This is a genomic window from Streptomyces sp. CNB091, assembly GCF_000377965.1.
This window is the reverse complement of sequence record NZ_KB899011.1, coordinates 56,039-113,709: the sequence shown is the minus strand read 5'-3', so window position 1 is coordinate 113,709 and position 57,671 is coordinate 56,039. Positions and strand designations below refer to the sequence as shown.

40 protein-coding genes and 1 tRNA gene (1 of these 41 cut by a window edge) are annotated in these 57,671 nt (G+C 69.4%); 30 read left to right on the top strand and 11 right to left on the bottom strand.

What is annotated here, in order from left to right; genetic code table 11:
- Positions 1-1,268 carry the 3' portion of an MFS transporter gene (locus D581_RS0131605; RefSeq protein WP_486585899.1) on the top strand. Its footprint begins 373 nt before the window's first position, so 1,268 of the gene's 1,641 nt are visible here — the last part of the coding sequence; its start codon lies beyond the left edge, outside the window; the stop codon is at positions 1,266-1,268.
- Positions 1,269-1,360: 92 nt separating this feature from the next.
- Here D581_RS0131605 and D581_RS0131600 read toward each other — a convergent pair whose 3' ends face one another.
- Positions 1,361-2,116 (bottom strand): DUF6227 family protein, encoded by a 756-nt coding sequence (locus D581_RS0131600; RefSeq protein WP_018961125.1) that lies wholly within the window; start codon positions 2,114-2,116, stop codon positions 1,361-1,363.
- 325 nt (positions 2,117-2,441) lie between these two features.
- Positions 2,442-3,548 (bottom strand): P1 family peptidase, encoded by a 1,107-nt coding sequence (locus D581_RS0131595; protein ID WP_018961124.1) that lies wholly within the window; start codon positions 3,546-3,548, stop codon positions 2,442-2,444.
- Positions 3,549-3,745: 197 nt separating this feature from the next.
- Here D581_RS0131595 and D581_RS0131590 point away from each other — a divergent pair, with 197 nt between their 5' ends.
- The 6 genes from D581_RS0131590 to D581_RS0131565 all read left to right on the top strand — a co-directional run bounded on the left by D581_RS0131590 (position 3,746) and on the right by D581_RS0131565 (position 9,170).
- Positions 3,746-4,855, top strand: a complete 1,110-nt coding sequence (locus D581_RS0131590) for a hypothetical protein (protein ID WP_020679260.1) — start codon at positions 3,746-3,748, stop codon at positions 4,853-4,855.
- Complete coding sequence (locus D581_RS0131585) at positions 4,852-7,179, top strand: molybdopterin oxidoreductase family protein (RefSeq protein WP_018961122.1); 2,328 nt, start codon at positions 4,852-4,854, stop codon at positions 7,177-7,179. The genes D581_RS0131590 and D581_RS0131585 overlap by 4 nt, the downstream gene beginning before the upstream one ends.
- A gap of 6 nt (positions 7,180-7,185) precedes the next feature.
- Positions 7,186-7,788 (top strand): 4Fe-4S dicluster domain-containing protein, encoded by a 603-nt coding sequence (locus D581_RS0131580; RefSeq protein ID WP_026291086.1) that lies wholly within the window; start codon positions 7,186-7,188, stop codon positions 7,786-7,788.
- A complete protein-coding gene (locus D581_RS0131575; protein ID WP_018961120.1) occupies positions 7,785-8,492 on the top strand; it encodes a Rieske (2Fe-2S) protein in 708 nt (235 codons plus the stop codon). Before D581_RS0131580 ends, D581_RS0131575 begins: the two co-directional genes overlap by 4 nt.
- Positions 8,489-8,884 (top strand): hypothetical protein, encoded by a 396-nt coding sequence (locus D581_RS0131570; RefSeq protein ID WP_018961119.1) that lies wholly within the window; start codon positions 8,489-8,491, stop codon positions 8,882-8,884. The genes D581_RS0131575 and D581_RS0131570 overlap by 4 nt, the downstream gene beginning before the upstream one ends.
- Positions 8,885-8,945: 61 nt before the next feature.
- Positions 8,946-9,170, top strand: a complete 225-nt coding sequence (locus tag D581_RS0131565; RefSeq protein WP_018961118.1) for a hypothetical protein — start codon at positions 8,946-8,948, stop codon at positions 9,168-9,170.
- A 16-nt stretch (positions 9,171-9,186) separates the two neighbouring features.
- Here the strand turns inward: D581_RS0131565 and D581_RS0131560 are convergent, their stop codons facing one another.
- The 6 genes from D581_RS0131560 to D581_RS0131535 all read right to left on the bottom strand — a co-directional run bounded on the left by D581_RS0131560 (position 9,187) and on the right by D581_RS0131535 (position 15,484).
- Positions 9,187-9,777 carry a large conductance mechanosensitive channel protein MscL gene (locus D581_RS0131560; RefSeq protein ID WP_018961117.1) on the bottom strand — a complete coding sequence of 197 codons (591 nt, stop codon included), beginning with the start codon at positions 9,775-9,777 and terminating at the stop codon, positions 9,187-9,189.
- Between the two features lie 113 nt (positions 9,778-9,890).
- On the bottom strand, positions 9,891-10,376 hold the full coding sequence (locus D581_RS0131555) for an RcpC/CpaB family pilus assembly protein (protein WP_026291085.1): 486 nt from the start codon (positions 10,374-10,376) through the stop codon (positions 9,891-9,893).
- A gap of 433 nt (positions 10,377-10,809) precedes the next feature.
- Positions 10,810-11,694 carry an S-methyl-5'-thioadenosine phosphorylase gene (locus D581_RS0131550; RefSeq protein ID WP_018961115.1) on the bottom strand — a complete coding sequence of 295 codons (885 nt, stop codon included), beginning with the start codon at positions 11,692-11,694 and terminating at the stop codon, positions 10,810-10,812.
- A 102-nt stretch (positions 11,695-11,796) separates the two neighbouring features.
- The gene (locus D581_RS1000000140270; RefSeq protein WP_026291084.1) at positions 11,797-12,150 is read right to left on the bottom strand and encodes an FmdB family zinc ribbon protein; all 354 of its coding nucleotides are present in this window, start codon (positions 12,148-12,150) and stop codon (positions 11,797-11,799) included.
- 66 nt (positions 12,151-12,216) lie between these two features.
- Complete coding sequence (locus D581_RS0131540; RefSeq protein WP_018961113.1) at positions 12,217-13,497, bottom strand: MFS transporter; 1,281 nt, start codon at positions 13,495-13,497, stop codon at positions 12,217-12,219.
- Positions 13,498-13,864: 367 nt separating this feature from the next.
- Positions 13,865-15,484, bottom strand: coding sequence for a potassium/proton antiporter (locus D581_RS0131535; protein ID WP_026291083.1), 1,620 nt, complete (start codon positions 15,482-15,484; stop codon positions 13,865-13,867).
- A 277-nt stretch (positions 15,485-15,761) separates the two neighbouring features.
- Between D581_RS0131535 and D581_RS0131530 the strand changes: the two genes are divergently transcribed.
- Positions 15,762-18,506, top strand: a complete 2,745-nt coding sequence (locus D581_RS0131530; RefSeq protein ID WP_018961111.1) for a penicillin acylase family protein — start codon at positions 15,762-15,764, stop codon at positions 18,504-18,506.
- Between the two features lie 2 nt (positions 18,507-18,508).
- On the opposite strand, the gene D581_RS0131525 is transcribed toward D581_RS0131530, so the two are convergent.
- Positions 18,509-19,120, bottom strand: coding sequence for a 5-formyltetrahydrofolate cyclo-ligase (locus D581_RS0131525; protein WP_018961110.1), 612 nt, complete (start codon positions 19,118-19,120; stop codon positions 18,509-18,511).
- Positions 19,121-19,213: 93 nt separating this feature from the next.
- Between D581_RS0131525 and galU the strand changes: the two genes are divergently transcribed.
- From galU to pglX, 16 genes are all read left to right on the top strand, one after another.
- Entirely contained in the window at positions 19,214-20,116 is a 903-nt protein-coding gene (gene galU / locus D581_RS0131520; protein WP_018961109.1) for a UTP--glucose-1-phosphate uridylyltransferase GalU, read from the top strand.
- A gap of 4 nt (positions 20,117-20,120) precedes the next feature.
- Complete coding sequence (gene glp / locus D581_RS0131515; RefSeq protein WP_018961108.1) at positions 20,121-21,431, top strand: molybdotransferase-like divisome protein Glp; 1,311 nt, start codon at positions 20,121-20,123, stop codon at positions 21,429-21,431.
- A 103-nt stretch (positions 21,432-21,534) separates the two neighbouring features.
- Positions 21,535-22,035 (top strand): cyclic pyranopterin monophosphate synthase MoaC, encoded by a 501-nt coding sequence (gene moaC, locus D581_RS0131510; protein WP_018961107.1) that lies wholly within the window; start codon positions 21,535-21,537, stop codon positions 22,033-22,035.
- A 170-nt stretch (positions 22,036-22,205) separates the two neighbouring features.
- Positions 22,206-22,706, top strand: a complete 501-nt coding sequence (locus D581_RS0131505; RefSeq protein WP_026291082.1) for a MogA/MoaB family molybdenum cofactor biosynthesis protein — start codon at positions 22,206-22,208, stop codon at positions 22,704-22,706.
- Between the two features lie 17 nt (positions 22,707-22,723).
- Positions 22,724-23,368 (top strand): GNAT family N-acetyltransferase, encoded by a 645-nt coding sequence (locus D581_RS0131500; protein ID WP_018961105.1) that lies wholly within the window; start codon positions 22,724-22,726, stop codon positions 23,366-23,368.
- Positions 23,369-23,530: 162 nt separating this feature from the next.
- On the top strand, positions 23,531-24,748 hold the full coding sequence (locus D581_RS0131495) for a gephyrin-like molybdotransferase receptor GlpR (protein WP_018961104.1): 1,218 nt from the start codon (positions 23,531-23,533) through the stop codon (positions 24,746-24,748).
- A gap of 98 nt (positions 24,749-24,846) precedes the next feature.
- Positions 24,847-24,920, top strand: a tRNA-Ala gene (locus D581_RS0131490).
- A 391-nt stretch (positions 24,921-25,311) separates the two neighbouring features.
- Positions 25,312-29,730: a BREX system serine/threonine kinase PglW gene (pglW, locus tag D581_RS0131485; protein ID WP_032753374.1), complete on the top strand. Its 4,419-nt coding sequence runs from the start codon at positions 25,312-25,314 to the stop codon at positions 29,728-29,730.
- Positions 29,731-29,805: 75 nt separating this feature from the next.
- A complete protein-coding gene (locus tag D581_RS0131480) occupies positions 29,806-30,291 on the top strand; it encodes a hypothetical protein (protein ID WP_018961102.1) in 486 nt (161 codons plus the stop codon).
- Positions 30,292-30,308: 17 nt separating this feature from the next.
- Positions 30,309-31,667: a KGGVGR-motif variant AAA ATPase gene (locus tag D581_RS0131475; RefSeq protein WP_486585898.1), complete on the top strand. Its 1,359-nt coding sequence runs from the start codon at positions 30,309-30,311 to the stop codon at positions 31,665-31,667.
- Positions 31,667-33,139 carry a hypothetical protein gene (locus D581_RS0131470; protein WP_018961100.1) on the top strand — a complete coding sequence of 491 codons (1,473 nt, stop codon included), beginning with the start codon at positions 31,667-31,669 and terminating at the stop codon, positions 33,137-33,139. The genes D581_RS0131475 and D581_RS0131470 overlap by 1 nt, the downstream gene beginning before the upstream one ends.
- 153 nt (positions 33,140-33,292) lie before the next feature.
- Positions 33,293-33,718, top strand: coding sequence for a hypothetical protein (locus tag D581_RS0131465; protein ID WP_018961099.1), 426 nt, complete (start codon positions 33,293-33,295; stop codon positions 33,716-33,718).
- 68 nt (positions 33,719-33,786) lie between these two features.
- Complete coding sequence (locus tag D581_RS0131460; protein ID WP_018961098.1) at positions 33,787-35,955, top strand: DUF6571 family protein; 2,169 nt, start codon at positions 33,787-33,789, stop codon at positions 35,953-35,955.
- The gene (locus D581_RS1000000141440; RefSeq protein WP_158688649.1) at positions 35,952-36,533 is read left to right on the top strand and encodes a hypothetical protein; all 582 of its coding nucleotides are present in this window, start codon (positions 35,952-35,954) and stop codon (positions 36,531-36,533) included. Before D581_RS0131460 ends, D581_RS1000000141440 begins: the two co-directional genes overlap by 4 nt.
- Before the next feature lie 507 nt (positions 36,534-37,040).
- Positions 37,041-37,451, top strand: a complete 411-nt coding sequence (locus D581_RS1000000141435) for a hypothetical protein (RefSeq protein ID WP_158688648.1) — start codon at positions 37,041-37,043, stop codon at positions 37,449-37,451.
- A 335-nt stretch (positions 37,452-37,786) separates the two neighbouring features.
- On the top strand, positions 37,787-41,638 hold the full coding sequence (pglX, locus tag D581_RS0131445) for a BREX-2 system adenine-specific DNA-methyltransferase PglX (protein WP_486585897.1): 3,852 nt from the start codon (positions 37,787-37,789) through the stop codon (positions 41,636-41,638).
- 42 nt (positions 41,639-41,680) lie between these two features.
- On the opposite strand, the gene D581_RS0131440 is transcribed toward pglX, so the two are convergent.
- Positions 41,681-41,974, bottom strand: coding sequence for a winged helix-turn-helix domain-containing protein (locus D581_RS0131440; RefSeq protein WP_018961094.1), 294 nt, complete (start codon positions 41,972-41,974; stop codon positions 41,681-41,683).
- A gap of 175 nt (positions 41,975-42,149) precedes the next feature.
- Here D581_RS0131440 and D581_RS0131435 point away from each other — a divergent pair, with 175 nt between their 5' ends.
- From D581_RS0131435 to D581_RS0131410, 6 genes are all read left to right on the top strand, one after another.
- A complete protein-coding gene (locus D581_RS0131435; RefSeq protein WP_018961093.1) occupies positions 42,150-42,533 on the top strand; it encodes a hypothetical protein in 384 nt (127 codons plus the stop codon).
- Complete coding sequence (locus tag D581_RS01000000138000; protein WP_018961092.1) at positions 42,533-42,994, top strand: hypothetical protein; 462 nt, start codon at positions 42,533-42,535, stop codon at positions 42,992-42,994. The genes D581_RS0131435 and D581_RS01000000138000 overlap by 1 nt, the downstream gene beginning before the upstream one ends.
- Before the next feature lie 271 nt (positions 42,995-43,265).
- A complete protein-coding gene (locus D581_RS0131425; RefSeq protein ID WP_199787859.1) occupies positions 43,266-47,312 on the top strand; it encodes a BREX-2 system ATPase PglY family protein in 4,047 nt (1,348 codons plus the stop codon).
- Positions 47,312-50,173, top strand: coding sequence for a BREX-2 system phosphatase PglZ (gene pglZ, locus D581_RS0131420; protein WP_018961090.1), 2,862 nt, complete (start codon positions 47,312-47,314; stop codon positions 50,171-50,173). The genes D581_RS0131425 and pglZ overlap by 1 nt, the downstream gene beginning before the upstream one ends.
- On the top strand, positions 50,170-51,519 hold the full coding sequence (brxD, locus tag D581_RS0131415) for a BREX system ATP-binding protein BrxD (protein WP_018961089.1): 1,350 nt from the start codon (positions 50,170-50,172) through the stop codon (positions 51,517-51,519). The genes pglZ and brxD overlap by 4 nt, the downstream gene beginning before the upstream one ends.
- Positions 51,516-53,678, top strand: coding sequence for a DEAD/DEAH box helicase (locus D581_RS0131410; protein WP_018961088.1), 2,163 nt, complete (start codon positions 51,516-51,518; stop codon positions 53,676-53,678). The genes brxD and D581_RS0131410 overlap by 4 nt, the downstream gene beginning before the upstream one ends.
- A 79-nt stretch (positions 53,679-53,757) precedes the next feature.
- Here D581_RS0131410 and D581_RS0131405 read toward each other — a convergent pair whose 3' ends face one another.
- Entirely contained in the window at positions 53,758-57,558 is a 3,801-nt protein-coding gene (locus D581_RS0131405) for an ATP-dependent DNA helicase (protein WP_026291080.1), read from the bottom strand.
- Positions 57,559-57,671: the final 113 nt, after the last annotated feature.

Here is a 57,671-nt window from a genome sequence, read left to right as displayed (position 1 = left end):
CCGCCCTGTGCGGCTTCGCGGGCAGCCCCGAGATACTGGTCGCGGCCCGGATCCTCCAGGGCGCGACGGCGGCCCTGATGGTGCCCCAGGTCCTCTCGATCGTGCACGCCACCTTCCCGGCCCACGAGCGCGGCAAGGTCTTCGGCCTCTTCGGCGCGGTCGTCGGACTCGGCGCGGTCTCCGGTCCGCTGCTGGGCGCCCTGCTCACCGAGTGGGACCTCTTCGGGCTCGGCTGGCGGCCGATCTTCCTGATCAACCTGCCCGTCGGGATCGCCGGACTGATCCTCGGCGCGAAGTTCATCACCGAGTCGAAGGCCCCCCGGGCGGTCCGTCTCGATCTTCCCGGCGTCGCTCTGATCACCCTGGCGATGCTGATGCTCATCTACCCGCTCACCCGGGGACACGAGCTGGGCTGGCCGCTCTGGGGTCATCTCTCGATGGTGGGCAGCCTGTTCGTCTTCGGGGCGCTGGTCGCCTACCAGCGGCAGAAGGCGCTGAGCGACGGCTCGCCGCTGATCGAACTGTCCCTGTTCCGGGTCAAGAGCTTCGCCGCCGGCATCGCCGTGCAGCTGACCTTCGGCGTCGGCCTCGGCATCTTCTTCCTGGTCTGGACGATGTACATGCAGATGGGTCTCGGCTGGAGCGTGCTGCGCGCCGGCACGACGGGCATCCCGTTCTCCGCCGCCGTCTCGGTGGCCGCCGGGGTCTCGGTGCAGAAGCTGGTGCCCCGCTTCGGCCGCAAGGTCCTCCAGGCCGGGGCGCTCCTCATGATCGCCGGACTGCTGATCTACCTCTGGGAGAGCGAGCAGTACGGGATGGGCATCACGTCCTTGCAGATGGCCGTCCCGCTGGTGGTCATGGGCGTGGGGATGGGGCTGATCGTGGCTCCGCTGACCGACGCCGTGCTCTCCGAAGTGCCCAAGGAGCACGCCGGTTCGGCGTCAGGGCTGATCAACACCGTGCAGCAGATGGGGACGGCGCTCGGTCTCGGCCTGGTGTCCGTCGTCTTCTTCGGGGCGATCGGCGACCGACTGGCCCCCGACGAGGTCGGCCCGGCGTTCGTCGACGCGTTCCAGCAGTCGCTGTGGTGGGTGACCGGGGTGCTCTCGGTGATCTTCCTGGTGATGTTCGCGCTGCCCGCCCGGCCGCGCGCCCACGTCGAGGACGAGGCCCACGTCGAGGACGAGGCCCACGTCGAGGACGAGGCCCACGTGGAGGGTGTCGCGAACGTGGAGGGTGTCGCGAACCTGGGGGGCGGCGCGCGCTGATCCGTGGGGGCGGCGTGACCCGGCCCCACTCTGCCCCCCAGTGACCGGCCTCGGCGGATCATCCGCCCGGGCCGGTCACGATGGTGTCCGGGTCAGCAGATCCGGGTGCGGCTCTCCATCGCCGCACGGGCGGTGTGCTCGTCCTCGTACACCTCGCACATGTGGCGGCCGTCGGGCGTCGCCGTGTGCTCGACCTCCCACAGGCTCGTCTCGCTGCCGTCGAGCAGCAGGAACGCGTGCTCGTAGAGCGTGAAACCCGCCGAGCGGCCGTCGACGCGGCACTGACGCCCGAAGATCTGGGTGATGTGGTGGGCGAACGCCGACCGGAGCAGCCGTGCCTTCTGCTCGCCCGGCCGGTCGGCGTTCTCCGCGCGGCGCAGCACCCGGCGGGCGTGGTCCGCGGAGTTGTCGGGGGCGTACGTCCGGGGGAGCGGGGCCGGCGGGGCGGACATCAGGACCGTCAGCATCTCCAGTTCGCCCTGGCCCTCCTGTACCCCCTCGTCGCCGAAGGCCGGGGAGTCGGAGAGGCTTCCCGCGAGCCGGGACGCGGCGATGCGGGCGTCGCCCTCGTCGTCGTACAGCTCGTGCCGACGCGGTATCCGCACGTCCCGGCCTCCGCTGTGCACCAGCTCCCACAGAGTGAGGGCGGAGCCGTCGGTGAGGAGATACGTGTGACGGTAGGTCTCGCGGTGCAGCACGGAACTGTGGTGCGACGAGTGCAGCGAACTGCTGTGGGCGAGCGCGCTGCCGAGGCGGTCGACCGTGCTGTCGGGCAGGTCGAAGGAGTTGAGGGCGCGTCGCAGGAGTCGGTCGAGGTGGTGCTCGGTTGTCTCGTACGGATCGCTCAAGGTGGTGTCTCCAGGCCGTCGCCGCGTGTTACTTGGTGCGTGCTTAACGTAGTCCCTGGGTCCGGCATCGTGACCGGGGTTCGTGAAAACGTAGGGCGCACGCAGAAAGTTCCCCGCGTGCTCCCGGTGCATTTCGGGCGCTTGGGGTGAACTCCCTTACGCAGATGGTGAGTCGGGCGCCCACACGCCCCTCGCTCACGCCCCTCGCTCACGCCGCGCGCCCCAAGGTTCCGCCGACCGCCGACCGCCGACCGCCGACCGCCGACCGCCGACCGCCGACCGCCGACCGCGGACCGCCGACCGCCGTGCGAGTGCGTGCCGCAGGCTAGCCGCCGTACAGCTCTGTGTACGAGAGGAGCCTGCCGCCCGGCCCCTCGGTGCTCCGGGCCGCGCGCACGGCCTTGACGATGGCCCGCGCCAGGACGTCGGCGCCCGCCGCCAGGATCTCGTTGACGGCCACCGGGTCCCCGGGTGGCACCCGCACCTGCCCGGTGGCCAGCGTGAACACGGTGTCCCCGTCGGTCAGCAGATGGACCGGGCGCACCGCGCGGGCCAGCCCGTCGTGTGCGGTGCCCGCCAGCTTCTGGGCCTGCGCCCGGGTCAGGTCCGCGTCCGTGGCGACGACCGCGATCGTCGTGTTGAACGGCGGGGCCCCGCCTCCGGCCGCCTCCGTCGCCTCCCGCTCCCGTGCGAGACGCCGCCCCGCCGCCGTGTGGACCTCGGCCGAAGGGTGGGCCGGCGGGTCCCCGGCCCCGTACTCCCCGAACAGCACCCCGGTCCGGGGGTCGACCACCGAGCCCGCCGCGTTCACCGCGACGAGGGCGGCCACCGTGACCCCGGAGGCGAGGCGGGTGCTCGCCGTGCCGACGCCGCCCTTGAGCTGCCCGGCCACCGCGCCGGTGCCCGCGCCCACGCCGCCCTCGGCCACGGGCTCCCCGGCCCCGGTGGCTGCCGCGGCCTCCACCGCGGCGCGGCCGGTCGACGCGTCGGGGCGGGCCCGCCAGTCGCCACCCCGGCCGAGGTCGAAGAGGGCGGCGGCCGGAACGACCGGCACCACCTGGGTGGGTCCGGGGCCGACCCGGACGCCCCGGCCCCGCTCCTCCAGCCAGGCCATCACGCCGGACGCGGCGTCGAGCCCGTACGCGCTGCCGCCCGTGAGGACGACGGCGTCGACCCGCTGCACCAGACTGCGCGGGTCCAACGCGTCCGTCTCCCGGGTGCCCGGCCCGCCGCCCCGTACGTCCACGGCGGCCACGGCCCCGCCCTCGGGTGCCAGGACGACGGTCGTTCCGCTCAACGCGCCTGCACCGGCGACCTCGGCGTGGCCGACGCGGATCCCGGCCACATCGGTCAGCGCGTCCAGCGGGATCGGGTACTCGGCGGCCCCGGCCCCGAGGCCCTCGGCGTCGTCCTCGGGGTTCACGGGGATCATCGTGCGGCTCCTCCGGTCGGGGTCGTGGCCCGCGGGAGTGCGAGCCGATGTGCTGCGAACGTACCGGCGAGCGGGGCGCGGTGAGTCCGAAGCGCCCCGCCCGGGCAAGGCGACCCTTGCGACTGTCCGGGCGACCCTCTCACCCTCTCACTCACCAAAACGGGTTCAATCAACCCAAATAGACCTACGGTGGCCGGGTGACCGAGCCCTCAGAAGCCACCGCAGCAGCCGAGCCCGATGTCCCTGACGGCCCCTCGGCCACGTCTCCCTCCGCTACCGGCCCCCGGTCCGTCACCACCCGGGCGACGCTCGTCGGCGTGGTTGTCTCCGCCCTGCTGATCCTCGCGATCGTGCTCGGCAGCCGTATGCTCCGCAACTTCGACTCGGCCCTCCTCCCCTACGCCGTGGCCACGGTCTTCCTCGCTTTCGGCGTCGCCTACCGGTACACCGTCTGGATCTCCGCCCCCGGTGCCCGACGCCTCTTCAAACAGGGCTGGCGCAGCCTCTTCTCCCTGGACAACTTCCGCAGGGCCCCCACCGCCCTGCCGAAGATGATCGCCACCTATCTGGGCTTCCAGAAGTTCCTCGGCGCCCGCTCCCACGCCCGCTGGGCCGCCCACCAGCTGATCTTCTGGGGCTGCGTCCTCGCCGCCCTGATCACCTTCCCCCTCACCTGGGGCTGGTTCACCTTCACTTCCGGCAGCGGATCGGGACCCGGCTACGAGATGCGGATCTGGGGCTTCAAGATCCTCGGATTCGACTCGCTCAACGTCCTCGGCTGGCTGATGTTCCACGGCCTGGACATCGCCGCCGTCCTCGTCATCCCCGGCGCCTCGTACTTCCTGTGGCGCCGCATGAAGGACCGCGGCGCCGCCACCGGCCAGCGCTTCGCCTACGACCTGGTGCCGCTGATCGCGCTCATCGTCATCTCCGTCACGGGGCTGCTGCTCACCTTCTCCTCGATCTTCCTGCACGGCGGTGGCTACCAGTTCCTCGCGATCCTCCATATGGTGTCGGTCGTCTTCACGCTCATCTACATCCCGTTCGGCAAGTTCTTCCACATCGTCCAGCGACCGGCCGCCGTCGGCATGCAGCTGTTCAAGTACACCGGCCGCAAGGACGACGAGGTGTTCGCCTGCCGCCGCTGCGAGGAGCCCATCGACACCGGCCCCTACGTCGAGAACCTGCGCGGCACCATGCGCGACCTCCGGCTCGACTTCGACTCCTGGGCCGAGTACTGCCCGCGCTGCAAGCGGGTGCTGCGCGGCAGCGCCTACCTCTCCCATGTGAAGAAGGGCTTCAAATGACCGCGGATCCGCGACCCGCCGCCGACCGCCGCACCTTCATCCCCCTGGACCCCTCCCTCGCCCCTCCCGGCACCCGCGCCTTCCGGGACGCGGGCGGCATCCCGGCCGACCAGTGGCACGCCGACCAGAACGGCGAGACGCTCGTGCCGACCCACTGCTGCTTCTGCGGTGTCCAGTGCGGGATGTATCTGCGCGTGGACCGCGGCGGCAAGGTCTTCGGTGTCGAACCCCGCAACCACGACATCAACCGGATGCGGCTCTGCCCCAAGGGCATCAACGCCTACCAGCAGGTCAACCACCCCGACCGGCTGACCGCCCCGCTGATGCGCCGCTCCCGCGACGAGGAGTTCCGCGAGGTCTCCTGGGAGGAGGCGCTCGACTTCACCGTCTCCGAGATCAAGCGCATCCAGCAGACCCACGGCAACGACGCCTTCGGGCTCCTCGGCGGGGCCAGCCTGTTCTCCGAGAAGACCTATCTGGTGGGCAAGTTCGGCCGGGTCGCGCTCAAGACCCGGCACGTCGACTACAACGGCCGCCTCTGCATGGTCAGCGCGGCGGGCGCCAACAAGCTGGCCTTCGGCATCGACCGGGCCGGCAACCCCTTCTCCGACATCCTGCTCACCGACTGCCTGCTCATCGCGGGCTCCAACGTCGGCGAGTGCTTCCCCGTGATGACCCAGTACGTCTGGGGGGCCCGGGACCGAGGGGCCAGCCTCATCGTCATCGACCCGCGCGAGACCGCCATCGCCCGGACCGCCGACATCCACGTCGCCCTCAAGCCCGGCACCGACTCCGCCTTCTTCACCTCCGTCCTGCACGTCGTCATCGAGGAAGGGCTCACCGACGAGAACTACCTCGCCGCCCACGCCACCGGCTGGGAGGAGGTCAAGGCCAAGGCCGCCGAATACCCGCCCTCCCGCGCCGCCGCGATCTGCGGGATCCCCGCCGAGCAGATCGTCCAGGTCGCCCGGACCTTCGCCCGCGCACCCAAGGCCATGGCCTGGCACGCCCGGGGCATCGAGCACCACTCGCAGGGCGTCGAGAACTGCCTCACCGTGATCAACCTCTGCACCGCCACCGGCCACATCGGCAAACCCGGCGCCGGCTACGGCACCATCACCGGCCAGGGCAACGGGCAGGGCGGCCGCGAGCACGGCCAGAAGGCGGACCTCCTCCCCGGCGGACGCTCCATCATGAACGAGGAGCACCGCCGCCAGATCTGCGAGATCTGGGGCATCGAGGAGTCCGACCTCCCGCCCGCCGGGACCTCCATGATGGAAATGGTCTGGCAGATGCAGCGCCGCGAGATCCGCGGCCTCATCGGCATCTGCAACAACCCCTTCGTCTCCCTGCCCAACTACCGGGTGGTCAAGGAGGGGTACGACGCCACCGAGTTCCACGCGCAATTCGACTTCTTCCTCTCCGAGACCGCGGCCAACGCCCATGTCGTCTTCCCCGTCACCACCTGGGCCGAGGACGAAGGAGTGATGGCCAACGCGGAAGCCCGCGTGGTCAAGCACAACAAGGCCCAGGACCCGCCGCCCGGCGTCCGCACCGACACCTGGGCGATGTGCGAACTCGCCCGACGGCTCGGCGCCGGCGACAAATTCGACTTCCCCGACTCCCGGTCGGTCTTCGACGAGCTGCGCGTCGCCTCCGCCGGCACCGTCAACGACTACTACGGCATCACCTACGAACGCCTGGAGGAGACCGGCGGCATCGCCTGGCCCTGCCCCACCACCGACCACCCCGGCACCCCGCGCCTCTTCGAGGACGGGAAGACCTACCACCCCGACGGCAAGATCCACCTCCAGGTCGTCGAATGGCACCCGCCGATGGACCCGTACGACGACGAGCACCCCATGTCGCTCACCACCGGCCGCACCGTCGCCCACTTCCTCTCCGGCAACCAGACCCGCAGGCTCGGCGCCCTCGTCGAACAGACCCCGCGCCCCTGGGCCGAGATCCACCCCTCGCACGGCTTCCGCAACGGCGAGCCCGTCCGCGTCGTCACCCGGCGCGGCAGCGAGGTCTTCCCCGCCCTGGTCACCGAGGCGATCCGCCCCGACACGGTGTTCATCCCGTACCACTGGCCCGTCCCCACCGCGGCCAACGCCCTCACCATCGACGCCCTCGACCCCCGGTCCAAGATCCCCGAGTACAAGGTGTGCGCCTGCCGCATCGAGCACGCCGAGCGGATCGACGAGGTCCCCGCCCCGCCGGTCGCTCCCGGCCATGTCGCCTACCCGGAGACCCAGGTCTCCCGTACCGACCCGCTGCCTCCCACGGCCCCCCAGGGCCGTGGCACCTCGGAGAGGAGCTGAAGCCCCGTGATGGGCAGAACGATCTTCATCGACCCGGGGCGTTGCATCGGCTGCCAGGCCTGTCTCTCCGCCTGCCGCGAGTGCGACTCGCACCGCGGCACATCGATGATCCACCTCGACTACACCGACGAGGGTCACTCCGTCGCCTCCCTCCCCACCGTCTGCATGCACTGCGAGGACCCGGTCGCCCCGTGCGCCGAGGTCTGTCCCGCCGACGCGATCCTGGTGACCGCGGACGGCGTGGTGCAGCAGGCCGACACCACCCGCTGCATCGGCTGCTCCAACTGCGTCAACGCCTGCCCCTTCGGCGTACCGAAGATCGACCTCCAGGCGAAGCTGCAGATGAAGTGCAACCTCTGCTACGACCGCACCGCCTACGGTCTCGCACCGATGTGCGCCACCGTCTGCCCGACCGGAGCTCTCTTCTACGGAACCGTCGAGGAGCTCCAGGCGGAGCGCCCCGGCGTCCAGGTCGCCGACACCTTCGTCTTCGGCGAGACCGAGGTCCGCACCGGTGTGGCCATGGTCGTCCCCGCCGAACGGGTCCAGTGGCCGGTACCCGGCGGGCTTCCCGTCGTGGAGATCAACGGGAAGGACGTCCGCCGATGAGCGTCACCGATCAGCAGCCGGGTGGAGAACACCCTGCCGGGGGAGACCCGCGCGAGGCCCTCCAGGACCGGATCGCCGCCGACTCCCTCACCACCCGACGCGACTACCTCCGGATCGTCACCACCGTCTCCGGCGGTCTCGCCGTCGGCGGCATCGGGGTGGCCGCGGGCATGCTCCACCGCCACGGGGACGGCGAGGAGGGCAAGGCCCCCGAGGCGAAGCGCATCGCCGGGCGACTCCTGCCCGGCGAGTCGACCACCTTCCGCTACCCGGGCGAGGAGGACCGGGCCGTCGCCGTCCGCCTCGACGACGGCACCCTCGTCGGCTACTCCGCCGTCTGCACCCACCTCGCCTGCGCCGTGCTCTGGCGCAAGGACCGGGGGAGCGAGGGCGAGCTGTACTGCCCGTGCCACGAAGGAGTCTTCGACGCCCGGTCCGGAGAGGTCACGGCGGGGCCGCCACCACGCGGGCTGCCGAAGGTCGTGGTCATCGAGCAGGACGACGGCAGCATCTGGGCCGTGGGGACCACCCGCTCCGGCGAGAGCATCGAGGGAGGCCTCTGCCGCCAGCTCGGCGGCGACCGCCCCGACCTCGCCTCCCGCATCGGCTGCCCCGACATCGGCGGCGGAGCCGAATCCCCGCCCCGGGCCGCCGGCGCGCGCGAGCCCTCCGCCACCGCCGAGAACCCGGGCAGGCGGGCATGAGCGACGCCCCGCACCCCGAACAGCCGCTGCCGCCCCCCGGCAGCCACTACCCCACGTACCACCCCGGCAGCGCCGATCCCGAACTGAACCGGCCCGTCCACGAGCGGTATCCGCAGATCCGCCCCACCAGCGGATACGGGGACCCCCGCGTCCGGCACACCGGCCCCGGGCCCGGAGCGGGCACCGACCAGGACCCCGAGCGCTCCTCGAAGCTGACCGCCCGGCTCACCCTGGCCATGACCGTCGTCATCGGCCAGCTCTGGGGACTCACGGTCCTGATCGACGAGTGGATGGAGGGCAACACCGGCACGGCCTGGTGGGGGGCCGGCTTCCTCTGCCTGTCGTTCCTCGTCGTTCTCGGGCTGTGGCTGATCGACCCGAAGGACCGCTGACACCCACCGCCCGGCTCCACGGCGGCTCACACCTCGGGGTGAGCCGCCGTACCCTGGAGACATGAGCGCCGCCCCCGCCCCCAGCCCGCGCGATGCGAAGCAGCAGCAGCCACAGGAGCAGCCGCACAGGGAACCGAAGCCCAAGCCGGTTCTGGACTTCGACGATCCGCTGGACCGGCAGTCCGCGGACGATACGGACCAGGGGTGGGGCGAGCGGCCTCTCTCCGGCGGCAGCGCCGCCGACCTCGCGCGCTTCCTGGACGAGAAGCCGCCCCACCACATCTGAGCGAGGGCCCGGAGGACTACCGGTCCTCGCGCGGACCCGCGCCTGCCCCGCCCGCCCCGCCCAGCTCTTCGCCCGAGCCCGGCCTGGCGGAGTCGCCCGAGTGCGGCCCGGGGGAGTCGCCCGAGTGCGGCGCGGGGGAGCCTGGCGCGCCACCGGTGCGCTGGGCCACGAGGGCGTCGCGGATCTCCTTCAGCACCTCCAGCTCGCTCACCTCCATCGTCTCCTGCACGCCTTCCTTGGCGGCCTGCATGGCCGCCCGCCTGGCCAGGTACTTGGCCATCGGCAGCACCATCAGGAAGTACACGACGGCGGCGGTGATCAGGAAGCTGAGGGCAGCGCTGAGCACCGAGCCCCACAGGATCTCGATCCCGTCCATCTCTCCGGTCTTCGGGTCCGTGGTGCAGGGGCCCTGGAGGCAGGAGCTGTAGCTGTCCAGGTCCTGAGTCCCGAACGCACCGACCAGGGGGTTGATCACGCCCTTGACGACAGCGTTCACGATGTTGGTGAACGCGGCGCCGATGACGACAGCCACCGCGAGGTCGATCACATTGCCGCGCGTCAGGAAGACCTTGAAGCCCTCCAGCAGACTGACCTTCTTCTCGCTCACGGGTGAGCCTTCCTTCGCATGGGCGGTGAGGGGAGCAAACTGCTCCGCCACCCAAGGCGGGAGAAGGCAGCACTGTCCAACCCGTTGGGCCTCCCGGGTGACGTGAGAGGACGTCAGTTCGCATCGGCCACCGCCACCGCCAGGGCCAGCCGACCCGAAACGCCCGCGCCCAGCAGCGCCGTGGCCGTCGACCGCTCCACGGCCAACACCACCAGCGCCCCGGCCTCCGACCCGGCGCCGGAAACGTCCGCCGTGAGACCGCCGGATGCTGCGGCCGCGTGCGGCACCTTCGCCACGCGCACCCCTCGCGCCACCACGCGCGCTTCGTCGCCGGTATCTTCGACCGCGATCACATCGACCCGGTCCCCGGGGCGCAGCAGCCGTACGGTCTCCGGGTCCGCGATCCTGACCGGCGCGGAGACCAGCCGCACGGACGACCTGCCGGCCCCCGGCGGAGCCTCCGGCGGGCGGGCCTCTCCGTCGGCACCGCTCAGACCGGTGGTGGCCAGCGCGGCACCCGCCAGCGCGAGCCCCGCAGCCGCCGCCCGCCGCTGTCGGCGCAGCATCCGGCGCAGCCGGTCCGCGCCACCGCCCCGCACGCGCACGGGCCCGAACGGCCCCACCCCGCACGGCGCGGGCACCGGCGCCGGAGGCGGACTCGGGCACCGGGACGGCGCCGGAGACGGCGAAGGGGACCGAGACGGGAAAGGAGGCATGGACGTGGGAGCCGGAGCCGGAGCGGATACGGATACGGATGTGAGCGTGGACGGGGGCGTGAACAGGGACGGGGACAGGGACGGGTATGGGGACGGGGACATGGCACCACCTCGATTCGGGCGGACGATGGCAAGGGAAAGGGAACGCGAAAGGGAACGCGAAAGGGGAGTTCGGACCGGTTGATCCGGCCGAACTCCCCTCACTTTCCCCCGCCCACGCAGATCCCGCTGAGGCCTGTGGACAGTCCTCGCCCTGGGGATAACTCCGTCACCCGTTTCGGCGCGGTCCGCCCTGCCCGAGCGGCGGCGATGCCCGCTACGGCAGAGCGATCCCCGTGTCGATCCCGTCCAGGGCGTGGGCGCATGTGCAGTTGCGGTTCTCGCTCCTCGGCAGTCCGGCCACCGCGTCGAACAGCACCGAGCGCAGCCGGTCCACATTGGCCGCGAACACCTGGAGCACCTCCTCGTGCGAGACGCCCTCGCCCGCCTCGGCCCCCGCGTCCAGGTCGGTCACCAGGGTCATCGTCGTGTAGCAGAGGCCCAGCTCACGGGCGAGGACCGCTTCGGGGTGTCCGGTCATGCCCACGACCGACCAGCCCATCGCCGCGTGCCAGCGCGATTCCGCACGGGTCGAGAAGCGGGGCCCCTCGACGACCACCAGGGTGCCGCCGTCCACCGGCTCCCAGTCGCGTCCGCGGGCCGCGGTGAGTGCGGCCCTGCGCCCCTCGGGGCAGTACGGGTCGGCGAAGCCCAGGTGGACGACGTTCGGCACGGTTCCGTCGGACCGGGTCTCACCGTCGTAAAAGGTCTGCACGCGGGCCTTGGTGCGGTCCACCAGCTGGTCGGGGACGAGCAGGGTGCCCGGCCCGTACTCCGGCCGCAGCCCGCCCACCGCGCACGGGCCGAGCACCTGCCGGACCCCGACGGAGCGCAGCGCCCAGAGGTTGGCCCGGTAGTTGATGCGGTGCGGCGGCAGGTGGTGGCCGCGTCCGTGGCGGGGCAGGAAGGCCACCCGCCGGCCGCCGAGCTCGCCGAGGAAGACCGAGTCGCTCGGCTTCCCGTAAGGGGTGTCCACGGAGACCTCGGTGACGTCCTCCAGGAAGGAGTAGAAGCCCGAGCCGCCGATGACACCGATCTCCGCGGAGCTCCCGGTGCCCGCCGTACCCGTACCGGAGCTCGTTTCGTCAAGTGGGTTCGCCATGCGGTCACCGTATCCGGAGGAGCGATTCCCGGGACCAACGCCCGGACCCCGCCGAGTGGCCTCGGCGGGGTCCGGTGCACAGCAGATGGGGCGTACGCGGGCTCAGGCGGCCGACGTACCGCTCGACGAGGCCGGCGCGGAGGCCGACGACGAGGAGGAGCCGGACGAAGAGGACGACGACGCTGTCGCGCTCGCCTTCGTGTCCGAACCCGACGACGAGGACGACGCGGAGTCGGACGACTTCGAGGCCGCCGTCGCCGGCGTGCTGCTCGACGAGGAGCCGCGGCTGTCGTTCCGGTAGAAACCGGAACCCTTGAAGACGATGCCGACCGCGGAGAACACCTTCTTGAGGCGTCCGTCGCAGCTCGGGCACACGGTCAGGGCATCATCGGTGAACTTCTGCACCGCCTCAAGGCCCTCGCCGCACTCGGTGCACTGGTACTGATAGGTCGGCACTTGCTCCTCCTGGCACTCTCACTCAATGAGTGCTAACGACGGTCCATACTGACGTATTCCGTTGAATCAGTCCACCGTGACCGGCTCGCGGTGACCGATCGCACGTGCGACGGGGCGCCCCGAGGACCTCGGAGTCAGCCGCGAACGCAGGGCCAGCAGGGTCATCAGCGCCAGCACGGTTGCGGCCAGAGGCACCAGGAAACCGGTGCTCGCGCCATGGGCGTCGGCGAGTTGCCCCGCCACGGTCACGGCCGCGGCCTGTCCGAGCGCCACGGCGCCCGTCAGCCAGGTGAAGGCCTCGGTGCGGGCGGTGGCGGGCACCAGCGCATCGACCAGGGTGTAGCCGCTGATCAGCGCCGGAGCGATGCAGAGGCCGACCAGCAGGCCGAGCCCGGCCAGCAGCGGCACCGAGTGCACGGCCCACAGGCCGGACGCGGTGAGGGTCAGCGCCACGTACCCGACGATCAGCCGTCGGCGCGGGCTGCTCTTCCAGGCGATGGCGCCGCAGGCGATGCCGGCCAGCATGTTGCCCGCCGCGAAGACCCCGTAGAGGACACCGTTCACCCCGGGGTGGCCGATCTCCTCGGAGAACGCGGTCAGTGAGACCTGCATCCCGCCGAAGACCGCGCCGATGCCCAGGAAGGCGACGGCCAGGACGCGCACACCCGGCACGGAGAGCGCCGAGGCGTGCGGCTCGGCCGCGGTGGCCGCGTTGCGAGGGGCGGGCTGGGTGGCACGCTGCGCGGCGAAGAACAGGCCGCCGACCAGGGTCAGAGCGGCTTCCGTGAGCAGACCGGCCGCAGGGTGCACGCCGGTGCAGAGCGCGGTGGCGATCACCGGGCCGAGTACGAACGTGAACTCGTCCGTCACCGACTCGAACGCGGCCGCGGTGGACATCAGCGGAGAGGCGGGCCGGTCGGGGGTCGCCCCCAGCATCGCCGCCCAGCGGGCCCGCACCATGGGGCCGACCTGTGGGATGGAGGCGCCGGTCGGCACGGCGGCGACGAACAGCGCCCACAGGGGTGCGTCCGCCAGCGCCAGTACGGTCAGGGCGCTCACGGAGACGGCGTGGAGGAGCACTCCGGGCAGCAGGACGGCGCGCTGCCCGAAGCGGTCGGCGAGCTTGCCGCTCTGCGGGGCGAACAGCGCCATGGAGACGCCGGAGACCGCCGCGACGGCGCCGGCGCTGCCGTACGAGCCGGTGGTGTGCTGCACGAGGAGGACGATGCCGATGGTGAGCATCGCGAAGGGCTGCCGTGCGGCGAAGCCCGGGAGGAGGAAGGTCCACGCACCGGGGGTGCGCAGGAGTTGCCCGTATCCGGGGCGGTCGGAGACCGTGGTCGCCACGGTCCTTGCCTTTCTGCCGCCTGGTGGCCCTGCTTCCCGGCGCCCTTGTGGGGCGGGCCGGACGGAAGCGGCCGAGAGCTGTCCTCTTCGCGCGGAACTGCGGTAGATGCCGGGCGACTCGCTGCAATCGGCGAAGAAACGCCGGGCGAAGAGACACCACGACCGCCATACGGTCGCGCCAGCTCTGCTTCAGACAGAGTTGGTCGATCAGGTTTGCCCTTAATCGTACAGGCAGGAAGTCTTGTGCGCCTGTGATTGCGTACAGGGCTTCCGTATCAGCCTGTGATCTGCGACGCGTGCGCCGCCGATTCCCTGAGTCGTCGCCTCAGGGGCCTCAGGGGCCTCAGAAGAACTCCAGGGAGCAGCGTCAGGGACTGGTCCTCGTGCCGTTGCCGCTGCTCCCGTTCACGCTGCCGCTGCTGCCGTTCACGCTTCCACTTCCACTGCCACTGCCGTTGGCGCCGGCGCCGCCGAGCTTCTTGGCCAGCTTCATCGCCTGGGGTATGGCTGAACCGCCATGGGGCCCCGCCATGCCGGGCGCGCCGGCAGCGGGGGTTCTGCCGGTGCCCAGCCAGCCGGCCAGTTTGCCGCCCTCGCCGACCGCCCGCAGCCGTTCCTCCGCCCTGTCCCGCACCGGATCGGTGGCCACCACCAGCAGCTCGTCGCCGCGCCGCAGCACCGTCGCCGGGGACGGCACGAAGCTCTTGCCCTCACGGACCACCAGCGTGACCGCGGCGCCCGCCGGGAGCCGGAGCTCGCCGACCTCGACGCCGTGCATCTTGGACTTCGTGGGGATGGCGACCGACAGCAGGTGTCCGCGCAGCCGCTCCAGCGGGGCCGACTCGATGCCCAGGTCGGCGGCCTCGGCCGGATCGTCGGCGATGTTCAACTTGTTCGCGACCCAGGGCAGCGTCGGGCCCTGGATGAGGGTGTAGACGATGACCAGGACGAAAACGATGTTGAAGATTCTCGTACTGCCCTCCACCCCGGACACCATCGGAATGGTCGCCAGGACGATGGGCACCGCCCCGCGCAGCCCGGCCCAGGACATCAGGACCTTCTCGCGGGCCGGCAGCCGGAACGGCGCGAGGCTCAGGAAGACCGACAACGGCCGCGCCACCATGGTCAGCACCAGGCCCACGACGATGGCGGGCCAGAAGTCGTCGACCAGGTCGTGCGGGGTGACGAGCAGGCCGAGCAGCACGAACATGCCGATCTGGGCCAGCCAGCCGAGCCCGTCCGCGAAGCCCCGGGTGGCGGGCCAGTGCGGCAGCTTGGAGTTGCCGAGGATCATCGCGGCCAGGTAGACGGCGAGGAACCCGCTGCCGTGGGCCATGGCGCCCGCCGCGTACGCGGAGACGGCGATGGCCATCACGGCGATCGGGTAGAGGCCGGAGGCGGGCAGCGCCACGTGCCGCAGCCCCAGGGACCCCAGCCAGCCCACCGCGATGCCGATCGCGGCGCCGATGGCCAGCTCCATGGCGATCTCCGCGACCAGGATGTACCAGTGCTCGACCGGGCCGACCGCGGAGAACGCGACGACCAGGATGACGACGGGAGCGTCGTTGAAGCCCGACTCGGCCTCCAGGACCCCGTTGATCCGGGGCGGCAGGGGCACCTTGCGCAGTACGGAGAAGACGGCGGCCGCGTCGGTCGAGGAGACGACCGCGCCGATGATGAGGGCCTGGCGCCAGTCCAGGCCGACCAGGTAGTGCGCGGCGGCGGCGGTGATGCCCACGCTGATGCCGACGCCGACGGTCGAGATCACCGCGGCCGCGGGCAGCACGGGTCTGACTTCTTTCCACTTCGCCCCGAGTCCGCCCTCGGCCAGGATGACGACCAGTGCGGCGTAGCCGAAGACCTGCGTCAGCTCGGCGTTGTCGAACTTGACGTCGAAGATGCCGTCCTGCCCCAGGGCGATCCCGATGCCGAGATACAGGAGCAGGCTGGGGAGCCCGCTGCGCGAGGAGACCCGTACCGCCACCACGGCGACGAGCAGGACGAGCGAGCAGACGAGCAGGAGTTCGTTGAGCGCGTGGACAGTCAGGGTCCGTTCCTTCCCTGCGTGCGCCTGCCGGATCGTCCTCCGGCAGCCAGTTACTTCGTTACCTTACCTAATCTTTAACGATTCCTTGACGGGTTCGAGTGTTCGTACGAGGAAGACGCAAATGGATGCATCCCTATACCGCGTCCGAGTGGCTTCTCCGCTGCGCCTATGGTTGCTCCTGCACTCCCAGGACCACCCTGCCCCTCGAAGGACAGCGATGCCCGCCAACACAACCGCCTCTTCCGGCCCTTCCGACGCGAAGAAGCCCGGCAGGAAGAAGGGGCGACGCGCCCGCCTGCTCGTGCTCGTCCTGGTGCTGGCGCTCGTCGCGGGTGTCGGATACGGGGCGTACTGGTCCGTGTCCACCGTGCGGGCCTCGTACCCGCAGACCACCGGGTCCACGACTCTCGACGGCCTTTCCGGGGACGTCGAGGTCAAACGTGACTCCTACGGAATCCCGCAGATCTACGCGGACTCCGACGCCGACCTCTTCCGAGCCCAGGGCTTCGTCCAGGCCCAGGACCGCTTCTGGGAGATGGACGTCCGGCGGCACATGACGTCCGGCCGGCTCTCCGAGATGTTCGGTTCCGGACAGGTGGAGACCGATTCCTTCCTGCGCACGCTCGGCTGGCGGAAGGTGGCGCAGAAGGAGTACGACGAGGTCCTGGACGAGAGCACCAAGAAGAACCTCCAGGCGTACGCGGAGGGCGTCAACGCGTATCTGAAGGGCAAGGAAGGCCGGGACATCTCGGTCGAGTACGCGGCTCTGGGGCTGACCAACGACTACAAGCCCGGCGAGTGGACCCCGGTCGACTCGGTGGCCTGGCTGAAGGCGATGGCGTGGGACCTGCGCGGCAACATGCAGGACGAGATCGACCGTTCGCTGCTGACCAGCCGCCTCGACAAGGACCAGATCGAGGACCTGTACCCCGGCTACCCGTACAAGCGGAACAAGCCGATCGTCGAGAACGGCACGGTCTCCTCCGCCACCGGGAAGTTCGACCCCGAGGCGAACCCGTCGGACAGCATCGGTTCGTCGACCGCCGAGGGCGCCACCGAGGGCCTCACCACCCAGATGGCCGCCCTCTCGGACACCCTCGACGAGATCCCGGTGCTGCTCGGCCCGAACGGCAACGGCATCGGCTCGAACTCCTGGGTCGTCTCCGGCGAGCACACGACGTCTTCCAAGGCGCTGCTCGCGAACGACCCGCACCTCGCGCCGATGCTGCCCTCCCTCTGGTACCAGATGGGCCTGCACTGCCGGGAACTCTCCAAGACCTGCCAGTACGACACGGCCGGCTACACCTTCTCCGGCATGCCCGGTGTGATCATCGGTCACAACCAGGACATCGCCTGGGGCCTCACCAATCTGGGCGCCGACGTCACCGACCTCTTCCTGGAGAAGGTCTCCGACGACGGCTACCTGTACGACGGCGAGACCAAGTCCTTCAAGACCCGCGAGGAGACCATCAAGGTCGCCGGCGGCAGGGACCGGAAGATCACCGTCCGGGAGACGAACAACGGGCCCCTGGTCTCCGACCGCAGCAAGGAGCTGGACAAGGTCGGCCAGAAAGCCCCCGTCAGTAACGCGGCCCCGGACCGGGCCGACGGCTACGCGGTGGCGCTGAAGTGGACCGCGCTGGAGCCCGGGAAGTCCATGGACGCCGTCTTCGCGCTCAACCGGGCCAAGGACTTCACCACCTTCCGGAAGGCCGCCGAGAACTTCGAGGTCCCCTCGCAGAACCTCATCTACGCCGACACCGAGGGCAACATCGGCTACCAGGCCCCGGGCAGGATCCCGGTCCGCTCCGAGGGCTACGACGGCACGGCGCCCGCGCCGGGCTGGGACCCGAAGTACGGGTGGGAGGGGTACATCCCCTTCGAGGAGCTGCCGTACGAGTACAACCCGGACCGCGGCTTCATCGTCACCGCCAACCAGGCCGTCATCGACGAGAAGAAGTACCCCCACCTCCTGACCAAGGACTGGGGCTACGGCGCCCGCAGTCAGCGGATCAACGACCTCCTGACCCAGAAGATCAAGGGCGGCGAGAAGGTCTCGACCGATGACATGCAGAAGATGCAGATGGACAACTTCAGCGAGATCGCCGCGCTGCTGGTGCCCGAGCTGAAGAAGATCAACATCTCCGACCCGAGCGTCCGCGAGGCCCAGAAGCTGCTGGAGGGCTGGGACTACACCCAGGAGCCCGACTCGGCCGCCGCCGCGTACTTCAACGGCGTCTGGCGCAACATCCTGAAACTCGCCTTCGGCAACAAGCTGCCCAAGGAGATGCGGGTCGAGGGCGACTGCCTCAACGTGCCGCCGGCCAAGAACAGCGGCCCGGCCGACCAGCAGAAGAAGCTCGTCCGCGAGTGCGGCCAGCGCGACGGCGACACCGCGCAGCCGGACGGCGGCGACCGCTGGTTCCAGGTGGTCCGCGACATCGTGGACGACCAGGACAACGAGTGGTGGAAGGCCCCCGCCCGGGGCCGCGAGGACGCTTTGGAGAGCCGGGACGACCTGTTCGCCCGGGCGATGGAGGACGCCCGCTGGGAGCTGACCTCCAAGCTCGGCAAGAACATCTCCACCTGGAGCTGGGGCCGCCTGCACCGGCTGACGCTGAAGAACCAGACCCTCGGCACCGAAGGACCCGGCCTGCTCCAGCGGGCGCTCAACCGAGGCCCCTGGAACCTCGGCGGCGGCGAGGCGGCGGTCAACGCCACCGGCTGGAACGCGGCGAGCGGCTACGAGGTCGTCTGGGTGCCGTCGATGCGGATGGTCGTCAACGTGGGGGACTGGGACAAGTCCCGCTGGATCAACCTCAGCGGGGCCTCCGGCCACGCGTTCAGCGCGCACTACACCGATCAGACCGACAAGTGGGTCGACGGCGAACTGCTCGACTGGTCCTTCGGGGCGGACGCGGTCGACGCGTCCACCGTCGACACGCTGACGCTGAAACCGTAGGTCTATCGAGGGTTCATGAAGCGCCGCGCTCCGGCCGGCGTGACCACCGCGTCCACGGGGTGGTCGTGCGGTTCCGAGGGGACCCGCGCGACCACCTCGTCGTCGTACAGGAGCACGACGAGCGAAGGGTGCGCCCCGGCTGCCGTCAGCCGGGCCAGCACCCGGTCGTAGCTGCCGCCGCCCCGTCCCAGCCGCATCCCGGCCCCGTCCACCGCCAGGCCGGGCAGCAGCACCGTCTCGGCTTCCAGGACGGCGGCCGGGCCCAGGCGCGGGCCGTCCGGCTCCAGGAGCCCCCGCCCGGCCGGGAGCAGGTGCTCCGGGCCCTCGTAGGCCGCCCAGTCCAGGTCGTTGTCGGCCAGGAGGACCGGCAGCAGCACTCGGACGCCACGCCCGCGCAGCGCTTCCAGGAGGGCGCGGGTGCCCGGTTCACGCCCCACGGAGACGTACGCGGCGACCGTACGGGCGTCGGCCAGTTCGGGCACGCCCAGGGCCGCCTCGGCAAGAACCGCGGCCGTCCGGGCGGCGTCCTCCTTCGTCAGGAGGGCCCGCGCGGCAAGCAGTTCGCGCCGCAGGGAGCTCTTCGCGGACGGCTTTCCGGACTTGTCGGTGTTCAATGGTGACTCGCACGATTCTCGTATGGGCATATTTAGGGACGAAGTTAACCGGAATATCAGCTTCCGGCCGTGTGCAGCCGTTAAGGTCTGCACATGACTCAGTCGCACCCCAGGATCAGCAAGGCCGTCATCCCGGCAGCAGGTCTCGGCACCCGGTTCCTGCCCGCCACGAAGGCCACTCCCAAAGAGATGCTGCCTGTCGTCGACAAGCCGGCCATTCAGTATGTCGTCGAAGAGGCCGTGGCAGCGGGCCTCTCCGACGTGCTGATGATCACCGGCCGCAACAAGCGTCCCCTCGAGGACCACTTCGACCGCAACTACGAGCTGGAATCCGCGCTCACCCGCAAGGGCGACGCCGAACGCCTCGCGAAGGTCCAGGAGTCCAGCGACCTCGCCACCATGCACTACGTGCGACAGGGCGACCCCCGCGGCCTCGGGCACGCCGTGCTCTGCGCCGCCCCGCACGTGGGCGACCAGCCCTTCGCGGTGCTCCTCGGCGACGACCTGATCGACCCGCGCGACGCGCTGCTGGCCCGGATGGTCGAGGTCCAGGAGCGTGAGGGCGGCAGCGTCATCGCGCTGATGGAGGTCGAGCCCTCACAGGTCCACCTCTACGGCTGTGCCGCCGCGGACGCCACCGTCGACGGCGACGTGGTCCGCGTCACCGACCTGGTCGAGAAGCCGGACCCGGCCGACGCCCCCAGCAACCTCGCCATCATCGGCCGGTACGTCCTGGACCCCGCGGTCTTCGACATACTGCGACACACCGAGCCGGGCCGCGGCGGCGAGATCCAGCTCACCGACGCGCTCCAGCTGCTCGCCGCGGACGAGAAGATCGGCGGCCCCGTGCACGGCGTCGTCTTCAAGGGCCGCCGCTATGACACCGGCGACCGCAGCGACTATCTGCGCGCCATTGTCAGACTGGCGTGCGAACGTGAAGACCTGGGGCCGGACTTCCGGACCTGGCTGCGCAAGTACGTCGCTGAGGAGATGTAACCCCGTGAGCAGCACGATCTGGTCGGTGGACGAGCACCTGGACGACATCCTCGCGACGGTGAGGCCGCTGGAGCCCATCGAGTTGCAGCTGCCGGACGCGCAGGGCTGCGTCCTCGTCAAGGACGTCGTCGTGGAGGTGGCCCTGCCGCCGTTCGACAACAGCTCCATGGACGGTTACGCGGTCCGGATCGCCGATGTCGAGGGTGCCAGCGAGGAGTTCCCCGCGGTCCTCACCGTCATCGGCGACGTCGCCGCGGGCAGTGCGGGGCTCGCCGACGACCAGGTCGTGGGACCGGGACAGGCCGCCCGCATCATGACGGGCGCGCCGCTGCCCGCCGGCGCGGAGGCCGTGGTCCCGGTGGAGTGGACCGACGGCGGTACGGGTGAGGGCCCGGCCGCCGCCATGCGCGCCCACAGCGACGCGCCCGAGGGTGCCACCGGCGAGGTCAGGGTGCACCGGCCCGTCGTGGCCGGCGCCCATGTGCGCGAGCGCGGCTGCGACGTCGAGCCGGGCGATCTGGCCCTGGCAGCCGGGTCGGTCGTCGGCCCCCCGCAGATCGGGCTGCTCGCGGCGATCGGCTGCGCCACCGTGGTCGTACGGCCCCGCCCCCGCGTGGTCGTCCTGTCCACCGGCAGCGAACTGGTCCAGCCCGGCGAGCAGCTGACCGGCGGCCAGATCTACGACTCCAACAGCTTCGCGCTGACGGCCGCCGCCCGGGACGCCGGAGCCATCGCCTACCGGGTCGGCGCGGTGACCGACGACGCCGAGACACTGCGCGCCACGATCGAGGACCAGCTGATCCGCGCGGACATCGTCGTCACCACGGGCGGCGTCAGCGTCGGCGCGTACGACGTGGTCAAGGAGGCGCTGTCCTCCGTCGGGGACGAGGACGAGCCGGGCGGCGGGGTCGAGTTCCGCAAGCTCGCCATGCAGCCTGGCAAGCCGCAGGGTTTCGGCTCGATCGGCCCGGACCACACCCCGCTGCTGGCCCTGCCGGGCAACCCGGTCTCCGCCTATGTCTCCTTCGAGTTGTTCGTCCGCCCCGCCATCCGCGCCCTGATGGGCCTCCCCGACGTGCACCGCCCGACGGCCCGCGCCCGGCTGAGCGCGGACAAGGCGCTCACGTCGCCGGCCGGCCGCCGCCAGTTCCTGCGCGGCCGTCACGACGCCGAGGCGGGGACGGTCACTCCGGTCGGCGGTTCCGGTTCGCATCTGATCGCCGCGCTCGCGCAGGCGGACGCGCTGATCGTGGTACCGGAGGACGTCACCTCGGTCGAGCCCGGCACGGAGACGGACGTGATCCTGCTCGGCTGACCGCCGCCCGGTGGCGGTACGGTATCTGCCGCCGTGCCTTCCGGGGGAACCCCCTCCGGTTCCCTGAGGCGTAACCGGCGCCCCTACCGCTAGGCGGAGTGAGTTGAGTACGCAGAACAGGCTGACGCACATCGACGAGGCGGGCGCGGCCCGCATGGTCGACGTGTCGGAGAAGGACGTGACCACCCGCGTCGCCCGCGCCGCCGGCCGGGTGCTCGTCTCGCCGCGCGTGATCGAGCTGCTGCGCGGCGAGGGAGTCCCCAAGGGTGACGCCCTCGCCACCGCCCGGATCGCCGGGATCATGGGGGCCAAGCGCACCCCGGACCTGATTCCGCTCTGCCATCCGCTGGCCGTTTCCGGCGTGAAGGTCGATCTGAGCGTGGCCGACGACGCGGTGGAGATCACGGCCACCGTGAAGACGACGGACCGCACGGGCGTCGAGATGGAGGCCCTCACCGCGGTCTCCGTGGCGGCCCTCACGGTGATCGACATGATCAAGGCAGTCGACAAGAGCGCGGTCATCACCGACGTACGGGTCGAGGCGAAGTCGGGCGGCAAGTCCGGCGACTACCGGCGCACCGCGGCGCAGGGACCGGACGCGTGATGCCGTCCGGGACGGGAGCCTCCGGCCACGAACAGCGGGCGGCCGGGACGGGGGCCTCCGGTCACGAACAGCGGACGCTCGAACAGGGTGCCTCCGGCCACGAGCAGCGGACGATCGCGCAGGGTGTCCCCGGCCACGAGCGGCGGACGGCCGAGCCCGTCGGCGTCGAGCTGCCCTCCCCGCTCACCGCTCTCGTCGTCACCGCCTCCAACCGGGCATCCGCCGGGGTGTACGCGGACCGGGGCGGCCCGCTGATCGCCGAAGCGCTGACGAGCCTCGGCTTCACGGTCGACGGCCCGCAGGTCGTCCCCGACGGCGATCCGGTCGAGGCGGCCCTGCGCGCGGGCGTCGCCGCCGGGTACGACGTGATCATCACCACCGGCGGTACGGGCATCTCGCCCACCGACGCCACGCCCGAGGCCACCCGTCGCGTCCTCGACCACGAGATCCCCGGCATCCCGGAGGCGATCCGGGCCGAGGGCCTGGCCAAGGTCCCGACCGCCGCCCTCTCCCGGGGCCTCGCGGGCGTCGCCTACCGCACCCTGATCGTCAACCTCCCCGGGTCCACCGGCGGGGTGAAGGACGGGCTCGCGGTCCTCGGCCGGCTCCTGGTGCACGCAGTCGACCAGCTCCGCGGCGGCGACCATCCCCGACCGGGGAGCCCGAGCTGAACATCGCGACCTGGCCGGTGACGCTGACCGACGGCGAGATCGTCCTGCGCCCGATAAGGATGCGCGACCAGCGGATGTGGCGCGAGGTCAACCGGCGCAACCGTGACTGGCTGCGCCCCTGGGAGGCGACGGTCCCGCCGCCCGCCCCCGGCGGTCCGATGGCGCAGCGCCCTACGTACCGGCAGATGGTCCGCCACCTGCGCGCCGAGGCCAACGCCGGGCGGATGCTGCCGTTCGCCATCGAGTACGAGGGCCGGCTGGTCGGCCAGCTCACGGTCGCGGGGATCACCTGGGGCTCGATGTGCTCCGGTCACATCGGTTACTGGGTCGACCGGAGCGTCGCCGGGCGCGGGGTCATGCCGACGGCCGTGGCCCTCGCCGTGGACCACTGCTTCCGCGCCGTGGGCCTGCACCGCATCGAGGTCTGCATTCGCCCGGAGAACGGTCCCAGCCGCCGGGTGGTGGAGAAACTCGGATTCCGTTCGGAGGGCGTGCGCCCGCGCTATCTCCACATCGACGGCGCCTGGCGTGACCATCTGATCTTCGCCCTCACCGCCGAGGAAGTGCCCGAGGGGATGCTCCGGCGCTGGCGCCGGTCGCGCCCGGTGACGCCGAGCGGCCCGGACCGACCGCCGGGCGGCCCGGACCGACCCGCAGAATGAAATAGGTGTTCGAATATGATCGCCCGATGACCGCATTGGCTCGGGCTATCGGCGGCTGTTGATCCGAACAATCACAAAAAAAGTCCGGGATATCGGCCGGATCGTGCGACACACCGGGCCAATTGGCGGATCCTTCCGCGCAAACCCCTCTACGGTGTGAGCGTGAGCAGCAGCGGCCTCATCTACGCAGTCATCGTCGGGGCCTGGGCCGCCTACTTGGTACCGATGTGGCTCCGCAGGCAGGACGAGCTCAACGAAGCCCGTCCGACGGAACGCTTCAGCACCGCCATCCGGCTGCTGTCCGGGCGGGCGGCGATGGAGCGCCGGTATGCCAAGGAGCTGCGGGAGCGCACCGCCGAGGAGGCGACGCCCGACGTCGACCCGGACCGGGAAACGGATCGTATGGAATCCGTGGACGTCCGGGCCTTTGCCGCGCCTCCGGCGCACACGGAAGCCAGGCTGACCGACCCGGCGCACGCTCCCGAGCGCGCCCCGGACCACCAGGCCTCCGACCGCCCGGCGCACGACCGGCGGGCGGCGCATCAGCCATCGGGCCGTCAGGCGCACGAGCGCCGGTCCGATGAGCGCCCCACGGACCGCGTGCCCCTCGCCCGGCGACGCCCCCGCTCCGGCGCGGCCGACGCCGAGCGGGCCCGGCGCGCCCAGCGCTCCCAGGTCCTGGCCCGGCGCAGGCGGACCACCGTCGTCCTCTTCCTGGCCTTCACCCTCGGGGCCGTCGTCGCGGCGGTCGGCGGCCTCGGCTTCCTGTGGGCGCCCGCCGTGCCCGCCGTGCTGCTGAGCACGTACATCGTGCATCTGCGTGCCCAGGAGCGCCGACGGTTCGCCTTCACCATGGACCGCCGCCGGGCCGAGGTCGCGGCACAGCGGCTGCGCGAGAACCGCCCCCGCAGGCACCAGCCCACGGCGCCCGCCCCCGCCGAGCCCGACGACGACTCCGAGGCCCACCACCGGGAGCCCGAGCCGAAGCCGAAGCCGACGGTCTCCCCCCAGGAGGCCGGCCGCCGCGCCCTGGTCGAGCAGACGGATCACGCGGAGTGGGTGGACCAGCAGCGCGAGCGCGGTCGCGTCCAGGGCGACAGCTGGGAGCCCGTTCCCGTACCGCTGCCCACCTACGTCACCGCGCCCGTCGCCCCCCGGGCCACGGGCGGCGTGGAGGTCAACGACCCGGAGACCTGGAGCGCGGCCCGCTCCAGCACCGTCGAGCCCTCCCAGACGGGCACGTCGCACCCGACGGCCCCCGCGGTCGACCCGGCCCCGCGGCAGCGCACGAACCCGTCCCGCCGCAACCGCGACCGGGGCCGGACGCCGCTCTTCGACCAGTACGACGACGAGGACCGGCCGCGTGCGGCCAACGAGTGAGCCGGCGGGTGGAGCTCGGAAATCCCGACACCGCTGACCAGCGCAGGAACGGATTTCCAAGCACCCCTGTGGGGGTGCTAGAGTTTCACACGTCGCAAGGGCCTGTGGCGCAGTCTGGTAGCGCACCTCGTTCGCATCGAGGGGGTCTGGGGTTCAAATCCCCACAGGTCCACAGCGCAGCAAGTCGTTGACGGTTCAATCCGTAGGCGGCTGATGAATGCCCGTCCGGTCATCATGACCGGGCGGGCATTCATTGTTTCCCAGTAGATCAGTTGGTCGGGCGAACAGGCATCAGCTGTGCTCCGGCACCACTGGATGCGAGTTGGGCCCGGACGTCCCCAGTGCCCGGCGGTGGGGAGGGGAAGCGGGGTCTCGCGCGGAATCCGGGCCGCAGGCAACTGCCTATTAGGATGCGGTCGGGGCACCGCGTAAGGGCAGGTGCGATCGTCTGGTGACGAGGCCACAATGACAGGCGGCAGGAGCTCCGTCCCTCTCGCTGAACTGCCCTTTTCCTGTGTTTCTGTGTTCATCTTGCCGACGTCGACCCTCTTGGAGGTCCCCCGGTGACGCCAGCCGAGCGGCCTTCCGCTCCGAAGCCGGGTCCTCCGCCGCGCCGAGAGCGCTGGTTCCAGCCGCGCCGTTCCGGGTTCCGGTGGGAGCAGGAGGGACTGGAACATGTACGCGAGCTGATGCCGCAGGTCGAGCCCCACCGGGCGTGGGCCACGTTTCAGTTCACCGGCGCCTCGGGTCGGGTCAACGAGTGTGACCTGCTGATCGCCGTGCCGGGAGGTCTGTATCTGCTGGAGCTGAAGGGCCACCCAGGAAGGGTGGTGAACCACGGTGACACCTGGCAGTTCCACGACGAGCGGGTACGCACGCTCAGAAACCCGCTGCATCTCACCGATCTCAAGGCCAAGGAGCTGAAGGAACAGCTCACTCGCGCGGCGCGTGCGCTGAACGAGGACCCGCGGCACGTTCCGTTCATCAAGCCGGCGGTCTTCCTGCACGCCCCGGATCTGGTGAGCGAGCTCGATGAGTTCCAACGCGCAGCCGTGTACGGGCGCAACGACGGCTGCAGCGGGCTCCCAGGAATCTGGGACGGCCTGCTGAGCTTGCCGCCCGAGCGTGAGAGCTGGCGGGTCACCCAGCGGACCGGTCTTCTGCTCGAACGGTTGATGAAGCACATCGGCGTCAGCCATTCCATGGCTCACCTGCGCTACGGCGACGGCTGGCGTCTTGAGCCGCGAGCCCTGGACGCGGGCCCCGGCTGGGAGGACCGGCTCGCCACCCGCGATGACGAGCTGGTCAAGGAGAGCGGACGGGTCAGGATCTACCTCGCCGGCCAGGCAGCGTCGACGCAGCAGCGCGACGCGGTGGACAGGGCGGCCCGTCGCGAGTACCAGGTACTGCAGGGGATCAACCACCGCGGCATCGTGCAGGCCGTGCAGATCCGTGAACACGCGGGTGGACCGGCGATTCTGTTCCGTCACCGCGCCTCGGATCTGCGCCTCGACGCCTACCTCGATGCGTACGGCAGCCGGCTGTCGCCCAAGGATCGGCTGGATATGGTGCGTCAGCTCGCGGAGGCGGTGCGGTACGCGCACAACCGGTCCTTGTATCACCGTGCCCTCTCTGCCCGTTCGGTGTACGTATCGGCCGAGGAGGACGGCAGCGATCCGGTCATCAGGGTGGCTGACTGGCAGACGGCGGCGCGTGATTTCAGGACGACGTTGCACCGTTCTCTCGGTGACAGTCCGCTGGACTCCGGGTTGATCGCGGATGTCGCGCAGGTCTACCTCGCCCCCGAGTCAGGCCAGGAGTTCGCCGACCCGGTGGATCTCGACGTGTTCGGGCTGGGCAGTCTGGCGTATCTGCTGCTGACCGGGCGTCCTCCTGCCGAGCGGCGCAGCGCTCTGGTGGACCGGTTGGCAGGAGAGGGCGGACTGCACCCTTACGCGGTCGCTGACGGAGTGTCCACCGCCCTCGATGATCTGGTCTACCAGGCGACCGCGGCCGACGTCCGCCACCGGCCGGTTTCGGCAGAGGAGTTCCTGCGCCTTCTGGACGAGGCCGAGATCGATGCGGCGACGCCGGACCCGGTCGGTGCACCGGTCGCGGATCCGCTGACAGTGCAGCCCGGGCAGCCGTTGGACGAGAGCTGGACGGTTACGAGGGTTCTCGGTACCGGAGCCACGGCTCGTGCGCTGCTCGTGCGCCGGGCCGGTGACGGTCCCGAGGCCCAAGCAGACTACCCGCGGGTCTTCAAGGTCGCCCTCGACCACGAGAAGGACGCCCGCCTCTACGCGGAGGCTGCCGCGCTCAAGGAGGTCGGCGGCGGACAGATCGTCAAGCTGCTCGCGGATCCCCGGGAGCTCGGCGGACGCACGGTGCTGGAGATCGAGTACGCGGGAGGCTTCCGCCCTTCCTCCGACCGCGAGCCGGTCAGCCTCGGTTCGCGGCTGCGCGGTGAAGGCCGGCTGGGCTACGACCAACTGGAGCGTTTCGGCAACGACCTCTTCGCGGCCTTGGACGCCCTCGCCGCCCGGGGGGTGCGCCACCGTGACATCAAGCCGGACAACCTGGGGCTCTTCCGGCGCAGCGACGGCTCCTGGCAGCTGATGCTGTTCGACTTCTCCCTTGCCGATGTGCCGGACCGGGATGTCCAGGCGGGTACCCGCGGCTATCTCGACCCGTTCCTGGGCGGGAGCCGCCGCGCGCGCTACGACGATCACGCCGAGTGGTATGCCGCCGCGGTCACGTTGCACGAGATGGCTTCCGGGGAACGCCCGGTGTGGGGCGACGGTTCCATCGACCCGCTGACTGTTCCGAAAGCGAAGCTGTACGTCGCTGGAGAGCTGTTCGACCAAGCGCTTAGTGAGGGGCTGACCGACTTCTTCGAGCGGGCGCTGCACCGTGACTCCGAGCAGCGTTACGACACCCTGCGCGATATGCAGGAGGCATGGCGCCGACTGTTCCGTACGGCCGATTCGGCACGTCCGGCGACCACGCCTGCCACGGTCGGGATGACAACCGAGGACATTGAGGATGCCCGTGAACAGGCTGCGGCGGTCGCCGACCTGCGAACGCCGCTGGAGGCGGCGGGACTGTCGCCGCGTGCCGTTTCTGTGGCTGCTTCACTCGGCGCCTCGACGGTCGGGGCACTGCTCGATGTCCCTCCGCACACGATTTCCCGGGCGCGCGGTGCCGGGAACGCCATCCGCAAGGAGCTCAACCGCCGCCACCGTCAGTGGTCGCATGATCTGCGGGAGCGACCCGAGCCGCGTAAACCGCCGACGATCGCGCTGGATGCTCCCGAGGACGCGCTGGAATCGGTGGAGACACTTGCCGCGCGGCTCATGCCCCCGGAGGGGCAGGGACGCCGTACGAAGCCGCGCCCCGATGTCGTACGCGCCACCCTTCAGCTTCCGGGCGGCGCCGACTTGGGTGACTGGCCGGCCCAGACCGCCATCGCCAAGGCGCTCGGAATCAGCCAGAACACGGTCTCCACACACCAGATCGCCGCGGTCGAGCGGTGGGCGGACCTGCCGTGGATGGACCGGATCCGGGACGAACTGGTAGCGATACTCGCCGAGCAGGGCCGAGTGATGACCGCTGCGGAGCTGGCGGACGAGTTGCGTGTCCGCCATGGAGCGGGTGATGGTGAAGCGGCTGACACACCGGCCCGGGCGCTGGCCGTGGTCCGTGCTGCGGTGGACACGGAGGCCCGGAAGCGGGACGAGGACTCCGGGTCCGTGGCCCCGGCGCGGCTGGCCATGCTGCGGCGGGACGGCCGCGTGCTGCTGGCGCTGGAGGACCAGCCGGGCGCGGACGAGCCGACACCGGCCGAACTCGCCGACTACGCGGCAGCGCTGGGAGTCGTGGCAGCCGGTATCGCTGACCGGGACCCGTTGCCCGGCAGGGTGACGGTGCTGAGGGAGCTCCGTGCGGTCGGCGCCCCCGATGGCATGATCCCGCTGGCCGACACCCGGCTGGTGGACCTGGCCGCCGCCATGGCACGTGGTGTCGGGGTCTCTCCGCGACTCGAGCTCTACGCACGGGATCTCGGTCTGGTCCAGGCGCTGCGGATCTCTCAGGCTGCCGCAGGAGTGCGGGCCGACGTAGGGATCGGCACCGACGACCTGCTGGCCCGGGTGCGTGCCCGCTTCCCCGCGCTGACGGCGCTCGCCGACACCACGTACGTGGAGCTGGAGGAGGCCCTGGGCAAAGCCGGATTCCCGCTCGTGCATGATCAGCAGCGCAAGCGGTTTCTGCCGCGCGCCAGGGAAACCGTCACCTGGCACACCGAGCACACGGTGTCCGCCTTGGCCAGTACCCGGACCCTGATCGAGGATGCGCAGAGCGAGCTGGCGCTCGGTCGCGATCCGCGCCGGGTCCGGGCGGCCCGTCTTCAGTCGGCTCGCCGACTGGGCGGTTTCGTCGCCCTCACGGTCAAGGGGCCGGAACTTCCCGGCGTGGCGGATCGGTTGGCGGAGCGTTTCGACGTGACGCCGCTTGCTCTGGATGACCTCCTCCTGACGACGCTCCGGGAGCTGGCCCAGGAACAGCGGGTGCCCTGGGAGGCACTGCTGAAAGCTGACGCGGTGTATGCCGCCTCCGGGAGTATCGGTGCCGGCCTCGCTTCCTACGCACGCTTGGCGATGGAGCGCGTCGTGTCCCGTGTCGCGGAGCTGGCGGCGGCTTCCGATCCGCGTACGGTGCTGCTCGTTCACCGGGCAGGGTTGGTGGCCCGTTACTGGGAGGCGGGGGGGCGGGAGCTGCTGGTCGCCTTGCAGAATGCCGCCGGGCGCCCGGCCGTGGCCCCGCATGGGCTGTGGCTGCTCGTGCCGATGGAAGACCCTGAGGCCTCGCCGGCCCTGGACGGCCGTACGGTGGATGTGGTGGACCGGGCTACCGGGTGGGTGGTGCTCGATGGTCTGTTCCTGAAGGAGTTGAAGTCCGGGACCTGGGAGGCGACGGGGTAATACGCCCCCCGGGGTGGTGGTTCGAGTCCCCGAAATTCTTCTCATCGGGGAGTGGGCCGGATTACGATCAGTTCTGTGCCGGAACTGACGCAGGAACAACACTTCGCCTCGGCCGCGACGCGGCACTTCCGCGACGGCGACTATCTCCGGAAGGGCAGCTGTCTGCCGTCCGCCGATCATCTCTACGGCTTCGCGGCGGAATGCGCGGTCAAGAGCTTGCTCCTGCGCTTCACGGAGGTGGCGATCGGGCCGCTGGAGGGTGAGGAGAAGCAGTCGGCCAAGCCGCGGGTGAGGCACCCCGAGGATGCTGAACGGATCATCGAGTTCGGCCACGTCAACGAACTGGTCCGAGAGATCAAGCTGTTCGCGAGCGGACGCTCCGGAGCGCCACTCCACGCCCTGCTCGACAGCGATCTCCGCGTTTTCAAGAAGTGGAATGTCAAGTACCGATACTTCGACGGGGGCTGGGCGCAGGCCGACGTGGTGGACAAGCGCCGGGACGCCGCGCATCGCATACTTTCCCTGCACGAAGAAGCTGTGATCAACCGAAGGCTCCCGTGACCCTCTCCTCCTTTCCCGTGCGCTTCGACGAAGCCCGTGAGCACGCCTTCGCGATCGCCCGTGCGGCAGCGGCCGAGGGTTTTCCCGTCCTCCTGGTGCGGGACGTTCTCGGTTGCTTCACCCTGGTCGTCGACGACCAGGACCGTCAGGAGGCCGCGGCCGGGCTGCGGCAGTCCTGGGAGGCGGAGTTCGAGCGCCGGACAGGCCGCTATCGGTCCGACCGGGCCGTTCTCGTCGCCTCGGAGATGTTCTCGGCCGACGCCCTGCTCCACTCCGCGCGCGCTGTGCCCGATCCCACAGGGCCGGCTGCCGTGGGATCGGTTCACTTCCTCGACAACACGGTGGTCGGCGAGGACTGGGCCAGGGTGAGCACGCCCGCGCCGGAGCCCGGGAGCGCTCCTACGCACCGCACGGTGCTGTACGGGTTCAAGGGCGGTGTCGGCCGCTCGACGGCCACGGCCATGCTCGCCCGGCACCTGGCGGACCGGGGCCTCTGTGTCCTGGTCGTCGATCTGGACCTGGAGTCGCCCGGCGCCGGACCGCTCCTGATGGGCAAGGAGTTGCCCCGCCACGGCCTCGTGGACTACTTGGTGGAGGCAGCGGTCGGCAACGCCGAGGGCCTGGAGTTCGTGACCCGCTCGCCATACACCCCGCGCCGCACGGGCAACAGCATCGGTGAGCTGTGGGTGGCCCCGGCCCGAGGGCGTGACGCGGAACCGGGCGAGGTTGCGAACGCGTACGTCGACAAGCTGAACCGGGTCTACACCGACACCCCTGAGGCGTCGTTCGCGACCCGTCTGGAGCGGGCGGTCCACGCCTGTGAGGACGCGGTGGCACGTGATGGCGACCACGAGCGGCGCCCCGACGTGGTGCTGCTGGACAGCAGGGCAGGCATCCACGACATCGCCGCCGTCGCGATCTCCCGCCTCTGTGACCTGGCGCTTCTGTTCGGCACCGACAACGCCCAGACATGGAGCGGCTACGGGGACCTGTTCGCCGCCTGGCGGTCCTCGGGTCAGGCTCCGCGTATCCGGGAGAAGCTGGGCATGGTCGCCTCGATGGTGCCCGACTCCGTGCACTTTCCTCTGGAGTCCTACCTGGAGCGGTTCCGGGCCCATGCGTACGAGTGTTTCGAGGCCCTGTACGACGAGGTCGCTGCGGACGAGGCGCAGGACGGCGGCCTGAACGACGAGTCGGCTCCGCACTGGGCCGTCCCCATCCTGTTCGAACCGGGTCTGGTGGGCATGGACGCGGGCGACGCTCCGGGCTGGCAGGACCGCCGCTTCGTGCAGGCCGCGTACGGTGAGTTCCTGGAGACCACGACCCGTCGCATCGAGATGGACCTGCGGGGGCGCCCGGACCAGGAAGGACCCTGATGACGGCCGAGGCCCCGCTCACCGCCGCCGAGTACCGCGACCTGTTGTCGGCGGCGCTGGAGGAGGCCCCGTACGCGGACACCCGCCCGCCGTCCCCGCACACCCTGTTCATGCCCGACTCGCACCGTACCGCTCTCTACGTCGATACGACGGTGGTGCCGGGCGGTCGTGGCGTAGGCAAGACGTTCTGGTACCGCTCGCTGCTCGACGAGGGCCTGCGCGATCTGGCCTCCGCCGAGTACCGCATCAGCAGGTTGCGCCGTGTGACGGTCTCGCCCGGCCACGGCCTGGAGATGCTGTCCGCTTGCTACCCGGGCCCGCAGGTCCTTCGGAGCCTGGTGGCGTCCGGGGACACGTACGACATCTGGTACGCAGTCCTTCTGACCGCTCTGGGCCAGGAGGAACTGCGTGCTCTGCCCAACTGGTCGGACAAGGTCGCCTGGGTACGGTTCAATCCGGAGCAGGCCCAGCGTACGGTCGAGCACGCGGACCGGGAGGCGTACGGGAAGAACCTGGTTCACCTGCTGCTCTTCGACGCCCTGGAGCACCTGCACACCGACCGGGAGCAGGCGGACCGGCTGGTCGGCGGCATTCTGCGGCTGGCCCTCCAGATGCGCTTCGGTACCCGGAACATCCGGCTGAAGGTGTTCATCCGCCCGGACATGTTCGACTCGGCCCGGCAGCACTTCCCGGACGCCTCGAAGCTGTCCGGATACGCGGCCGAGCTGACCTGGAACCGGACCGACCTGTACGGGCTGCTCTTCCACTGCCTGGGCAACGAGGACAGGGAGACGGCCGGGCGCTTTCGGAGGATCACCGGGGGCTGGGGTTCCGAACCGGACGGCACGCGCCATGTCCCGCCACTGCTGCTGCGCAACGACGAGGACACGCAGAACCTGTTGTTCGAGCAGATCGCGGACCCCTTCATGGGCAGCAACTTCCGCAGGGGGAAGCCGTACACCTGGCTGCCCAACCATCTGATGGACGGGCTGGGGAGGATCAGTCCGCGCAGCTTCCTCCAGGCGCTCCTCACGGCGGCCGAGCGCACGCACACCGGCTACCGGGGCCACGGGCGTGCCTTGCACCAGGAGGCGATCCGCACCGGTGTGCAGGAGGCGTCGCAGCGCCGGGTCGACGAGGTCGGCGAGGACACCCCATGGGTGGAGCTGGCGATACGGCCGCTCGCGGGCTGCCAGGTGCCCATCGAGAAGCGGACGGTGCTGGAGACGTGGGCCCGGTCGGGCCTGCCCGCCGAACTGGCGAAGGACTCCGCCCGCTACGCGCAGGCCGACGAACCGCGTCTGGTGCGGACCGGCCCGCGACATCCGGACGACCTGCCCCGGCTGATCGATGAGCTGATGGCCCTTGGCGTCATGACCCCGCCCCGTCGTGACGGGCGCCTGGACCTTCCTGACGTGTACAGGATCGCGTTCGGCCTCGGCCGCCGGGGCGGGGTGCCGCGTCCTTCCTGAGTCTGGCTCGAACAGCTCGGAATTCGGCGCAGTTACTCCTGTGAATGTTGCTCTGTGTCTTGTTTAGGATGAAAGTCGAACGTGTCGACGGCATGTGGGCTGTTGTCCTCAGCTGCGACGCACAGGCGGAATCTACGGGCCACGGGGGAATCGATGGCGTGGGACGAGTGGGAACAGATCAAGGCCGAGGTCGCCGCTCGGCATGACAGCGGTATGCAGTTGAACAGCTCGGGCGGTGCCGCGGGATCGGCGGACCTCAGGACTGACGCAAAAGGCAAGCGCGGAGCGGTCGAGGCGCTGAGGGAGCACATCCGTCCGGGTGTCGGCAGAGCCGGCGTGCACGCCGATGAGGAATCCGATGCGGCGGAGGGCGAGTTCAAGGGCTGGGCGACCGGTGAAGGCCTGCGGGACGCCCACAAGGAGTGGGCCCTCCAGGTGAAGAGCTTCAAGGCGCGCCTGGAGCAGGACCAAGTGGCGTTGAGCAAGGCGAAGAGCGACCTCCAGTACGTCGACCACGAGGTGAAGGGCTCCATGACGGCCGTCGACGTGCCGGGTCCGGCCGACCGGCGGGACGCCTGACCACGTCGTCCGCTCCGCACTCCGCGAGGAGTGGACAGGACAACTCTCGGCAGAGCGAAGGACAAGACTTGCTTACCTACCAGGATGTCGTCACTGTCCGGCTGAGTCCGCTCACCACGGCCGCCGCTGCGTGGGCCCGGATGGCCGACGGGTTCGAGGATCTCGGCGAGGCCTATGGGACCCATGTCCAGGGTGTTGCGAAGGGCGGTGTCTGGGTCGGTGAGAGCGCCGACGCGGCTGCCTCCCGCTATGCGGTGTCGCGTCGGCAGTTCGACGCCGCTGTGGTCGAGGCCCGGGCCATCGCATCGATTCTGCGGGACATCCACGCGCAGTTCGTCGAGCGCATACGTGCGGTGACGGAGCTGGTGGAGTCGGCGCGAAAGGCCGGCCTGTACATAGACGCCACGGGGCGGGCGCACCTCGACACGAGCAAGGTCGATGAGGCAGAGGGCGGCCTCTTCGACGCAACAGCTCGTGCTGCCAACGAGATGAGCTGGACCACCGCGGTGCTTTCCGCGGTGCGGGCGGTGGATGACGCGGATGAGGGAGCCAAGCTTGCGCTCCGTGACGCGGCAGGCATCAAGGACTTCCTCGAGGGGTTCGTGGACAACCTGACCGGGGCCGGACACTCCTTCAACGCGTCGGCCGTGGATGACATCGAGGTGGTCGAGGCACGCGAAGCCAAGAAGTACGCGGATCAGCTCCTGGCGGGCAAGGCGCCCGATGACCCGGAGGAGTACGCGCGGCTCATGCGTGACAACGCCGACGACGAGAGGTTCAGCCGGACGGTGCTCAACCACCTCGGCCCCGAGGGAACCATCAAGGTCACCAACCAGCTCAACACCCTTGCCTACGACTCGGACACGGGCAGCAAGCAGCACTACCTCGGGGCCGAGCGGGGGCTGGCCAACGCGCTGGCGACGGCGACGCAGGATCCGAAATCCCCGTTCTACAAGGAATTTCAGGCCGGCCTGAAGGAGTCCGGCATGAAACGGTACGACTGGCAGGGGGAGAAGGTCCGCGGATACCAGTCCATCATCACCCTGATGCAGCACGGCGAGGGCTACTCGGACCAGTTCATGCATGATCTCGGTGACGATCTCATCGCCGTCGAGAAGGCCGACAAGGGGAACGACAACTGGGACCTTCCCAAGGGTTTCGTCACCTCGCGCGACGAATGGTTTGCGAATGACCCTCTTGACGGCTTGATGGGTGTCATGAGCAAGGATCCCGACGCGTCGGCGGCGTTCCTCGACCCTCAATCGGACTCCCGCTCGGCAGACGGCAGCACGAAGGACGGCAATGACCGGCTGGAGTACCTGACGCGCCATCGGGACTGGGATGTCGTCGACGGGCACCCGCGGATGCGCAGCCCGTTTGATCCCGACACCGTGTGGGGTGACCCGCTGCGCCACAGCGATATCGAGGATGCTCAGGGCCGCGCGGGGTTCGGTGCGGCTTTGGTTGCGGGAACGACCGGGATCGATCCGAACAACTCGGGTGGTGGCTATGTCGAGCATTCGGAGGCCAACAACCGTGTCTTCGAGGGCGCGTTGAAGCATCTTTCCGCAGAGGGAGACGATATGCCTCCGAGTCTTCGTACACCTATGGCGGTGGTCATGGGGAATTATGGGAATGAGGTGCACGAGGCTGCCAGTTCCCACAACAGCAGTGAAAGCCCGCTGGACCGGGGGCATGTGCTCGAGATCGCGAAGCAGATATCGCGGGATCAGTTTGCTTACGGAACCCTGCAGGACGGCCTGAATCGCGAGTTGGTCCACGACATCAATGCTCGTGACGGCGGCGTCGAGCAGCCTTTGAGCAGAGCAGGTCGAACGATCGGATTCTTTGAGGAAGCCCGGTACCAGGGGCTTCAGATCGACGCAGACGACGCAAAGAGCAAGGCCACCTGGGATGCGAAGTGGGACTACCACACCTGGGGCGGGGTGGCGAACTTCATTCCGTACGCGGGCGACGCTGCACAGCGGGGGATAGACGGGGTGACGGCGAAATGGTTGGAGGAGGAGACGGCGAGGATCGAGAAGGGGCAGGCTCGTGACAATTTGGCTACCGGAACGGATCGCGAGGGGCGTCTTGAGGCTCTGGCTCAAACCTGGCGTGAGAGGAACCCTGAAATGAAGCAGAGCGAAGACTTGTGGATGTCCGTTGAGCGAATCGATAATGCCGCCAACAATGGAAATGCTGCCGCCCGCCGCCTGGGAAGTCTAGGCTCGTGAAGCATATCTCTCGCATCGCCGTACTGGGATCTTCCGCGCTCCTTCTTGCTGGGTGCACGGGTGATGACTCTGCTTATGAATACAGTATTCCGCAGAATATTTGTGGTGTAAAGGTTGCTGCATCGAATGTCAAGCCACTGCTTCCCCCTGGGCAGAAGGTCGTAGTGGATTCCAGTGAAAGTACGCTGTGGCCGGGTGCTGGCCTAAACTGTAGCGTGACTGTTGATAAGAGGCCGGATCTGACGATTTCTATCTCTCGGCAGGGTGGGGAGGTGGATATCGCGCGTGAGGCGTCGGATAAGTATGTGGATCTGAGGCGTGTTTCGCTGGGTGGGGCTGTCACCAGTGCGGCGGTGGGTGAGGACGGCGCGGTTGCGTGGATGGTGTGCGTGCCGAAGTCAGGGCAGCCGCAGTACGAGTCGCCGGAGACCAGGACGGGGCCGTACGGGCACTTGGTTGTGGAGATGCGCATCGGTGATGATGTCGAGAGGTCAGTGCCTGTGGAGGAATGGCGTACACAGGTCGAGAACCTTCTGCGCTCCTACGTTCCAGGGGTGATGGAAGGTTGGTGTGGGTGAGTCCTGAGGGTGAGAGGGGAGGGCTCTCCTGGGCTCTCTACCTCGGGTGACCGATGAGCGGACACTCTGGGGCTATGACGCTGCCCCGATATGAACGACAGTCCGGGCCTTCCTGTATGTGTACTGGATCGTTCCGGAGGACGTTGTCTAGGTCGTCATGTCTCAAGCCAGAGGTGCGACATCTTTTGGCCGAGCCGGTCGGGCAGCGGTCTTGGCTGATATGTGGAGAACGGCGAATCCGGGTGGGATTGACGGTAACTCAGGGGAGTCCGCGATCTCGGACATCAACGGCACAGCAAACGACGAAAATCGCACGGCGCGCGACTTGGCAGGCAAGGGGTCATGAAGCCTAGAATTGTCTACGGCATGGTTGGTGGTGCCGCTTTTATTGTCCTTTCTGGGTGTTCAGGTGGAGAGCCGGAATACGGGTACTCCGTTCCGGCGAGGATCTGCGAAGTCGGAGTCGACGAGTCCGACGTCAGGCCCCTGCTCCCCCCAGGAGAGGCGATGAAGGCCACTGATGTCGAGGTGGGGGAAAAGCCCGGCGAGCATCGCAGTTGCCGACTGGTCGTGGATAAGAAAATCGGCTTGGCCGTATCTATTGCGCGCGACAGTGAAGTCGATGATATTGCGGAATTCGGTGCCGATGCATATAGGGGCTTCCGTAAAGTCTCGCTGGGCGGTGCTGTGGCGAGTGCGGGAGTCGGGGACGATGGTGCCGCCGCGTGGATGAAGTGCCGGCCTAAAGAGGGGCAACCTCAATCCGAGATGGACGGCTATCCGTATATCTACCTCATTCTCAAGGTTCACGTCGGCGGCGAGGGAGCGGGGGGCGACGAGGTGCAGGAGCGTCGCATCGGCTTGGAAAAATTCATGCGTTCCTATGTTTCGGGAGTGCGGGACGTCTGGTGCGAGTAACTCTCCTTTGAGGTTGGTCGAGTAATATTTGCTGGAGGTCTGCCGCGATTGCCTTGTATGTGCTGTGGATGGCTGCGGCTCATTCGAGGTACGGGCTGCCGAGCCAGAGCCAGGGCCTCATTTCCGGGTGGGAGCTGGTCGGGGAGCCCTGTGTGAAGCGGAACGACCCTCAATGTCCGCGTGACCTCCCTGCGTGACAGGCGTCCGGCCCTGACTTACGTGGCCCGAGTCGTGTTCGGCCCGGGGCGTGCGCCTGGGTATTCCGTACGGAGGCACGAGCACAGGCGCGGCCGGGGGGCGCGGGTGGTTGTGCTGGCAGGATGGGCGCACACGCCGTGACCGCACGGCAGGCTTGTCAGGGATGGGAAGAGGTTCCGCCGGTGTCGTCTGAGGAAGCCCGTACGACGACGGGTGCGTCGCAGGACCGCGAGGCGATGTTCGAGGATCTGCTCAAGGAGTTGCAGAAGCAGGTCGCACTGCTGGAGTCGGACCTCTATGAGCGGTCACGCGGCGAGGAGTTCGATCAGCCGCTGCGTGCGGAGCACCGGCGGGCTGTGGCCGCGGACCGGACGGGTGACGGTTACGGGACGTGGCTCGGCGGGCGCCTGGTGCAGATCGCCGCCGCCTGGGTCCTGGGTTGTGTGTTCGTCCGGTTCAGCGAGGACAACGGCCTGATCCCCGACGCCTGGCTGTCCGGTCCCGGCGAGCGGCTGCTGGAGGCCCAGGACCGGCACGAGGAGCACTTCCGGCGGTTCCCGGACCAGAACGACCGTGACTGGCTGAAGGCCTCCTTCGACGCCCTCGCCAGCGCGCACCCCACGGCGAAAGGCCTCTTCGACGAGCGGCACAACCCGATGGGCGAGGTCACTCCCTCCTACGAGGCGGCGGCCCGACTGCTGGCCTTCTGGCGCGAACGAGGTGCGGACAACGAGGTCCGCTACGACTTCACCGACCCCGAGCTGAACACTCGTTTCCTCGGAGACCTGTACCAGGACCTGTCCGAGTACGCCCGCAAGACGTACGCGCTGCTCCAGACCCCGGTCTTCGTGGAGGAGTTCATTCTCGACCTCACCTTGGAGCCGGCCGTCGAGGAGTTCGGCCTGGACCCGGTGTGGAAGCACAGGCCGGACGGCTGGCGGGGTGAGGTCGACGAGGACGAGCAGGTGCGCGGGCTGCGCTGCATCGACCCCGCGTGCGGTTCGGGCCACTTCCTGCTCGGCCTGTTCGAGCGGATTCTCGCGAAGTGGCGTGAGCTGGAGCCGGGCACGGACCGGTGGCTGCTGATCCGCCGTGCCCTGGAGTCGGTGCACGGCGCGGACAAGAACCCGTACGCGGCCTCCATCGCCCGGTTCCGCCTTCTGGTCGCGGCGCTGAAGGCGGGCGAGGTGCGCGAGCTCCGCCGGGCTCCCGCGCTGCCGATCCGAATCGCTGTGGGCGACTCGCTGCTGCACGGCCGTGAGGCCGGCCAGGAGGACGGGCGGACTTTCGACGACGTCGTCGAGCGGGAGGTCTTCACGTATCGGACGGAGGACGTCCAGGACTTCGTGAAGAGCGCGGACCTGCTGGGGCGCGGCTCGTACCACGTGGTGGTGGCGAACCCGCCGTACATCACGGTCAAGGACAAGCAGGAGAACCAGAACTACCGGGATGTGTACTGGGCCTGCTCACGGCAGTACGCCTTGTCGGTGCCGTTCGCCCAGCGGATTTTCGAACTGGCGATCAGGTCGTTCGGTGACCAGCGAAACGGTGGCTTTACCGGCCAGATCACTTCCAACTCCTTCATGAAGCGGGAGTTCGGGAAGCTGCTCATTGAGTCGTTCTTCAACGGTGGGCCGTACAAGGACCCGAAGAGTCGGCGAAAGCGTGACTTCGGCGGCGTGGAACTTTCGCACATTATTGACACGTCCGGGGCCTATATCCCTGGGCATGGGACGCCGACGGTGATTCTGGCCGGCCGGAACCAGGTCGCGCGACAGGCGGAGCCTATTCGAGCTGTGCTGGGCGTGCAGGGGGAAGCTGGTGTACCACCTGAAGCTGCTCAAGGGAAGGTTTGGCGGGCGATCGTCGAGAATGTTGCCAGGCCTGGGTGTGAATCTAAATGGGTTTCCGTAGAGGATGCTGAGCGTGTTCGATTCTCCGCATTTCCCTGGACTCTATCCGGAGGTGGCGCTTCCAGAGTCATGGGAGAAATTGAAAGGGTACCCGGGCGCCTGGGTGCAGCTGTAGCGGAGATCGGGCGGACCACGCACACGGGACTTGACGAGGCGTATTACATGCCGCCGTCTGCTGCTGGCACTCGAGGGTTGTCGCTGGGGGCGGTTCCCGTCATCCTGGGCGAAGAGGTGCGAGAGTACGGGATTCACCCGAGCACCTGCACTCTCTTCCCCTATGCGACGATCGCTCCCGCGAATGTTAGAGGGAGGGCGAGGAGCATCTCGGGTGCAGAGCACCGATTCGTCTGGCCCAATCGCACGGTTTTGCGAGGGCGGTTGGACTTCGGTGAAACGCCAGAGCAGCGAGGTCTTCGTTGGTTTGATCACAGCATGTTCTTCCCGAGGAGGTATAGGGAGCCGCTTTCTATCGCTTTCCCTTTTGTGGCGACACACAATCATTTTGTTTTGGATCGCGGTGGGAAGGTCTTCAAGCAGACCGCACCGGTGATCAAATTGCCGGAAGGGGCTACTGAGGATCAGCATCTTGAGCTGATGGGGATTCTCAACTCTTCAGCTGCCTGCTTCTGGTTGAAGCAGGTGAGTCACGACAAGGGGATCAGGGGCGAGGGGGGCGGTTTCACTAGTGGTGAATGGGAGCGTTTCTACGAGTTCACGGGGACCAAGCTGCAGGAGTTCCCGCTCCCGCCATCCTTGCCGCTTGCTCACACGTGGGAACTCGACGAACTGGCCCAGAGGCTGGCGGAACATGAGCCCTCCGCTCTTGCCGTAGATGGCGTCCCCACCCGGGCGGCCCTCAGCGACGCATCCCTGGCGCAGGAGCTAATCCGTGCGCGCATGATCCTGCTCCAGGAGGAGCTGGACTGGACTGTGTACGGGGCCTACGGGCTGCTCACGTCCAAGGAAGTCGCGCGCACCACACTGCCCGGAGACCACGCAGCGTTGGGCGAGTCCGAGTTGCCGCAACTCCGCCTCGGTGAGCGAGCCTTCGAGATCGCCCTCAAGCGCCAGGTGGATGCTGAAGAGGCAGAGACCGCATGGTTCGAACGCCATGGTTCCACGGAGACTGCCACCGCCGAGATCCCTGCCGACTGGCCCGAGGCCTACCGCAAGGTCGTGCAGGCCCGCCTTGACCTCATCGAGTCGAACCGGGACATCCGGCTCCTGGAGCGCCCCGAGTACAAGCGTCGCTGGTCCACCGAGCCGTGGAAGAAGCGCGAGGCCGCCGCCCTCCGGTCCTGGCTGCTCGATGCCGCCGAGCGCAAGGACCTGTGGTTCGAGGAGCGCAACGACTTTGTCGCTCCCCGCACGCTTTCCGTCTTCCAGCTCGCCGATGCGCTGCGCCACGACGAGGACGTCCAGGCCGTCGCCGCGCTCTACGCCGCCGACCACCTCGACAACCGTGACGCCTCCCTCGCCACCGTGCTCGCCTCCGTCATCGAGACCGAGCACGTCCCGTACCTCGCCGCGCTCCGCTACAAGGAGTCCGGCCTGCGCAAGCGTGAGGACTGGGAGCACGTGTGGGAGCAGCAGCGCGAGGAGGACCGGACCGGGGAACGGATCGGCATCAGTGTTCCGCCGAAGTACACCGGTGCCGACTTCCTCAAGCATTCCTACTGGTCGAACCGGGGCAAGCTCGACGTGCCCAAGGAACGGTTCGTCTCCTATCCCGGAGCCTCCACCGATAACGACCCGTCGCTCCTTCTCGGCTGGGCCGGCTGGAACCATCGTGATCAGGCCGAGGCTCTGGTGAATCTACTGATGGACCGTGCCTCGGTGGACGGCTGGAGCCTGGACGACCCGCGCTTCGTTCCGTTGCTCGCCGGGCTGCGGGAGATCATGCCCTGGGTGCACCAGTGGTACGACGCGTACGACGAGGAGTGGGGCGACAACCCCGCCCAGGAGTTCCAGACCGCCCTGAACCGTGGTGCGGTTGACCGCAACCTGTCACAGGACGATCTCCGCGCCTGGCGTCCAGAGAAGAAGCGGGCAGGCCGGAAGAAAGCCGCCGAGTAGGGGCGCGCTTCGCCGGATGCCCTCGATGCGCCGGGGAAGACGTTACGCGGTGGGATTCTCCCTGTCCGGGGCGTCGCTGGGAGGCTCCTCGGCGTGCACGAACGTGCCCTTGATGGGGACCGTGATGACGAGACCCTGGTCGCGCAGTTCGCGGACGGCTCGGCGGATGGTGTTGACCGCTACGCCGTACTGCTCGCCGAGGTCGCGCTCGGCGGGCAACCGTGCGCCCGTGGGGAGGCGGCCGTTGCGGATTTGTTCCGCGATGTGGTGCACGACTTGCAGATACACGTACACGTGGCTCGTCGGGTCGGGCTTCCAGTCGCTGTCGTCAGCCATATCTGCACGCTAAGGCGGCTCGAAGCAGCCCACCACATGAGGCAACGTCCGTATGCTTCCTAGTGCATCAGGTTGCTACCTAATGCGCCCTAGGGCAAAGTGTTCAAGACAGTGAAGACCCCGGCAGCCTGGCAGGGCTCCGGGGCACGGCCAACGCTGAGCTAGGAGCGTCGACATGTACGACCTTATCCGCCGGACCACCGCATGGCTGCTGAGGCTGATCCTCGGCCCCCGTACCGGCCGCCACCGTGCCGGAACCGCCCCCGCGCGTCCCGGCCGCACCTCTGCCCGCACCCCCGCGCGCCCCGCCACCGCCTGCGGCCGGGCCCGTCGCCCAGGGGCACCCGGGCCCGTCGTCCGCCGCCTTCCCGCCGCCCGGTCTCCGTACGGGCTGGACCACGTACTCGACGGCGGGGCGAGCGCGCTGGTGCGCCCGTACCTTCTTGCTGCGGACCGGGAGAGCGCGCAGCGGCGTCGCCGGATGGCCCTGGTGCTCGCCGCCGACTTCGGACTGGACCTCGACCTGCATGTGCTCGGGGCGCAGGGGGTGGCGGCCTGATGGACGCCTTCCCGAACGCCGCAGCTCTCCCCGCCGGACCGCCCACCTTTCCGGACGCCGCCTCTTCGCCCCGCCTGCTTCCCTGGTCGTCCTTCGGGGGCAAGCCGTGCTACCTGGTCACCGACGACGCGAGCAGCCGCCTCTCCCTGCTGGCCGACGACGTGGAGGACCAGCAGCTGGAGACCGGTGCCGAGGTCCTCGACCGGGCACGCGCCGTGCTGGGGGACACCATGTCCCCGTACGGAGAAGTGCGCTATGCCGGGATCAGGCTCGCCGAGTGCCTCAGCGATGCGCTGCGGGTCGCCGAGTCCCGTGGGATGCGTCTGCCGTACGTATCCGATGAGGACGAGGAAGAGGACGACGGCCCGGACGAGGGCGAGGGCCTGACCGAGCGCGAGGCCGTGGGCCGGGACGTGGGCACCGGCGACGCCGGCGACACCGACGGCACCGGGGCGGACTGAACCGAACCGGTGAGCCGTCCGATCCTGCCCCGATCGCCCCCACCGGCGCACCCCACGGCGTGCGCGTGGCTCGTCCACCCTCGTACCCGTACCCGTACCGGGGCGGGGCGGGGCGGGGCGGGAGTGTCCGGGCTCTTTCCCCGGGGCGTCCCTGGCTGTCCTGCCGAGCTGGCAGGATGGAGGAGACGTGAAGAGGGCCCGGTGGCGGGCCCGGACCGTCGAGGGACCGGTCGGCAGGGCCGGGCGGACGCGGTGTGAACGGGAGCGGCTGATGGCCAGGGGCAGCGATGTCGTGCTGAGGGATGTCCTCCACATCAAGGAGGACGCCCACGCGGGCGACTTCAAGGTCGCCCTGACCGAAGGCTTCGGTGACGCCCAGGCCGGCTCGGTGGCCGACTACGTGGTCACCGAGCAGCTGGCGAAAGAGTTCGACAAGGCACTGCGGCTCGTACGGGGCGCGGTACGCAAGAACACCTCGTACGCCGCCTATCTGCACGGCTCCTTCGGCGCCGGCAAGAGCCACTTCCTGACCGTGCTGCACGCGGTGCTCAACGGGGACCCGGCGGCCAGGGAGAAGCCCCGGCTACGTGAGGTGGTCGGGGAGCACAACGACTGGCTGCCGGGCAAGAAGTTCCTGATGGTGCCCTACCACCTGATCGGCGCCGCCAGTCTGGACTCCGCGCTGCTCGACGGCTACGTGAGGGCGGTACGTGCCGAGCGCCCGGACGCCACGACCCCGTCGGTCTACAAGTCCGACGGGCTGCTGGCCGACGCCTGGTCGATGCGGCAGTCGCTCGGCGACGAGGCGTTCGTGCGGCTGCTGCCCACCAGCGGGAGTGCCGCGCCGACCGCGCCCGCCGCGGCTGCCGAGCCTGCGAAGGGCGACGGGCTGGCACCGATCGGCTCGGCCGTTGCCGAGGGTGGCCTGGCCCCCATCGGCGCCGTCTCCGCCGGGGGGTGGACCGGCGCCGAGCTCGACGCCGCCTTTGCCGCACCTGCGGGCGACGAGGGTCGCAAGCGACTTGTCTCCGCTCTCCTCAGCGGGCCCATGAAGTCGTACGCCGCCGGCAAGGCCGGCGATGTGAACGCGTTCGTCTCCCTGGACGACGGACTCAGCGAGATCAGCAAGCACGCCCGGTCCCTCGGCTACGACGGGGTGGTGCTCTTCCTCGACGAGCTGATCCTCTGGCTCCAGGCCCGGATGCGGGAGCGCACCTGGGTCAACGAGGAGATCCAGAAGCTCGTCAAGCTCATCGAGTCCGGCAACGCGGACCGGCCGGTGCCGATCGTCTCGTTCATCTCCCGGCAGCGTGACCTGTCCCAGCTCGTCGGCAAGGACATCCTCGGATCCGACGTCCAGAACATGGAGCAGGCGCTCGAGTATCTGAAAGAGCGCTTCACCGTCATCAACCTGGAGGACCGCAACCTCCCGGAGATCATCAAGGAGCGGGTGCTCAAGGCGAAGCCGGGCCAGGAGGAGGTCCTGGAAGGCGCCTTCGCGGGCATCGACCGGTCGAACCAGCAGGTCAAGGACATCCTGCTGGACGACGAAGGTGCCACCAGCGCGAACTGGGACGACTTCCGTGCCGTCTACCCGCTCTCGCCCGCCCTGCTGAACGTGCTGGTCGCGCTCTCCGGAGCCCTCCAGCGCGAGCGCAGCGGACTGAAGCTGGTCCAGCAGCTCCTGGAGAAGAACGCGCACGCGCCGCTCGGGCAGCTCATCCCGCTCGGCGACCTGTGGGACATCCTCGTCGACGGCACCGGGGCGGCCTTCACCGAGCAGCTCAAGTACGAGTCCGACGCCGCCGAGAAGTTCCACACCAAGGCGCAGCAGCATCTCCTGGAGCAGTACGGCCGGGCGGACCACCCCGACTTCCTGGCGGACGACCGGTTCGTCAAGACACTGCTGCTCGCGGCGCTCGCCCCCGACGTACCGGCGCTGCGCAGGCTCACCGGAGCGCGGCTGGCCGCTCTCAACCACGGCTCCGTTCGATCGCGGACCGTTCCGCCCGGCGACAAGGTCGCCGATCGGATGCAGGCGCTGCGCGGCACCTTCCACAGCGAGCTGCTCGCCGAGGGCCGGACCGACCCGGTGTTCTCCCTGCACCTGTCCGACCTGGACATCGAGCCGCTGCTCGACGCCGTCAGCGGTGAGGACAAGGTCGGAGTGCGCCGGGTCTGGGTGCGCGACCGGCTGTGGGAACTGTTCGGCGTCAAGGACAGCCTGCTCGTCCAGAAGGAGATTGTCTGGCGGGGGACCTCGCGCACCGTGGAGTTCGTGTTCGGCAACGTACGCGACCCGCGCGAGCTGGCCGACGAGCACTTCACCCCCTCCGACCGGGGGAACATCCGCTTCGTCGTCGACTACCCCTGGGACGACGACGAGCGCCGCTACCCCAGCGACGACTACCAGCGGGTGGTGGAGCTGAAGAAGAACGGGCTGTCCGCCGCCACCCTGGTCTGGCTGCCCGACTTCTTCTCCGAGCAGCGCAAGGCGCAGCTCGGCCGGCTGATGCGGATCAACTTCCTGCTGGAGCGCAACCGGCTGGACGAGTACACCCGCACCTACGCGCCGGACGACCGAGTCAAGGCCCGGCGCCAGCTGGAGATCGGCCGCGACACCCTCACGCACACCCTGGTCGCCTCGCTCGGCGAGGTGTACGGCATCTCGGCGCCCAGGGAGGGCACCAAGGCCGTCGAGGTGGTCGAGGGCCGTCACGTCCTGTCGCTTCTGCCGCAGTTCTCCCGCCCCGAGTTGGAGGGCGGCAAGCAGTTCATGGACAACGTGGTCCATCTCGCCGACGGGATGTTCGCCGCGCTGCACCCCAAGCACCCGGACTTCGGCCCCGACCGCCACGGCCAGCGCAAGGCCGTCACCCCGGCCGAGCTGCGGACCACCCTGGAGTGGATCACCCGGGCCATGGACGACGGGGGGCGCGTCGAGATCGACAGCAACCACGTGGCGACCGTTAAACGCATCGTCGAACCGCTGGAACTCGGCACGGTCCACGACGGCCCGCTCGTCCTGCGTGCGGACTGGCGTGCCCGTATCGGCCAGGCCGCCGCCCAGAACCAGGAGCGGGACAACCTCTCCGTCGAGGACATCCGCCGCTGGATCACGGGAGAACCCCTCGGCTACTCCGGCCTGGACAAGCAGACCACCAACCTGCTGATCGCCGCCTACGCCCTGCTCGACGACCGTGCGTGGGTCCTCCAGTCCGGCCCCGAGAGCACGGCCCCCGACTTCCTGTCGATCGGCCCCCCCTGGCGGCTGCGGGCTCTTCCGCTGCCCGACGCGGAGGAGTACGAGAAGGCCAGGGACCGGGCCGCGCACCTCTTCGGCGTGCCCGCCAAGCCTCACCCGTACGCACGCAACGTCAACCGGCTGGCCGCCGACGTACGCGCCAAGGCGGACCAGTACGAGAAGCACGTGGCGGGGGTGCGCAGCGCGCTGGACCGGCACGCGGAGCTGATCGGCCTCGACGCCGGTACGTCCGCGCCGCGTGCCGCGACCCTGCGGGACGCCGCGACCGTGCTCGCGCGGCTCGGGCGGCACAGCACCGACGCGACCGCTCTGGTCAGGGAACTCGCCGCCGTCACCCACCAGACCCCCGCCCGGGAACTGGCCCACACCATGGACAGCGCCGAAGACGTCCTCGCCGCCCTGGACGCCACCGACTGGCCGGTGCTGAAGCGCGTCCACAGCCTCCGGAACCGGGACGACAGTGTCGGCGACCGGGCCGGCCGGCTCTTCGAGCACATCGCCGAGACCGTGCGGGCATCGGAGTTCGAGCGGCCACTGGCGCCCGTGCTCCGTGAGGTGCGGTCGACCGCCATGGGCATCTTCGACGCGGCGCTCCAGTTGGAACGGACGGCACCGCTGCCACCGGCTCCTGTGCCGGGGCCCGAGGCGATCTCCCTCACCGACCACGGAAACCCGGCGGTCTCCTCGCAGCAGGAACCGTCGGCGGGATCTGCGGAGCCCGAGTTCCTGTGGCCGGCGTCCGGCGTGACGAACGGTTCCGGTGCCGAAGGCGCGGCAGGTGCCGCGCTGCCCGGTCCCCGTGCTGCCCGACGGGTCGTCCAGGCCGGAGCGAGCGGGCTGGAGACGCTCCTCACCGGTGAACTGGCGGCCGTGCGACAGGAGATCCAGGACTTCCGGGCGGGGAACCCCGACACGCCCGTGGAGATCATCTGGCGTGCCGTCGACCCCGGTGCGCAGACCGGTGGCGCCGCAGGCCCCGGCTCCTCGGGCGGCTCGGGGGCGGGCCCCGGTTCCCCCGACGGTATCGGAGCCGGTACGGAAGGACACCGCTGATGGGTACGCGCCCCGCCGTGGGCCGGCGCGCCATCGAGGTCCTGCTGGAAACGGAGCTCCCCGACGCGGCGGGACGGCGGCTCGTCCTCGTCGACGCCACCTACGAAGGCCCCCGGCAGGACACCGAGTTCACCGTGCGCGTCGGGGACGGCAGCCGCCGGGTCCGCGTCACCGACCAGGACTCCCCGCTCGGAATCTGTGACGTCTGGCAGCGCCACCGCACCGAGGACGACCCGGACGGAGACAGCGTCCTCGTCGTCACCGGAGCGGTCCCCGCCGACCAGCTCGGCTGGGACCTGCGGGCCCACGCCGTCCGTCACCGGCCCCTGGCCGTGGACCGCGCCGAGATCGTCAAGCAGCTCTTCGGCGCCACCGACGCCGACCCCCGGATGGCCGGTGAACGCTGGCTCCTGGACGCACTGCTGGAAGCCGAACCGGCCGACGGATGGCCGGCTGCCGGAGCCGTACTCACCCGTGACCACGCCGTGCGCACCCTTCTCGCCGCACGACTCGGCCTCGGGGACACCACAGCGGACACGCTCGACCTGGACGCCGACACGCTGTTCGCCTGGACGCGCACGCCCACCGGCCCCGCCCGCTACGCCGCGCTGTCCGTCCCTGAACGCGACGGCCTCAGCGACTGGCTCGCCCGGACCGTCGGACCGGCCGCGCCCACCCTCCTGGCCCTCGCCGCCGACGGACGCGGCGCGGACGTTCTGCCGCTCGGCGCGCTCGCCTCCGCGGCGCTCGCCTCCTCCGCGCCCGAATCCACCGGCTTCGCACTCGGCACTCTCTTCGGCCCCGCGCTCGCCTCGTTCGACGCGCTGCGCCCCTTCGCGGACGCTGTCACCGGTGTTCTCACCCGCTGGATCGCCCAGGCGGAAGGCCACGGGCAGCAGCGGGCCGACGCCCGTGCCCGGGTGCTCGACATCCTCGACCGGGCCGACCGGCTCGCCGACGACGCCCGTCTCGGACCCCTGACCGGAACCGACCGGCTGCTTCCCTCCGGCTACCGGGCCCGGCTGCGCCACCTCGCGAGCATCCTGCACGGCCCCGCGAGCGACGCGGGGACCGCGCTGCGCGACCTCACCGGGCACCACCTCGCCGCGCTGTACGCCGACTCCACCGAGAACGCCCGCACAGCGGTACGTCTGGGCCGCTGGCTTCAGGAGCCCCTGGAGCCGGTTCGGTCGGTGGCACAAGGCGTCCACCGCCATATGACGTCCTTCGGCTGGGCCGACATGGCCGTAGGGATCCTGGCCGAGGGCGACACCTCACAGGACCCGGCCGTCGCGGACGCCTACCAGCGGCTGATAGGAGCCGTACGGGCCCGACGTGCCGCCTTGGACGAGCAGTTCGCCGACCGGCTCTCCCTCTGGAGCGAAAGCGCCTCCAAACAGGCCCCCGGAGGCGCGCTTCTCATCGAGGAGGTACTGGCCGAAGCCGCCGTGCCGCTCAGCAGGCCGATCGAACGCGACGGCAGCGGAGTACCCGTCCCGGCGGCCGACCGCGAGCGCGGCCGACCGCTGATCCTTGTGCTCGACGGCATGAGCGCCGACGTCGCCGTGCAGCTCGCCGGTGCGCTCGACCGGCGGGCATGGACCGAGGTGGTTCCCAAGCCACGCCCCGGCGAGGAAGCCTCGCGCCGGGCAGCCGTGTCGATGCTGCCGTCCGTGACGACCATCAGCCGTGCCTCCCTCCTGTGCGGCCGACCCGCCGAGGGCGGACAGAGCACCGAGCGTGCCGGGTTCGCCGCCTTCTGGAAGAAGCGTCACCGCACTGTTCAGCTCTTCCACAAAGGGGGGTACGAAGGGCCCCCGGGACACCGGCTGGCCCCCGAAGTGCTCCAGGCGCTCGCTTCCGACGACATCGTCGGGGTCGTTCTCAACACCGTCGACGACGCGCTCGCCGACGGGCGCGAGGGCGCCCGGGGCCGGTGGGCGCCCGAGGACATCGGCAAACTGCCCGACCTGCTGAACGAGGCGCGCAACTACGGCCGTCCGGTCCTTCTTGTCTCCGACCACGGCCACATCATCGACCGCACCCCGCGCGGCCACGGGCAGCGGCCCCAGGCGGACAAGGCCGAAGGTGCTCGATGGCGCACCGGGGCCGCCGGGGACGGCGAGATCGAGGTGTCCGGCCCACGCGTGCGCGGCCGGATCACCCTCGCCTGGAACGAGGAGGTCCGCTACACCGCCCGGCAGGCCGGCTATCACGGAGGCGCCTCCCTCGCGGAGGTCACCGTGCCGGTGATCACCCTGGTGCCGTCCGCGGACCTGGTGCCCGAGGGGTGGACCCTGCTGCCGGCCGAACGGATCGCGCCGGACTGGTGGAACGACGAGAGGAGTTTCACCATCGAGGTCGAGCCGCCGACGGCGGAAGCCGCAGGGGCGGCCGTCGAGTCCTCCGGGTCGGCTGTGGAAGCCGTGAAGCCTGCCGCGGACGCCGACACGACGGTGGTCCTCGGGAGGCGGCCGGAGACCTCGACCCCGGAGACGCAGGCCCCGGAGACGCAGGCTCCGGACGCGTCCGGTGAGGACAGCGTCGGTGCACGCGCCGTACGGTCCGCTTCCTACCGGTCCCAGCGTGAGTTCGTCCGTGGTGCGCCCCCGGACAGGGCCGTCGCCGCCGTGCTCGACGCTCTGCTCACGGCGGGGGGAAAGCTGTCCCCCGGAGCGGTGGCCGCCGCCGCTCAGGCTGCCACGGGCCGCTCGCAGCGCAACCCGGAGCGCTTCGCCACCGTCCTGGAGCGCCTCCTCAATATCGACGGCTACTCCGTGATCCAGCTCGTCGAGTCCGGACGCACCGTCCAGCTCGACAAGGCACTTCTGGAGCAGCAGTTCCTCGGAGCGACGGCATGAACGCACCGGCATCCGACGTCAGCGTCGTGCGGCGACGTGACGTGACCGACGCACTGCGGCGCGGCACCGTGCCGCAGAACGGCCTCGGGCTCTTCGCCGTCGGTCTGGAGCGCTTCGAAGCGGCCCTCGACGACGACCTGTCCGTCGCCGCCCGGGGAGGTTCAGCGTTTCACGCCCTGCGGGGTGAGTACGGCTCCGGCAAGACATTCTTCGCCCGCTGGCTCGCCGAACGCGCCAAGCGGCGCGGGCTCGCGGTGAGCGAGGTGCAGATCTCCGAGACCGAGACGCCCCTGCACCGCCTGGAGACCGTCTACCGCCGACTCGTCGAACGGCTCACCACGGCCACCCATCAGCCGTCCGCCCTCAGAGCGGTCGTCGACTCCTGGTTCTACGCCCTGGAGGAGGAGGTCCTCGCCGGTGGTGAAGTCCCCGACGAGGACGAGGAGGCGCTGGCTCGGGCCGTCGACGAGCTGCTGGAACGCCGGCTCGCCGATGTCGCCCGCACCACCCCCGCCTTCTCCGCCGCCCTGCGCGGCTACCGCCGAGCGGTGGCCGCCGGTGACGGCGCGCACGCCGAAGCTCTGATCGCGTGGCTGGGCGGGCAGAAGTCGGTCGCAGCCTCGGCCAAGCGCGCCGCAGGCATCCGTGGTGACCTCGACCACTTCGGCGCCCTCGGCTTCCTCCAAGGGCTGTTGACCGTCCTGCGGGATTGCGGGCACCCCGGGCTGTTGCTGGTCCTCGACGAGGTGGAGACCCTTCAGCGGGTGCGCGGCGATGTCCGGGAGAAGTCCCTCAACGCGCTGCGTCAGCTTCTCGACGAGATCGACGCCGGGCGCTTTCCCGGTCTCTTCCTCGTCATCACCGGCACGCCGGCCTTCTACGACGGACAGCAGGGCGTCCAGCGTCTTGCGCCCCTCGCCCAACGGCTGGCCACCGACTTCACGACCGACACCCGCTTCGATTCGCCCCGCGCCGTCCAGCTACGACTGGCCGGATTCGACCTGGACTCGCTAGGGGAACTCGGGCGCAAGGTGCGGGATTTGTACGCCGGCGCGGCCCGGCACCCTCAGCGGCTCGCGGACCGGGTGGACGACGCCTACCTCGACGACCTCGCCCGCGCCGTCACCGGATCCCTCGGCGGCAAGGTGGGTATCGCCCCGCGGCTGTATCTGCGCAAACTGGTTGCCGATGTTCTCGACAGGGTCGACGAGTTTCCCGACTTCGACCCCCGTACGCACTACGCACTCACGCTGAACAGTGGCGAGCTCAACGAGACGGAACGTAGCGCCGCGCACGGTGCCGGAGACATCGCCCTGGAACTGCCTGACGATCCGGCCGATTCATGAGAGAACCGGCCGACGTCTTCGACCTCCTGGACCCCGTTCTCGGCCACCACATCGTCAACGCGCTCGGCTGGCGCTCGCTGCGCCCTCTCCAGGAAGAAGCGATCGAGCCGCTCCTGGGTGGGGAAGACGCTCTGCTCCTCGCGCCCACGGCCGGGGGAAAGACCGAAGCGGCGGCCTTCCCTCTGCTGACGCGGATGAACCGGCACGGCTGGAAGGGCACCAGCGTGCTGTACGTGTGTCCGCTCAAGGCGTTGCTCAACAACCTTCATCCACGGCTGCGGACCTACACCGGATGGATGGGCCGTACGGCCGAGCTGTGGCACGGCGACATCACCACGGGCCGACGGCGCCGGATCCTCGCTCAGCGTCCCGACCTCCTGCTCACCACACCTGAGTCGCTGGAGTCCATGCTGGTCAGCGCTCACGTCGACCACCGTGCCTTCTTCTCCGGACTTCACACCGTCGTCATCGACGAGGTGCACGCGTTCGCGGGCGATGATCGCGGATGGCATCTGCTCGCTGTCCTGGAGCGTCTGAGCCGGATCGTCGGCCGACCTCTCCAACGGGTCGGTCTGTCCGCCACCATCGGCAATCCTGACGAGCTGCTGACCTGGCTTCAGGGCTCAGGACACGGGCGTCGGCCCGCGCGGGTGGTGGCACCGCACCTCGCCGAAGCGCATCGGGCGGACATGCGGCCACAGGAGCGGGCTGTCCCGGGGCCGCCGCCCGGCGATGTGGAACTCGACTACGTCGGTTCCGTCGCGAACGCCGCCACCGTCATCGCGGGCCTGCACCGCGGTGAGAAGCGCCTGGTCTTCTGCGAGACGCGCCGGACCGTCGAGGAACTGGGTGAACAACTGCGCCTGAAAGGCATCACGACGTTCCTGTCCCACGCCTCGTTGTCCGTGGACGAACGGCGCCGTGCCGAGGAGGCCTTCGCCGAGGCACGCGACTGTGTGATCGTCTCCACCAGCACCCTGGAACTCGGCATCGACGTGGGCGACCTGGACCGTGTCATCCAGCTCGACGCGCCGTCCACGGTCGCCTCCTTCCTCCAGCGCATCGGCCGCACGGGGCGCCGGGCCGGGACCACACGCAACTGCCTCTTCCTCGCACTCGAACCCGAGGGTCTGCTGGCGACCGCAGCCCTTCTGTTGCAGTGGTCCCGCGGCTGGGTCGAACCCGTCGTCGCTCCGCCTGAGCCCCGCCACCTGGTGGCCCAGCAGCTCCTGGCCCTGTGCCTCCAGGAACACCGGGTGGGGGAGAACCTGTGGCAGGAGTGGTGGGGCGGTATGGGCCCCTTCGGTTCTGGCGCGCTGCCCGTCGTCCGTCATCTGGTCGACGAGGGATATCTGGATCAGGACGGCGGACTGCTGTTCATCGGACCGGAGGCAGAACGACGCTACGGGCATCGGCACTTCGTGAACCTCACCGCGATGTTCACCGCCCCGCCGGAGTTCACGGTACTCAACGGCAGGAACGAGATCGGCCGCACCGACCCCGACCTGCTCACCGAGGAGATCGAGGGCCCACGCAAGCTGCTCCTCGCAGGCCGCAACTGGCTGGTGACCTACATCGACTGGACGCGTAAGCGCTGCTTCGTGGAACCTGCGGACGAAGGGGGCCGCGCACGTTGGAACGGCTTCGGCGGAGAGCGTATCCGCTCCTTCGAGCTGACCCGTGCTGCCCGGGACGTGCTCCTCGGTCAGGATCCACCGATCCGCCTCACCGCCCGAGCAACGGCGAAACTCGCCGAAGCGCGTGAGGCCCACCTGCACGTCGTCCACCCCGGCGGCACGGTGGTCAGTCGGCATCATGACGGTGAGGTCCGCTGGTGGACCTGGGCGGGCCACCGCGCCAACGCGACTCTGGCTGCCTCGCTGGCTTCGGTGGCGGCCCCGCATCGGCGTGTCAGCGACCAGTGGATCCGGCTCCGCGACGACATCACGCATCAGGTCTGGCAGACGGCCCGCGCGGATACCCAGGCGGGATTGTGCCTGCCGGATGTCAGCAGCAGGGCGATCCGTGGCCTCAAATTCGGAGAAGCTCTGCCTCCCCGCCTGGCAGAAGCCACCCTCGCCGCGCGCATGGTGGACGAGAAGGGCGCCGGAACCGTCCTCGCCGAACCGGCGCGCTTCATCACGCTGAGCCACACATAGCCCACATCAGGGCCTGCCACCGGACGAGCCGTTCGGACCCCGGGGGCAAAGATCAAACTGAGGGCTGTCGGGACAGTCCTCAGCAGCCGGGGCGCCGTCGTGCGGTCTTCTTGGCTGCTCTTCGCGCCCGGTCGGGCCGGTCGGCCATGACCACCGGTGGCGTTGTCGGCGCTGCACCCAGGACCTCGGACGCAAAGGCCGACCATGCTTGTGCGTCAGCACCGTTGAGGTCGTCCGTCCACATGAGCGAACCGTTCCGTCCGCCACCCTGTATGTGTGGAAGGACGTCGTTCTCTGCGTACCAGGTCTTCTTGAGTTCCCACTTCCGGGCGTAGTCGGGCAGGTCGAGCATTCCCGCGTGTTCCCAGTAGACCGTGCGTCCATCCATGGTCGTGATCGTGAAATCGGGCCGGACGATCCGCCCGTCGATCCCGGTGAAAGGCCCCTCGTACTGCCAGTGGCCGGGGACGAGCCGGTCCAGGATGCCGGCGATGATGACCTCGTTCTTCGACGCCATCGGGATGCCGCTCGCCGACACGTGAATGAGCTTGCGGTCGAAGCGACGCGTTGTTCCCCGGATATCGAGTGCTACCGGATGCGGCGCGTCGAACAGATCGGTCAGCCGCCGGGCCGTCTCCGAGCGCCAGGGCTGTGCAAGCTCGCGCAGATCGGAGAGCGTGCCCTCGTGCAGAATGACGATCTTGTCCTTCTGCCTGGTGAGGGCGGTGTACATGAGTTCCCGGGAGACGTTCGCCCGGGCAGGGAGGATGAGGAAAGTCGTACCGAATTCGGATCCCTGCGACTTGTGGACCGTAACCGCCCATGCCAGTTCCAGCGGCGCGTCATCGGCCTGCGTCGGCCGGTACGCGTACTGGAACCCCTCCTGCGAGGAGAACTCGACGCTGAGGCGCAGCTGAGACTTGGGCGTCTTCGCCCTCGGTACGGTGAGCCCGATCGCAACGCCGATCTCGCCGTTGGCCACGTAGTTCAGCGCGTTCTGCTTGGGCCATGCGTTCATGCGCCTGTTGGTCGTCTGCATAACCTTGTCGCCGCGCACGATCAGCTCGGGCCCGATGGGCTTCGGGATGTTGGCTCGACGGACTTGCTGTGCCCACCTGGTGTCGCCCGACCGGTAGGTGCGCTTGATGTGGCGGTTCAGTTCGACCGTGCCGAACGCCCGGGAGCGAGTCGGGGAGAGGATCTGCCAGTTCTCGGCCTGCACGCCCGCTCCCAACTGCCAATTGAGGTAGTCGCCCTGGATGACGCCGCCGTAGGTGAGCGCGAAGGCCCGCGCCGGGTCCGGGGCACCGTCGAGGTCCAAGTTGCGCCCCAACTCGTCCGTCAGTGCCTCTACGGCGGACCTGTCGCCCCAGGGCACGTAGCGCACGCTGGGCAGGTCGGGGTTGTCGGTCAAGTCCGCCCAGATGGCTTCGTCACCCGCCCCCCGAGTGTTGTCGCCGAACCAGGCCGCCAGTTCGAGGTCGTGCCGGGTGCCGTGGCTTCCGTCGGCGAGTTGGCGGCGGGGCACCTGGAGCTCGACGTATCCCGGTGCGACCCGTACCCAGTCGGGGAAGCTCTCGGGCCGCAGCTTGTTGACGAGATCGACGAAGGGCCGGCCGGCACCGATCGGAGGCAGTTGCCGCGGGTCGCCGACGAGAATGATCCGTTTGACCCCGGCAAAGGAGTCGAGGGTGGCCGCGAGCATCTCCTCGGTGAGCATCGAAGCTTCGTCGATGACCACCAACGCATAGGTGTGCCGCGGTCGCTCGTCTCCCCGCACCAGGTACCGGCCGGTCTCTCCGTCGTACCTGTGGGTGGCGCTCAGGTACGACGCCAGGGTTCTGGCGGGTAGCTTCACCTTCGTTTCCAGCTGAACCTTCGCCTTGCCGGTGGGGGCCAGGAGCAGGACATTGCCCGCGGCCGCTCCGACGTATTCGACCAGTGCTCGCAGCAGCGTGGTCTTGCCGGTCCCCGCTGATCCGATGAGCACCGAGAGGGGTGCGTCGTGAAGGGCCGAGAGGCCGGTGGCCTTCTCGGTGCGCGCGCGCTCCTCCAGCTCGTCGAGCTCGCCCGTGACGTTCTGGTTGCGGTCGAGGGCACTGTCCAGCATCTGTCTGGCGTCGGGTACCGGACCCAGGCTCTGCCGTTGCTCCTGAGCCGTGATCCAGTCCCGGACAACGGACGAGGTTTCGTCGAACCTGGTGAGCTTGTACGCGGGAGTGCCGTCGGCGAGAGACACGCTGGCCAGGGGCGACCAGTCCTCCCACTCGTGGATGCCGTCCTGGTCCAGCCCCTGAGCCTCCAGGATCATCCTGGTCAGCACGGGCGGTTGGGCGAGTGGCACGTCGAGCGCCAGCGCGATGGCCTCACCTGCCGGTACGACGGTGTCGCCCTGCCGCCCCCGTCCTTCGAGAACGTCGGTCAGCAATGCCTCGATCCGACGCCGGTCGTGGGGGCCCTCCAACGCGACGTCATCGGGAACCGGAGACTTCCACGTGACATGGGGCGGGGGGAAGAGGGCGCGGTCAACGGTGGTGAACGGTACGTGGTCCGCGGAGCCGTATGTACACGTCGAAGCGAAGTACGGGTTCTGGAGCAGTTCCTCGGCCGACATCTCGATGTCGGTGTTGCCCTCGATCAGCATCTGTACCTGGGCCGGAGAGATGTCGAACCCGGACAGCAGACGCAGCACAGCCTGATGCTGCGGCGGCACCTTCCGCCAGATTCTTGCCTGGAGGGCGCCGAGATGTGCTTTGATCCCACCCGGCGCGCGGGACGGGTCGGCGAAGACGGTGTGGAGGAGATCCCATGGGTCAGTCGTGTCACCCGCTTCTGCCATCACCGCTCGCGCCGCCGCATACGGCTGTTGGACGCCCATCACCCTGAGGAAACCCGGCAGCCCGGGAACAGGGCCGCGCAGCTGCCAAAGACGCTCGATCTGGGCCTGTAGCCATGTGAGGCCTGCGTCGGGCAGGGGTACGCCCAGCTGCCGCATGCCCTCGGCGGCCGACTGCAGAGAAGTGAGCGCTTCGATGGCGGCATCGTCGGAAAGGTGCTCGGTGACGTACGAGAACTCGACGACACGGCCCTCGGGCGCCCACGCCAGCGCCTTGTCGATGTCGATGCCCTCGTCCATCAGGGAGACGATCCGCTGGTACGGCAGGAGGAAGCCGTCGGTCATATCGGTCCGGAGCGAGTGCTCGACAACCGTCTCCCACATGGATGACCTGAAAGGCGGGTCTCCTGATTGGTTCCACATCGGCGGCGGAGTGACGCGGCTGATGCGCGCGGCGCCCACCAGCAGCCGGTCGGTGCGCTGCTCCTGGAACGGCGAGTGTTTCAGGTAGGCGAAGACCAACGAGTCACCCGGAGCGACGGCTTCGAAGAAGGTTTCCATGACGGCGCGTTGGTTGTCTCCGTCCATCACCCATGGAGGGGCGGAGCTCAGCGCGGTGTCAACGGCGTCCTCGGCGACATGGTTGAACGAGGGCACCCGATCATGGCCGACCTCGTGCGCGAGGGTTTCGCGGTTCATCCAGCGGAAGGGAACCGCCTCGAAGGCGTAGCCGGGAAGCGTGACGCGGGTGTCGTGGAGCTTTCCCTTCAGGGCACGGCTATCTTGGTACGGATGCTGCTTGAGGACCGTGTAGCCGAGTGGAGACATGAACGTCGCGCGTTCGCTCAGGCAGGGGAGCCGGTTCTGATCGAGGATGTCGATCCCGGCGCTGGCGTGGGCGACCTCGAACGAGTCGTCTCGCTTCTTGCCGATCGCGGTGAGCAAGGTGCATGACGAGTTCCCCAACGGGTCATCACAGATGAACTGGTCCCATGGGCGGTCCCGCCACGGAACCCTCATCGACAGGTGTTGAATGCCAGTCATGGCAGGAGGTCTATCACCTGTTACCGACACAGTCCGGTCTTCAGGCCTATTGGTGCCTTCGCCCGCGCTCGGTTGCGCAGACATCGACCGTGACCAGGCCGCCCCTCCATGGG

Coding starts and splice junctions, on each gene's coding strand:
- D581_RS0131595 (WP_018961124.1), bottom strand. CDS start 3,548: ATGATCCCCGTGAACCCCGAGGACGACGCCGAGGGCCTCGGGGCCGGG.
- D581_RS0131465 (WP_018961099.1), top strand. CDS start 33,293: ATGGCGTGGGACGAGTGGGAACAGATCAAGGCCGAGGTCGCCGCTCGG.
- pglZ (WP_018961090.1), top strand. CDS start 47,312: ATGGGTACGCGCCCCGCCGTGGGCCGGCGCGCCATCGAGGTCCTGCTG.
- D581_RS0131550 (WP_018961115.1), bottom strand. CDS start 11,694: ATGGCGAACCCACTTGACGAAACGAGCTCCGGTACGGGTACGGCGGGC.
- D581_RS0131570 (WP_018961119.1), top strand. CDS start 8,489: ATGAGCGACGCCCCGCACCCCGAACAGCCGCTGCCGCCCCCCGGCAGC.
- D581_RS0131585 (WP_018961122.1), top strand. CDS start 4,852: ATGACCGCGGATCCGCGACCCGCCGCCGACCGCCGCACCTTCATCCCC.
- D581_RS0131565 (WP_018961118.1), top strand. CDS start 8,946: ATGAGCGCCGCCCCCGCCCCCAGCCCGCGCGATGCGAAGCAGCAGCAG.
- D581_RS0131470 (WP_018961100.1), top strand. CDS start 31,667: ATGACGGCCGAGGCCCCGCTCACCGCCGCCGAGTACCGCGACCTGTTG.
- D581_RS0131530 (WP_018961111.1), top strand. CDS start 15,762: ATGCCCGCCAACACAACCGCCTCTTCCGGCCCTTCCGACGCGAAGAAG.
- D581_RS0131410 (WP_018961088.1), top strand. CDS start 51,516: ATGAGAGAACCGGCCGACGTCTTCGACCTCCTGGACCCCGTTCTCGGC.
- D581_RS0131425 (WP_199787859.1), top strand. CDS start 43,266: ATGGCCAGGGGCAGCGATGTCGTGCTGAGGGATGTCCTCCACATCAAG.
- D581_RS0131435 (WP_018961093.1), top strand. CDS start 42,150: ATGTACGACCTTATCCGCCGGACCACCGCATGGCTGCTGAGGCTGATC.
- D581_RS1000000141435 (WP_158688648.1), top strand. CDS start 37,041: ATGAAGGCCACTGATGTCGAGGTGGGGGAAAAGCCCGGCGAGCATCGC.
- D581_RS0131440 (WP_018961094.1), bottom strand. CDS start 41,974: ATGGCTGACGACAGCGACTGGAAGCCCGACCCGACGAGCCACGTGTAC.
- galU (WP_018961109.1), top strand. CDS start 19,214: ATGACTCAGTCGCACCCCAGGATCAGCAAGGCCGTCATCCCGGCAGCA.
- D581_RS0131575 (WP_018961120.1), top strand. CDS start 7,785: ATGAGCGTCACCGATCAGCAGCCGGGTGGAGAACACCCTGCCGGGGGA.
- D581_RS01000000138000 (WP_018961092.1), top strand. CDS start 42,533: ATGGACGCCTTCCCGAACGCCGCAGCTCTCCCCGCCGGACCGCCCACC.
- D581_RS0131405 (WP_026291080.1), bottom strand. CDS start 57,558: ATGACTGGCATTCAACACCTGTCGATGAGGGTTCCGTGGCGGGACCGC.
- brxD (WP_018961089.1), top strand. CDS start 50,170: ATGAACGCACCGGCATCCGACGTCAGCGTCGTGCGGCGACGTGACGTG.